The sequence below is a fragment of the Ruegeria sp. HKCCD7181 genome, from assembly GCF_057221055.1.
In genome coordinates this window covers 1-56532 of record NZ_JBWVBC010000012.1, presented here as the reverse complement: position 1 = coordinate 56532, position 56532 = coordinate 1, and the positions used below count along the sequence as shown (strand labels likewise).

Below are 56532 nucleotides of genomic sequence, written 5' to 3'. Positions count from 1 at the left end.
ACGAAAACATTCTGAACTCCAGCCGGTCTACCGATTTCATCACACCAAAATCGCCGATGTCACGGATCATGCGCGATGCGGTGCTGGATCTCAGCGAACGCTATGAATTCGCGCGCCCGCTGGTCAATTCCGGCCGCTTGAGCGTGCCTTGCACCCATGACGGGTCACCACTGAACTCGGCTGACGCGCTGAACGGCCCGGCCCGCACGCGGCCAGGGTCGCCCTGCCCTGACGCGCCTTTGGGCGATGAGTTCCTGCTGTCGAAACTGGGTGGGGAGTTCATCCTTCTGACCATAGACGCCGATGCGCCTGATCAGATCGAGGTAGACGGTGTAACGGTCAAACGGTTGGCCCTGTCGGTCAAGGACGACCCGACGATGGAGCTCAAACGCCGCTATCTGGGCGACGCGACCAGCGCTGTTTACCTGATCCGCCCTGATCAGCATGTGGCGGCACGGCGCGACAGCTTTGAAGAAAATGCAATGCGGCACGCGGTTCTCCGCGCCACAGGTAAGGAGTAAACGCCATGGCCGACCTGATCCTTTCACCGAACATCGACAGGGCAGATGACTTCTACGCCAATCTGCTGACTGCGCATGAAGGTCTGGAGAAATCCGACAGCGATGCTTTGAACGCCAGACTGGTGCTGGTTCTGGCAAACCACATCGGCGACACCGACGTACTGACACAAGCGCTGGATGCGGCCGCGCTAAAGCAGGAGTGACAACCCATGAAAATCGAACAGATTCACCACGTCGCCTATCGTTGCAAAGATGCGAAAGAGACCGTGGAATGGTACGGCAAGATGCTGAACATGGATTTCATCCTGGCGATTGCCGAAGACAAAGTGCCTTCAACCCACGAACCTGATCCCTACATGCATCTGTTTCTCGATGCTGGAAACGGAAACGTGCTGGCCTTTTTCGAGCTTCCGACCAAACCCGAAATGGGCCGCGACCCGAACACACCGGTTTGGGTCCAGCACATCGCGTTCAAGGTGAAAGACCGCGATGAATTGATCGCGTTCAAGGACCATCTTGAAGCTAATGGGGTCGAGGTGCTCGGCGTTACGGACCACTCGATCTTTCACTCGATCTATTTCTTCGATCCAAACGGCCACCGGGTCGAACTGGCCTGCCCGGACCCCGAGGAAGAAGCCATGCTGGCCCGACTGGACAGCGTGAAGTGGGAGATGCTCGAAGAGTGGTCGCGCACCAAAAAAGCTCCGCAACATGCGGACTGGTTGCACGCCAAAGAACTCAACAAAGATTGAGCTAAGGACGACTCCAATTGTGCGCCGGGATAACGGTTAATCCCGGCGCACATTTGCTGTGTGACCGCGCAGATTTCATGGTTGCCTACATCGTATTAGATAGATCCAAACAGATGTAGGGGAATACGATGCCCGAGATCATCGGCTATCACGCACATATCTATTTCGACACCGAAACCCAGGATACAGCCCGAGAGGTTTGTGAAGAAGCCGCACGCCTGTTTCCCGTAAGGTTAGGTCGAATGCATACCCGCGCCGTTGGTCCCCATCCGCGTTGGAGCTGCCAGCTGGGTTTTGCACCCGAAGTGTTTGAACGCATCATCCCTTGGCTGATGCTTAACCGACAGGGCCTGACGATCTTCACCCACCCGGAAACCGGCGACCATCTGCTTGATCACAGGGATCGCGCCATCTGGATGGGCGAGACTCTGGACCTGGACCTGTCGATCTTCGGCTAGCCCAGTTCCCGGGCCTGATCGCGCAGAACGAATTTCTGAATTTTACCGGTCGAGGTTTTGGGCAGCGAACCGAAGACTACCGTTTTGGGTGCCTTGAAATGGGCCATGTTATCGCGACAAAAGGCGATCACCTCAGCCTCAGTCGCCGCGACACCCGGCTTCAGTTCCACAAAGGCGCAGGGCGTTTCTCCCCATTTCTCGTCAGGCCGTGCCACCACCGCGGCCTCCATCACGGCCGGGTGCTTGTACAGGATGTCCTCGACCTCGACCGACGAGATATTTTCGCCGCCAGAAATTATGATGTCCTTAGACCTGTCTTTCAGAGCGATATAGCCATCCGGGTGCATCACCCCAAGATCGCCTGAAGCGAACCAACCACCTTTGAACGCTTTGTCCGTAGCATCAGGATTCTTCAGATAGCCCTTCATCACGATATTGCCCTGCATGAAGATCTCACCCATGGTTTCTCCGTCAGCTGGTACAGGCTCCAACGTGTCGGGATCGGCCACCATCAGGCCGGACAAAGCAACGTATTTGACCCCTTGGCGCACTTTCAGCGCCGCCCGCTCTGTGCCTTCCTTTTCGTTCCATTCATCCTTCCAGGCGCAGACCACGGATGGCCCGTAGGTTTCAGTCAGACCGTAGACATGGGTCACCTCGACACCCATCCCCTCCATTGCTTCAATCACTTTGGCCGGGGGCGGCGCGCCTGCAGTCATCACCTTGATCTGTTGGCTGAAATCCTTGAGGTGGTCTGGTGCGTTTGCCAGCATGTTCAGCACGATGGGCGCGCCGCAGAAATGGGTAACACCTTCATTGCGGAACGCGTGGTAGATCGGTTCATCCCGGACAGCGCGCAGACATACGGACGTGCCTGCATTGGCAGCCATGGTCCACGGGAAACACCAGCCATTGCAGTGAAACATCGGCAAAGTCCACAGGTAAACCGAGTGCTGCGGCATGCCCCATGTTAGAATGTTTGAGGTCGCATTCAGCGCAGCTCCCCGATGGTGATAGACAACACCCTTGGGATTACCGGTGGTCCCCGACGTGTAGTTTAGCGTAATGGCGTCCCATTCATCCGCAGGCAGCGACCAGTCGAATTCAGGATCACCCTCGGCCAGCAACGCGTCGTAGTTCAGATCACCGAGCCGTTCACCCCCTTGGAAACTGGGGTCTTCGATATCGATGACCAGCAGATCATGGTCCACCTGCGTCAGAGCTTGCTTCACAACGCCCGAAAACTCAGGATCGACTAGCAATACCTTGGCCTCCGCATGGTTGAGGATGAAGGCGATGATGGGCGCATCAAGCCTTGTGTTGATCGCGTTCAAAACGGCCCCGGTCATGGGCACCCCAAAATGCGCCTCGTACAGTTCCGGAATATTGGCCGCGATGATTGACACGGTGTCACCAACGCCAACGCCTTGCGCCGACAACGCACCTGCCAGCCGGCGGCACCGATCATAGGTTTCGGACCAGGTGTACTTTCGGTTCTCATAGATAACGGATGGGTAGTCCGGATAAACCGCCGCCGTCCGCTCGATGTAACTGAGCGGGGAAAGGGGCGTGAAATTAGCAGGGGTCTTGTCCAGATGCTGCTGATAAATGGGCTCGTCTGTCATCCGGTGCTCCTCCCAATCGCGACAGGTTCGGGTATTGAGCACAATGCGTGCACTAAAACAAACCCGTAAAAATACGCAAAAGTGTTTCACTGGCGTTATTCTAAGAGTTAATCTGGCCCTACTTCCCGCGCTATATTCAAGCTGATCTACGTCATCACGTCACAGCGCGCCCGCTGGGGCATATTGATTCCCGAGCGCCTTACTTTGAAAGGACATGTCATGGACGGCACGTTCAACGAAAACGATCTTTCCCGCGTAGTCGAGGCCGACCGCGCCCACATCTGGCATCACCTGATCCAGCACAAGCCTTTCGAAACCAACGATCCACGCATCATTGTCGAAGGCAAAGGAATGCGCGTCTGGGACCAAAAAGGCAAAGAGCATCTGGATGCGGTCTCTGGTGGCGTATGGACAGTGAACGTAGGCTATGGCCGCGAATCCATCTGCAAAGCCGTTTACGACCAGCTGATGAAGCTGTGCTATTTCGCCAACTCCGCGGGCTCGATCCCGGGTTCGATCTTTGCCGAGAAACTGATCAGCAAGATGCCGGGCATGAGCCGCGTCTACTACACCAACTCCGGTTCCGAAGCGAATGAGAAAGCCTTCAAGCTGGTTCGCCAGATCGCGCATAAGCGCTATGGCGGCAAGAAGACCAAGATCCTGTATCGCGACCGCGACTATCACGGCTCGACTCTTGCGGCGATGTCGGCAGGTGGTCAGGACGAGCGCAACATGCAATACGGCCCCTTCGCACCCGACTTCGTGCGCGTCCCGCATTGCATGGAATACCGCAAGCACGAACTGAACGGCGCACCTGAAGAGAACTTTGGCGAGTGGGCGGCAAACCAGATCGAAGAGGTGATCCTGCGCGAAGGTCCCGATACCGTCGGCGCGCTGTGCCTCGAGCCGGTCACCGCTGGTGGCGGTGTGATCGAGGCGCCCGAAGGGTATTGGCAGCGTGTGCAGGAGATCTGCAAGAAATACGACATCCTTCTGCATATTGACGAGGTCGTTTGCGGTGTTGGCCGTACCGGTACCTGGTTCGGATACCAGCAATACGGCATCAAGCCGGACTTCGTGACCATGGCCAAGGGCGTGGCCTCGGGCTATGCGGCCATCGCCTGCATGGTGACCACCGAAGAAGTGTTCAACATGTTCAAGGATGACGCCGACGATCCGCTCAACTATTTCCGCGACATCTCGACCTTTGGCGGGTGCACCGCTGGTCCAGCTGCGGCGGTCGAGAACATGCGCATCATCGAAGACGAGAACCTGCTGGGGAATTGCGTCGACATGGGGAACCGTATGACTGCGAACCTGCAGGCGCTAATGGAGAAGCACAAAGTCATCGGCGACGTCCGCGGCAAGGGTCTTTTCCTAGGAGCCGAACTGGTCGCTGACCGTTCGACCAAGGAACCGGTGGATGAAAAGTTGGCGCAGGCGGTCGTGGCCGACTGCATGGCGCAAGGCGTGATCATCGGCGTCACCAACCGCTCGATCCCCAGCCGCAACAACACCCTCTGCTTCTCGCCCGCGCTGATCGCGACGGCGGATGATATCGACCAGATCACCGACGCCGTTGACGGCGCGCTGGGACGTGTGTTCGGGTAAACCCGGTCAGACACTAAAAATACTGAACCGGCGCCCGTAGCGCCGGTTTGTTATGAATGACCGCTATGGCGGCAAAGCCGCCATTCGAATTTCTCGGTCTTAGTCCGCTTTGAGGTCAGCTCGCCTGCGCACGGTCGAATTGCATGCGAAATTGCCTGACCTCATCCATCTGTTCGTGCGACCAGAAGACGAGTGGCTTTAGCATCTCGAGTAAGCTGCGGCCCAAAGGCGTCAATTCATAGGATACAGCCACCGGAGGCCCGGGATCGACGGTGCGGGTTAAGTAACCGTCACGCTGCAATCCACGCAGGTTCTCGGTAAGCACACTTTGCGTAACGTCTCCGATGCAGCGCTTGAGGTCGCCAAAGCGTTTTGGCTCATCCTCCAGCGCGAGGATAATAATCATCCGCCATTTGCCGGTCACATTAGATAACACGGAGCGGATGGAGCAGTTGGAAGCTTCTGCTTTGTTGGCAACACCAATAGGTAGCATATCAGTCTCTGGTATTGTTTCGAAACTAAGGGGCACCATAGCCCTGCATCGGCTTTTGCACAACACCCTGATCTATATGGCAGTAGCGTTGAGCATACCAAGTCAGTTTAAAGTACGTAATTGCAATGTGGTATGATTTTGCTACCACGTATCGGAAGGATACGAATCAGAGGATAAAGCCATGTCTCCTAAAGAACTTGTAATCGCACTCTTTACCGCTGCCTTTGCCGATCACGACCCGGAAGCTGTGCGGCAACTCGTTACATCGGATTACATCCAGCACAACCCACAGGTCCCGACCGGAGCTGAGGGTTTGGTTGGCTTGATACCTTTGGTCGAACAATCCGGAATGACCGCAACCACGCATAGGGTTATTACCGAAGGCGATTTGGTGGTACTGCACAGCACTTTTAACAACGCTGACGCCTTTGGCGCACCGACCCTTGCCGCATTCGACATATTCCGGGTTGAGGAGGGCAAAGTTGCAGAGCATTGGGACAATTTACAGCCCGTTCCTGAAACGACGTTGTCTGGTCGGGGGATGACAGATGGCGCGACAGAGATCACGGATCTCGACAAAACCGAGGAGAACAAGGCGTTGGTTCTTGGATTTGTGCGCGACGTCTTGGGCGGTGCCGCACCAGAGAAAGCCCCCGAGTATTCTGAAGTCTACATGCAGCACAATCCAATGCTTGCCGATGGAATTGATGGCTTGATGGAGGGCACGAAGGCCTGGGCCGAACAGGGCAACGTCATAACCAAATTCGAGCCACAGATCGTAGTGGCAGAAGGCAACTTTGTCTTTGTCGCCTCAGATGCGACAGTCAGCGAAAAACCCTGGGCTTTCTTTGACCTTTGGCGCGTCGAAGATGGAAAGATTGTTGAACATTGGGACGTTGTTTCGCCCACCCCTGCTGAAATGGTGCACGGGAACGGTAAGTTCTAATAACCAGTGAGGATTGGCGGGTCGGAATTTGCGGGCCGCCAACAAAAAAACGGACCCTCGAACAGATCGCAGCATCGGTCAAAATGGGCTCTCAACAGACATTCTCTACCCAGAAAACAAAAAAAGGCCGTCCCAACGGGACGGCCCTTCTTTCACTGTCTCTTTTCAGAGGATCAGGCGGTCAGAGCAGCCTGTGCCTGGGCGACGATCGCGCCGAACGCTTCCGGTTCGTGCACAGCCAGATCGGCCAGAACTTTGCGGTCCACCTCGATACCGGCCAGGTTCAGGCCGTTGATGAAGCGGGAATATGTCAGTGCTTCGTCATGCGAACGCACAGCAGCGTTGATGCGCTGGATCCACAGCGCGCGGAAGTTGCGCTTGCGGTTCTTACGGTCGCGGGTTGCGTACTGATTGGCCTTATCGACGGCCTGACGGGCAACCTTGAAGGTGCTCTTGCGGCGGCCATAGTAACCTTTGGCGGCCTTGATGACCTTCTTGTGACGGGCGTGAGTTACGGTTCCACCTTTAACGCGGGACATCTCTAAATCTCCTCTTAGCGGTCGTAGGGCATGTAGCCCTTGACGATCTTGGCGTCGGGGGCGGACAGGGTGGTGTTGCCACGGGCATCGCGGATGAATTTCTTGGTCCGCTTGATCATGCCGTGACGCTTGCCGGCTTGGCCAGCAAGGACCTTACCGGTCGCAGTCACCTTAAAGCGCTTTTTGGCGCTCGACTTTGTCTTCATCTTAGGCATTTCCGTCTCCTTTCGGGGTTCGGTACTAAACGCGACTCGGCATGCCACATTGGCCGGTCACGCGGTCAGAAGCGCCGTTTACGCAAGTTCAGTCATACTGGCAAGGGGGTTTCGACCAGAATCTGCGCTTTTCGCAGGCTGATCAGGCACCGGGGCGACAGCACCGCCCCGGTGGTTTGGGTTAGTGGCCGAATTTGCGGATTTCACCGCTTTTCAGCCGTGCGGCGTAGGATGCAAGTTCCTGGCGTACTACTTTCATCAGGAAGTAGAGCGCAAAGACGTTCACAACCGCCATCGCAAAGATCGCCGCATCCGAGAAGTCGATGACCGGACCAAGGTTGGCCGCAGCACCGATAACCACGAAGATGCAGAAGATGATCTTGAACACCAGTTCCTTGGTGTGACCTTCGCCGAACAGGTAGGTCCAGGCCTTGAGACCATAGTAGGACCAGCTGATCATTGTCGAGAAGGCGAACAGAACCACTGCGATGGCCAGCACATAGGGGAACCAGCTGAAGGCGCTGCCAAAGGCGGCAGAGGTCAGGCTGACGCCGGAATTGCCGTCAACGGTTGCGATGGCATTGCCTGCTTCATTCAGCATGTAGTTGCCGGTTTCCGGATCGACGATCAGCTGCTGGGTGATGATGATCACCAGCGCGGTCATGGTACAGATCACGACCGTATCGATGAACGGTTCAAGCAGCGACACAAAGCCTTCGGTGATCGGTTCCTTGGTCCGCACAGCAGAGTGCGCGATGGCTGCGGAACCAACGCCCGCTTCGTTCGAGAACGCCGCACGACGGAAGCCCTGGATCAGCGCGCCGACCATACCGCCAGCAACGCCGAGACCAGTGAAAGCCCCTGCAAAGATTTGCCCAAAGGCCCAGCCGATCTGGTCCGCGTGCATGATGATGATGACCAAAGCGGCCAGCACATACATGATGCCCATGAACGGCACGACCTTCTCGGTCACCCGCGCGATGGATTTCAGGCCGCCAACAATCACCATGAAGACGATGGCGGCAAAGACCAGACCGGTAATCCAGCCAGGATAGTCGCCTGTAATCCCTGCAATCTGCTGGTGCGCCTGATTGGCCTGAAACATATTGCCGCCACCCAACGCGCCAAGGATACAGAAGATCGAGAACAGAACCGCAAGGATCTTACCACCCGGCAAACCCAGTTCGTTGAACCCTTTGGACATGTAATACATCGGGCCACCGGACACGGTGCCGTCGTCGTATTCGTTGCGGTATTTCACACCCAGCGTACATTCAGTGAATTTCGACGCCATACCCAACAGGCCCGCGATGATCATCCAGAAGGTAGCACCCGGCCCGCCGATACCCACGGCCACGGCCACGCCCGCAATGTTGCCGAGACCGACCGTGCCGGACAGCGCCGTAGCCAGAGCCTGAAAGTGACTCACCTCACCGGCATCGTTCGGATCAGAGTAGTCGCCTTTTACAAGGCTGATTGCGTGACTAAAAAACCGCAGCTGAACAAAGGCAAAATAAAGCGTGAACACAGTTGCGGCGATAACCAGCCACCCCACGATCCATGGGAATCCCGTTCCCGGAAAGGGCGCAAAAATAAAGCTAACGAAGGGTCCTGTGAAATCGGCAAAAGCCTGATTGATCTTATCGTCCAGACCTGGCGCCTCTTGCGCAGCAACGGGTCTGGCGATCAGAGCGGCGGTCGCGGCCAAACCTAGATGTTTTAACATATTCATTCTCGTCCCTCCCCTCAGTTCACAACTGTGACTGGTACATCGGCGTGCATGACCAGGTTTTGGGTCGAGCTGCCAAAGAGGCGCTTTTTGAACCCGTCTGCCGATGCGCGACCAACAATGATCTGCGTCCCGCCGTTCTCGACTGTAATGGCATTCAGTGTCTCGGCGACGTCGCCATGGCGAACAATACCGTGCGCCGTGAAGCCAGCCCCATTAAGGGCGTCTACAGCAGGTGTTACGATCCGCGTCGTTGCAAGTTCGACTTCTTCTTCGCGCCGTTTGTGACGCAAAGCGTTTTCTTCAGGCGTTTGAAAAGTGAAAGGGGACCATTCGATGACATAAACCACCAGCAATTCGCACGTACCAATCCGCTCGGCCAGATCTTTGGCAAAGGCGATTGCACGTTCTCCGGTTTCTGTCCCGTCCAGTCCAATGACAATTTTGGTTGTCATGACGTTCCTCCAATATTTTTTTGATTGTACCGGGGCCCGTGCCCCCGGCAGGGCAGCCGGAACCTGGAACTTAATGAGTAGACCGCCCCTATGGACAAGTATCCGAGAAAAACCCCAAAAAATAGAGAAGAATCTACCGAGCTCAACCAAGAACCCGGCTTTGTGTTGAAAATATTGTACTATTTTCGCCCAAAAAATGAGCAATTACCCGAAATGCAGCGGCGCAAACAGTGGGATAGCGCTGGGCTCACCCCGGGTCAGTGTTATAGATCAGTCGTTCGTCGCATGGCGCGATCCGCAAAATATTAGTAGTTCCCGGCACATTGAATGGTACCCCGGCAGTGACAACGATCTGGTCGACCTCAGACGCGAACCCGTTAGAACGGGCTGCGCGGGCGGCGGCAACGACAGCGCCCTTGAACCGTTCGAGCTCCGGCGTCATCACGCAATGGCAGCCCCAGGTCAGACACAGGCGACGGGCGGTTCCTTTCGCCGGTGTCATGGCAATGATCGGCACACCGGGCCTTTCGCGAGCCGTCAACAGTGCGGTTGTACCGCTTTGCGTGAAGCAGCAGATTGCCTTGATATCCGTCTTTTCGGCGATTTCGCGGGCGGCGGCAACGATGCCGTCGGCCAAGGTCGTTCCCTGAGCGGATCGCGATGCCACAATGATCTGGGTATATGTCGGGTCGGCTTCAACTTCGATCGCAACCTTGTTCATGGTCTGAACTGCCTCGATAGGGTAGGACCCTGCCGCAGATTCCGCGCTGAGCATGATGGCATCTGTGCCCTCATAGATCGCCGTCGCCACGTCGGAAACCTCGGCCCGTGTGGGCATCGGGCTTTCGATCATGCTTTCCAGCATCTGCGTGGCCACAATGACCGGTTTGGCAACGGCGCGACAACGGCGAACCAGCCGCTTCTGGATCGGCGGAACTGCGGACACCGGCAGTTCGACCCCCAAATCCCCGCGCGCGACCATGATCCCGTCCGAGGCATCCAAAATATCCTCGAATGCTTCAACAGCCGCAGGCTTTTCGATTTTTGACAGGATTGCTGCCCGACCGTCCGCCAGTGCGCGTGCCTCGAACACATCCTTGGCACGCTGAACAAAACTCAGCGCCAGCCAGTCGACACCCAGCTTGCAGACAAATTCCAAATCGTCGCGGTCTTTTTCAGACAATGCGGCCAGCGGCAAAACCACATCCGGGACATTTACGCCCTTACGGTTCGAAATGGTGCCGCCAGTTTCAACTGTACAATCTGCAAAATCTGACCCGCATTTCTTAACGATCAGACGAATCTTGCCATCATTGACCAGCAAACGCGCGCCGGGCTCCAGCGCTTGAAAAATTTCAGGATGAGGCAGGCAAACACGGTTGATGTCACCGGGCGCGTCGTCCAGATCCAAGCGGAAAGCAGCCCCTTCGACCAGCTCTTCAGCGCCGTTGGCAAATACGCCTACGCGCAGCTTCGGTCCCTGCAAGTCGGCCAGAATTGCGATCGGGCTGTCCAGATCCTTTTCCACTTGCCGGATAATACGGTGCTTATCGCGGATCTCATCATGGCTACCGTGGCTCATGTTCAGGCGAAATACGTCCGCTCCGGCCTCGTGCAGTGCACGAATGGTGTCGTAGTCTTCGGACGCCGGGCCCAGCGTCGCCACGATTTTCACTTTTCTCAGGCGTCGCATTGGTCTTGCTCTCCTCAAACGCTCGATGTTACCGCAAACAGTGCTTGGGCTGCTTATTGCGCAATTCCCTTTCCGAAGCAACTGTCCTACACCTGCGACAAACTAGATGACAGGCTCATGACATACACTCCGTTTTTTGTTCACGGCGCGGACCGCCCCTCGCGCTGGTTGATTACCTGCGATCACGCCACCAACACCGTGCCACTCGAAATCAACGGCGGTGACCTGGGTCTGCCGCGTGAGGATATGGAACGTCACATTGCTTATGACGTGGGGGCTTATGAAGTTTCGAAACATCTGGGCGAATTCTTGGACGCGCCGGTCATTGCAGCCAATTTCTCGCGGCTGGTGATCGACCCGAACCGCGGTGAGGACGACCCGACCCTGTTGATGAAACTTTATGACGGATCGATCATCCCCGGTAACAGGTATGCAGACGCCGCTGAACGCGAACGCCGCCTCGAGATGTGTTACCGACCATACCACGACGCGCTTGCTCAATTGGCGGCCCTGCCGCACGCAGTGATCGTGTCGATGCATTCTTTCACCCGACAACTGAGGGGGCGCGAACCACGCCCCTGGCAAATCGGGGTTCTGCACACACCGGACGAACGTTTCGCGCGCCCGTTAATCAACCGGCTGGAAGCAGAGGCCGATCTGTGCGTCGGCGTCAACGAACCCTATACCGGTGTTCTGCCCGGTGACGCGATAGACACGCATTGCACGAGCTTTGGACGGCCGAATGCTTTGATTGAGCTGCGCAATGACCTGATCGCAGACCACAATGGTCAGCGCGAATGGGCAGAACGTTTAGCCATTATTTTGCAGGATGCTCTAATCGAAAGTGACTTGTGACGTTGGGTCACCATAGGTCGAATCCGAGCCTCACGTTATTGTGAGCGAATACCACAATACCCATATATTAAGGGAAAGGAGACGACCATGACTCAGGAGTTCCTGACGACCGTCTTCGGCTGGATGACGGTCCTTAATATCGCTGTCTTGCTGTTCACCACCCTGATGATCGTAATCCTGCAGGACTGGATAGCAGGCGTACACGGCAGAATGTTTCAAATGGAACGGGCCGACGTTAAAGGGGCCTATTTCAGGTACCTTGCGAATTACAAGATCCTCACAATCATTTTCTGTCTGATGCCGTGGCTGGCCCTAAAGCTGGCATAACTTCAAATCCAAAGTTCCGAGGAGCCTCCGGGCTCCTCCTGTTCATTGTAACAGGGCCCATGGGTTGTTAGGTCGGGATCAGAACGCAAGACAATCATTCGGAGCCCGACAATGGACCAGCAAACTGAAATCGAACTTCAGGCCGCAGCCTTCCGCCGTTTGCAAAAACACCTGATGGAAGACCGCACCGACGTGCAGAACATCGACATGATGAACCTTGCTGGTTTCTGTCGAAACTGCCTGTCGCGCTGGTACCAGGAGGCAGCCAACGAAAAGGGGATCGAGATGGGTAAGGATGAAGCCCGTCAGATTTTTTACGGCATGACCATGGATGAGTGGAAAGCCAATTATCAAACCGAGGCTAGCCCTGAGAAACAGGCCGCTTTCAAGGTCGCATTCGAAGAGAACGTTGGCAAAAAGGACTGACCATCCGCCGCAAGCAAAAGGCCCGTCAAAGCGACGGGCTTTGGTCTCAGGACTCGTTGGTTTCAGTATTGCGGCATAATTCATCGGTCGAATACCGAATTACATGACATCTGACCCATTCCAGGCGAGTGATGCGCTCGCGGCGCATTTGGAACCTTACTCTCCCAAGTGTCCCAACAGTCCACGCAATGACGATCGAAGCGAACGCAACGGCGACCGTCTGCGATGCAAAAAAGGGCACAGGCGCCGCCAGTAACGGATCGCCAAGCTTTGCACCTGCTCCACTTATGCAGAAATCAAGTTGCCAGAATTCGCGCATTAGCTAATCTGACTTTGTTGGCAAACACCATTTCCAGATGCCGCATTGACAGAAATTACCAGACTGGCACCGGTGAAAATTGTGACGTGGAGACGAGTTATATGACGGTATTAAGGATTTTTTTGATCAATTTTCTTGTTGTGGCGGGGCTCTATGGCATCTGTGAAATTGCCGTCTCAACATATGTATATCTCACAACCGGGCAAACGGCATGGGTGGCGGAAGACGCAGGCAAAACTGTCCAATTTGATCCGGTCATGGGATACAAACTGACGGAGACACCGTCGCGGTTCACCCGGATCAATTTCGGCGTTTCGAATTATGTAGGCACGCTTGAGGGGAACGCTCAGGGTTTCCCTGACCGTGACGATTTCTCTGCTGAACGAGTATCGCCGGACCAGCGCGTCTATGCAGTTTTGGGCGATTCATTCACGGCGGGTAACTTTCTTTCGCATAATTGGCCTGACAGGACCGAGGACCTGCTGAGGGCGCGGGGAGAAGATGTCGCCCTATTGAACCATTCAGGTGACGGTTGGGGCCTTGGGAACTGGGCAAGCATTATCGACGGAATATTGCAACAAGATCCATATGAGATCGATGGTCTGATCTTCGCAGTCTGGACCTGGGATCTAGGCCGCCCATTTCGGTATGCCGACTTCCGAGGTCAGAAACGCCGCGCTGCCATGCATGTCTCTGGATGGAAACTGGACGACCGCCCTAAAAGCCTCGAGGAAGCAAAACTGACACTGGATGGCGCAGGTCCAAATACATCATGGATCGTGTCTTCTGAGGAGTTTGACGCGGTGCTTCGTGGCAAACAGCTGTCTCAACCAGCTTGGCGCTTTATCGTGTTCGAGCGGCTCAAGTCACTTCTCAAGCCGGTAGTCCATCAGTTCCGTAGGGCGCGGGATGGCGAGAACTGGACAGAACACACCGGTTGCGTGGGAGAAAGCGACCCGGACAGGATCGCACTATTCAACACTATCAAGACCTATGCACAAGACCGCGACCTTCCGATCCTTGTTGTCTATATCTGGAGCCGTGACGGGCTGATCGATGGGGCGATCAATGTTGACCTGTGCCGGAGGGAGAACGCACGCGAATTTGCCGAATACATCGGAGCAGAGTTCGTCGACGGGGGCGAGCCTTTTACCGACATTCCCCGAAAACAGCTCAAGCAGCTCTGGCTTCCCAATGACGGCCACTGGGGTCAGGGCGGTTCGGATGTTTTTGCGGATTTCATGGCTGAAACTTTAGTTAGCTCATGGCCATGAAGCGCAGCACACAAGGATCGGGGCAAAGAACCGGGAGGCATCACAGTGACGGCCTTTCGCAAGCTCGCATGGAGATGCCAGCCACCGATGGTGAGAAAGGCGGCCGCAGCTACGAAAAACGCCGCTTCCGCCACCTACTGCCTAGGCTCAAAAACGAATCCTGACTCTAGATCGCAGCCTTGAGGCTTTCTTCCAGATAGATCTCGCGCAACCGTTTTGCGATTGGCCCCGGAGTGCCTCCACCAAGTTGCGCGTCATCAATTGCCACCACCGGCATCACAAAGGTCGAGGCTGAAGTGACAAATGCCTCATCTGCCTCTTTCGCTTCGTCGATGGTGAATAGCCGTTCTTCGACGATCATCTGGGCCTCGGCTGCCATGCGCAGAACGGCCTTGCGGGTGATGCCGTGCAGGATCTCATTCGACAGCGGGCGGGTCACGATCTTGCCGTTCTTGACGAAATAAGCGTTGTTGGACGTGCCCTCGGTGACGTAACCGTCCTCGATCATCCAGGCATCGTCGGCCCCGGCCTTCTTGGCCATCATCTTGCCCAGCGACGGATACAAAAGCTGCGTTGTCTTGATGTCCCGACGGCCCCAGCGCACGTCCTCAATCGAAATGACGCTGATGCCCTTCTTTGCCGCAGGGCTATCCGCAAGACCCGGCTTGTTTTGAGTAAACAGAACAAGTGTCGGCTTTGTGTCGTCCGACGGGAAGACAAAATCCCGGTCACCATCGCTGCCGCGCGTGACCTGCAGATAAATCAGACCTTCGTCGATCCCGTTCAAATCGACCAGCTTTCGATGGATCTGCAAAAGGTCGTCCTTGCTGCAAGGCGCTGCCATGTCCAGCTCGTCCAGCGACCGTTTCAGGCGCACCGCATGACCGTCGAAGTCGATCAGCTTGCCGCCCAAAACGCTGGTGACCTCGTAAACAGCGTCCGCCATCAGAAATCCGCGGTCAAAAATCGAAACCGTGGCTTCGGTCTCGGGCAGGTATTCGCCATTCACGTAAACGGTACGAGTCATGATACTTCCTTTTCGTCTCCGGGCTTCGCCCGATCCTCAGTGAAAACGATCCCCCGGATCGTCTTCCAGGTGTTCGTCACCCCCAGAGCGCCGCTTTCGGCGGGTGTACTCCGGCGCTGTCAAAAACAAGCGGTGCGTCGCGGTCTTCTGCCAGAAGCAGCGGGCCGTCAAGGTCAGTTACCATCGCACCCTGTGCCAATAGTGTTGCCGGTGCCATAGCGAGAGAGCTTCCAACCATGCATCCGACCATGATGTCGTATCCTTCGGCCAGAGCCGCTTTGCGCAGCTTCAAGGCTTCGGTCAGGCCCCCTGTTTTATCCAGCTTGATGTTGACCACGTCATACTTGCCTTTCAAAGCAGGCAAGCTCGCACGGTCATGGCAGGATTCATCCGCACAAACCGGGACCGGGCGATCCATCCCGATCAATGCGTCATCATCCCCGGCGGGCAAGGGTTGTTCCACCAATGCCACGCCAAGACGCGCCAGATGCGGGGCGAGATCGGCATAAACCTCAGCGGACCAGCCTTCGTTGGCGTCTACGATGATCTTTGCCTTCGGTGCACCATTACGGACAGCTTCAAGTCGCGGCATGTCATCCGGTGTGCCGAGCTTGATTTTCAGCAACGGCCGGTGTGCATGTTCTGCCGCCTGCGCCTGCATGGCTTTGGGCGTATCCAACGACAAGGTATAGGCCGTTATTTCAGGTCCCGGGGCGGGCAGCCCGGCGAGTTCCCAAACCCGTTTGCCTGCGCGTTTGGCTTCAAGGTCCCACAGGGCACAATCCACTGCATTGCGGGCGGCCCCCGCATGCAATAGTTCTGTCAGTTGATCACGGGAGAAATCTGCGGGTAGCCCGACCATCTCGGCTTCAACCGAATCCAGCGTTTCATCGTATCGCGCATAGGGCACGCATTCACCCCACCCCTGATGCGTGCCATCCGATACCCGAACCGTCAGCACTTTCGCTTCGGTGCGCGAGCCGCGCGAGATCGTGAACACCTGCGCCAATCGAAACACATCACGAGAGACTTCAATCCGCACGCGCCCACTCCTTCACTATTCCGCAAATATTCTCGCCGGTGGCGGTATACTCTGCCACCGACCCGCCTTTTAAATCAAAACGCAGCAAGCGCGTCGACCAGTTTGCCCGATCCAAACCGGAACGGGTCGGTCGCGGGCAAACCCATCTCAGCTTCCAGAGCAGACAGATAGGCGCTGGCATCTGCCTCATCCATGTGTTGAGTGTTGACGGAAATTCCGACCAATTGGCAATCAGGGTTTGCAACCCGTGCCATTTGAAGAGCAGTGTCCCGCAATGCTTCCAGCGACGGCAGCTGGTAAGTCGGCAGGCCGCGCATATGCGCTCGGGTCGGTTCGTGGCACAGGATCAACGCATCAGGCTGGCCACCGTGGATCAGGGCCATGGTCACGCCGGAATAGGACACGTGGAACAGAGACCCCTGCCCTTCGATCAAGTCCCAGTGGTCTTCATCATTGTCAGGTGTCAGCCACTCGACAGCGCCTGCCATGAAGTCCGCAATCACAGCGTCCAGTGGTACGCCGTCGCCTGTAATCAGGATGCCGGTCTGACCCGTGGCGCGAAAAGTCGCCTTCATACCCCGATCGCGCATCTCGGCATCCATCGCCAGCGCGGTGTACATCTTGCCGACCGAGCAGTCAGTACCGACAGCAAGGCACCGTTTGCCGGTTCGCTTGATACCGTTCGCGATCGGATAGTCGACCTCGGGGATACGCACGTCATGCAGCTTGCGTCCGGTCGCTTCGGCCACTGCGACCAGGTCAGCCTCGTCCTGCAACAGATTGTGCAGACCCGAGGCCAAATCGAAGCCTTCTTCCAACGCAGTCACCAGAACTTTTTTCCATTCCTGGCTGATAACGCCACCGCGATTGGCAACGCCGATAACAAGGGTTTTAGCCCCAGCCTCACGGGCTTCGACCAGATCCATGTCTTTCAGGCCCAAATCCGCCTTGCAGCCATCCATGCGATACTGGCCGACGGCATTCTCCGGGCGCCAGTCCTTGATCCCGACCGCAACCTTGGCGGCCAGCTGGTCGGGCGCATCGCCCAGAAATAGCAGATAAGGTGTTTCGATCATCGCGCTTCACTCCTGTGATTCCGCCCAAAGCTAGAGACTTTGCATCACGAGGGTTTCTCGTTTTTGCCGTACTTGTCGCCTATCGTTGAAATTATTTTGCATGATTTTGCAGTTTCGTCGAATAATGTCCGACAACTACCTGACAAATAGGGGACGAACAGCTGTGCATCGCAGCTTTTCGACAGATGCTGCGCAAGCATTGCCGCAGGTGCACAAAGAAGCTTGCGCGCGGACGCGCAATTTAATACCCAATAAGCGACAAAAAATGTAATTTCCTTTCTTTCACGAGGTCTAAATGAGCTTTCGCATCCAACCCGCCGCACCAGCTCGGCCCAATCGCTGCCAACTCTTTGGCCCGGGTTCGAATACCAAGCTATTCCCCAAAATGGCGGCCTCGGCGGCGGATGTGATCAACCTCGATCTCGAAGATTCAGTTGCGCCGTCTGATAAGGACACGGCCCGCGCCAATGTGATCGAAGCGCTGAACACCATCGACTGGGGCAGCAAATACATGTCCGTGCGCATCAACGGGCTGGATACACCCTACTGGTATCGTGATGTGGTGGATCTGCTGGAACAGGCGGGCGACCGGCTGGACCAGATTATGATCCCCAAAGTGGGCTGTGCCGAGGATGTCTATGCTGTCGATGCTCTGGTAACCGCTATTGAGCGCGCCAAGGGCCGCACAAAGCCGATTTCATTCGAGGTCATCATCGAATCTGCCGCGGGTATTGCCCATGTCGAGGAAATAGCGGCCTCTTCTCCGCGCATGCAAGCGATGAGCCTGGGTGCTGCAGATTTCGCCGCATCAATGGGGATGCAGACAACAGGAATCGGCGGAACGCAGGAAAACTACTACATGCTGCGCGAGGGCGAAAAGCACTGGTCCGACCCATGGCACTGGGCCCAGGCTGCCATTGTCGCCGCCTGTCGCACACATGGCGTGTTGCCGGTGGATGGTCCCTTTGGTGATTTCTCGGATGATGAGGGGTATATCGCTCAGGCCAAGCGCTCGGCCACACTGGGCATGGTTGGGAAATGGGCCATTCATCCGAAACAGATTGCGCTGGCCAATCAGGTCTTCACCCCGTCAGACGAAGCAGTCTCCGAAGCACGCGAGATTCTGGCCGCCATGGAACAGGCCAAGGCCAATGGCGAGGGGGCGACTGTTTACAAAGGTCGACTGGTCGATATCGCATCGATCAAGCAGGCAGAAGTGATCGTTGCCCAAGCCGAACTGATCGCGTCTGGCAGCTAGAACAAAAAAAAGGCGCTCAGATGAGCGCCTTTTTCCATCTTGATAGTCAGTCAACGTCCAAACACGTTGTTTGGGACCCATTTCAGCTTCTCACCTGGCTTACCCCACTTCATCATCAGGCAGGCGGTACTGTACTTTTGGAAATAAATGATACTCAGATCATACCAGCCGGCCTGGGGCACCTCAACTTCGACACGCTGATTGGCCGTGCAAGCCTGGCGGAACCGATAACCACCGACGAGTTGGCCCCCAATATGCGCTTCAATACCGTCGTTTGACCAAGTCTCAAGTTCATAAATACCTGGAGAGTCAAACCTGATATAGCCAGTGATATCCGCAGCCACATTGTAATGTTCCGGATGAGTCATAACCGGATCGCCTTTGTTGGTATCACGATAGTCCAACCCTCTAAGTGGCTTTCCCGGTTCAGCGCCATCCTTGAGGAGCGATTTCGCAGCCGTCACGCTTTGAATTCCAGCCGGTGGAGGGCCGCCCCATACATACTTAACATTCAGGCCCGCTTTGGGGTTAGAAGGCTGCGGGCTAGACGGCGTCAGCTTCAGCGGCTCGGCATCCGCCGTTCCTGCCTCAGCCAACAAGGTCGCAGCCAACGCTATCGCTAGAAGGAATCTCATGGTCGTCTCCCTGGGCGAGCGCCATTTCCAGATGACGCTATTATGGGGCTACACTAGGCAACGGAATTCGGCCCTGCAAGGTGGTTAAAGTTCACATTTTGGGCGTCAGGCCCGCATATCCTTAGGTGATCCAATCACAACATAGGACGTTATCGAGATGACGTGCGGCAAGGTACCCAGCACTTCTGTATGAAAGGTTTTGTAGGACGGCAGATCGGCGCATTCCACCCGTAGGAGGTATTCGAACCGCCCGGTAATGTTGTGACACTCGACCACTTCCGGGGCATGCTGCAATGCCCTCTCGAACCCCTCTTGCGCGGATTTGGTATGTTCTCCCAGGCTTACGCCGATGTAAGCCACGAATCCGACGCCCATTGCGGCTGGGTTCAAAACAGCGCGATAGCCCGAAATCACCCCTGAACGTTCCAAGTCCTGCACGCGACGCAAGCAGGCCGATGGTGACAGGCCGACCCGATCCGCTAGATCCAGATTACTGATGCGTCCATCACGAGACAGCTCACGCAATATTTGACGGCTTTTTTCATCATTCTTCGCCATTAATTGCGCTTTTTATCTGTTTCTACAAACATTCACAATTTCATTTCCTTGATGATCGGGAATTATCCCCTCATGACTTACGATATCCTTCTGGCCCTGATCGCCTTTGCCCTTGTCTCATCGATAACGCCAGGGCCGAACAACCTGATGTTGATGGCATCGGGCGCCAATTTCGGATTTCGCCGAACCATCCCCCATATGCTGGGGATCGGGCTGGGCTTTACCTTCATGGTCCTGCTTGTCGGTGTAGGGCTGATTCAGGTGTTTGACAGGTATCCGTCAAGCTACGCGGCGCTTAAGGTGACGTCCGTAGCCTATCTCTTGTTTCTTGCCTGGAAGATTGCTCATGCCGCGCCGGCGAAAGGGGCAGATGCAACGGGAACTCCGATGACGTTCCTGCAGGCAGCCGCCTTTCAGTGGGTCAATCCCAAAGCCTGGGCAATGGCGCTGACTGCAATCAGTGCCTATGCGCCCGACCAGACACTGAACGCGATCATTATAGTTGCGCTGGTATTTGGCGCGATCAACCTGCCATCGGTCAGCACCTGGACGATATTGGGACAACAGATGGCGCGGATACTCACCAACCCGCGCCGATTGCTGGTATTCAACTGGACGATGGCAGGGCTTCTGATCGCCTCGCTTTATCCCGTCCTATGGCCAAATTGAACTATTTCAAAGGAAGACAAATCTCGGTCAGCAGCTCCTCGGGCGCTGTGTCACGCGGGTCGTTCAGGTAGACTTCGTAACAGGGCTGATCTGCCGGTTCTTCGCCTGACTCGGGCAGCCGTTGCCAAACAGGGACTGATAGGCGGCTTGAATGCCTGAATATGGGCCTTTGTAGGTCAATACGGCGGTCTTGCCGCCGGAAATTTGCAGGTCTTCCATACCCTCGGGTGTCGAGTCTCCGCGGAACTCTGCGCCAGCGTAACTACGCAGTTGGTCTTCAGGCACATCCTCGGGACTGTCGAGGTACAATCCAATGACAGGCCCAAGCTGAGACCAAAGCTTACGGGCCTCGCACATTGCGCCGAAGGCTTCAAAGCTTTTACCGATCTCGGAATAATTTCCCGTGTGCCGCAGTGCAACGACGCGACGGGCAGGTTCTGTGCGGGTGGTAATAGGAAGCATGGGATATTCTCCGGTTCTGAATTGCGGTTTGCCTGGCAGAAACAGCCCTGCTTTACGAAAAGCCAAGGGGCTTCTGCCGTGAACCTCGGAAAAGGTCCGCGCAAAGGACTTCAGGTTGGGATAGCCAATTTCGGCCGCGATCTTTTCGACTGACTTACTGGACGTCACCAGTTGAAAGGCCGCGCGGTGCATTCTGATCCGACGCACGGCTTGCGCACAGGTTTCACCTGTTATTGCACGAAAGACGCGGTGCCAGTGAAAACGCGACATAGCGGCAACGTCAGACAAGGCATCCAGTGACAAGTCCCCGTCCGGGTTGTCGTAAATATAGGCCAACACACGCAAAACGCGGTCTTCATAGCTTGTTACCATCGGCCCCTTCCCTCTCTTTGCTCCTACGAGGTTGCATAGTTTCTGCCCACAAATCTTGCTGAATTCACTTTTGGCGAACGCAGATTCTGATGGCCTGCCGTCAAGCTATGTTCCGGTAAAGTAACAAATCCAGGTGAGAGTCTTGCATTGGGGTTCACCCCCGCCGTGTGTTGCAATCTTTTGGCGGCAAGTTCATATAGCGGAGAACTTCCGCGTTGAGAGGCGTCATGACTCAGTATCTGGATTTCGAAAAACCACTGGCCGAAATCGAAGGCAAGGCCGAGGAACTGCGCGCGCTGGCCCGCGCCAATGAAGAGATGGACGTGGCCGAAGAAGCCGCAGCACTGGATACCAAGGCCGCCAAGCTGCTGGACGAGTTATACGCTGACCTTACCCCCTGGCGGAAATGTCAGGTAGCGCGCCACCCCGAGAGACCACATTGCAACGACTATGTCGGGTCCCTGTTCACCGAGTTCACCCCTCTAGCAGGGGATCGCAACTTCGCCGACGATCTGGCGGTGATTGGTGGTCTGGCACGGTTCGACGATCAGCCGGTGATGGTGATTGGACACGAAAAGGGTGCGGACACGAAATCGCGGATTGAGCGGAACTTTGGTATGGCCCGACCCGAGGGCTACCGTAAGGCCGTTCGTCTGATGGAGATGGCAGGACGATTTGGGTTGCCGGTCATCACTTTAATCGACACAGCAGGTGCTTACCCCGGTAAAGGCGCAGAAGAACGCGGACAGTCCGAAGCTATCGCCCGGTCCACCGAGATGTGCCTGAAGATCGGCGTACCTCTGGTTTCGGTTATCATCGGTGAAGGCGGATCTGGTGGTGCCGTGGCATTTGCAACGGCGAATCGTGTCGCGATGCTGGAACACTCGGTCTATTCGGTGATTTCTCCCGAAGGCTGCGCCTCGATCCTGTGGAAGGATGCCGAGAAGATGCGGGAAGCTGCCGAGGCACTGCGTCTGACGGCGCAGGATCTGCACAAGTTGGGTGTCTGCGATCACATCATCACTGAGCCCAAAGGCGGTGCACACCGTGACCGCTCGGCCACGGTGGAATCGGTGCGTGAGGCCATCGCCACAATGCTCAAAGAGCTGGAAGGCAAAGACTCGGCGGCCTTGATAAAAGACCGCCGTCAGAAGTTCCTGGATATCGGATCAAAAGGACTGGCTGCGTAGCCCGTCAGCCGCCCAATTGGCGCAAGAGAGCAACCGAGGGCTCGCCGGTCTGGGCCAGCCCGTTGGCTCGCTGGTAATCAGAGATAGCAGCTGTCGTCTTACCGCCAACAACTCCGTCCGCACCCTGCGTGTCATAGCCAGCCGAAGTCAGGCGTCGCTGTAATTCTTTCCGGTCCTCCAGCGTCAGACCAGTCGCATCCGGCCCGAACGAGGCCTGAAACGGTGCACCGCCCGCAATCCGGTCAGACAAGTGGCCTACGCCAATCGCGTAGCTGTCTGAGTTGTTGTAACGCTTGATCACCTGAAAATTGCGGAATACAGCGATCCGCGGCCCGGGTGTCTGTGGTTGCAGCACCGCCACGGGCGAGCCAGACACTGACCCGGCTTCTCCTCCCCAAGGTTGCCCACGCACCCAGCCCGAACGCGACAGATAGGCCGCCGTTGAAGCCAATGAGTCTGTCGGGTCCTCGGACCAGATATCGCGCCGCCCGTCCCCGGTAAAATCCACCGCGTAAGCCAGATAGGATGTTGGAATGAACTGCGTATGCCCCATGGCACCGGCCCAACTGCCGGTCATGTTGGCGGGAGTGGTGTCGCCGTTCTGCAGGATCTTCATCGCCGCGATCAACTGGCTTTCGAAGAATTGCCCGCGCCGCCCGTCATATGCCAGCGTCGACAGGGCCGATACCACCGGCACGTCGCCGCGCCGCGCACCATACCTGCTTTCCAAACCCCAAACGGCAACGATGACTTCTTTGTCGACCCCATATTGCGCTTCGATCTGCGACAGGGTTCCTGCGTGCCGAACCAGCATCTGTTTGCCGGTACTGATCCGCTCGTCCGAAGCCGCGATGGCCAGATAATCTTCAAGCGAACGTTTGAATTCGACCTGATTACGGTCGCGTTCGATTACGTCAGGAAGATAACCCGCACCCTGAAAAGCGCGGTTGATAGTTGCTTGGGAAATGCCCTGTGACGCGGCGCGCCCTTTGAAACCAGCAACCCAAGCATCCCATCCTGCATTTGGCACTGCCTGCATACGCGAAGCGGGTGCTCTGGTCGGTGCGCCGCCGCCTGAACAGGCGGCCAGCAACGTCGACCCAAGTCCGATAGAAAAGGTCCGTCGATTGATCATGTCTGAAATCTGCTCTTGTTATGTGATTTGCCCCAGAATAGCGCAGCCTTGTCACCCAGACCAGAAAGACAGCGGGCCACGCACAAGTTCCGAAGCGGTCGGCAATAAGCCGCTCAGCTCACCAACAGTCGCAGACCCTGCGTCACATCCGAGCGAACTGCCAGACGCAGCCCCGGCTCATCCCCAGCCTTGAGCGCCGCAATGATCAGCTTGTGATAATGGGGCGGTTCCGTCCGCCGCAACCGGCCGTAAAGCGCACGCATTGTTGGTCCCAGTTGCAACCAGACGGTTTCGGCCATGGCCAGCATCGCGGGGGCCTGCGCCCGCAGGTAAAGCGTACGATGAAACTCCAGATTGGTCCGAATATACCCGACGGCGTCGCGTTTGGTGACCATTTCGGCGACAGTCATGTTGATGCTCTGCAACCGGTCGATCAGCGCCATATGCGCGCGAGGCAGCGCCCGGCTGGCCAACTCGACCTCAAGCAAGGCGCGTAAAGCAGCCAGTTCCTCTATGCGGTCATTGGTCAGTTCAGGCGTCGAGACGCGGCCTGACGTGGACAGAAACAACGCACCTTCGGCAGCGAGGCGGCGCACGGTCTCGCGCGCGGGCGTCATGGAGACACCAAACTCCTTGCCAATTCCACGCAGGGTCAACGCCTGCCCCGGAGCAATCTCACCGTGCATGATCCGGGACCGTAAAGCTCGGTACACACGATCATGAGTTGCGGTTTGCGAGTCGGCAGGGCGTGTCGTCAACATACTCCCATGTGATCACAAAAAATTCTGAGGTCAACTCACCCTGGCTTCGAAGCGAAACCGATGCAATTCGGCACCATGATCCCGCAACCAGCGCCTTGGCACTTTATAAGGCCCAAATATCCGCTCGACCTGGGCCCAAAAGGCGGGTGAATGGTTCATCTCGGCCAAATGCGCCACTTCATGCGCCGCCACATAATGCAGCACTTCGGGCGGGGTCAGGATCAATCGCCAGGAAAACATCAGGCCGCCTGCCGAACTGCACGACCCCCAACGCGACCGCGTATCGCGCATCGTCAGGCTGGTATATGGGCGTCCTAGTATGGCGGCATAGTCATCGCACGCTCCGGTCAGGCGATCCCGCGCCAGTTCCTTTAGAAAACGGGCCAGCCTTCGCGCCTCGGCACCCTCAGGCACGGCAATTTCGTCTGCGCCCAACTGAACTCGGCGCCCCCGCGCGGGAACGATTCGGCGTTCGATGCCTTCTATGGGAATAGATTGGCCAAACTGTACGGCCGCCAACTCTGGGCGGTCTTGCAGGTGCTGGCGAATCCAACCCTCTTTCTGCTGCGCGAAACTCAGCGCTTCAGTTTCGGCAACGCCCTGAGGGTAAGTCAGCGTAACCCGCCCGTCCAACTGAGAAATTCGCAAAGAAATCCGCCGCGCCCGCGCAGATTTGCGCAACGTTAGCGGCACCGGAGGCTGTCCGGGCAATGCGTGTCGCCCCATGGGCTGTTCTCCCTTGCGCAAAGGCTTTGACAGAGCCTGCCGCTTGTGGCAGGTGACCTGAATCATCGATGAGATTCACCTGATATCAAGGGGATTTGATATGCCCAAGGAAGAATGGGGCGTAAAGCGTGTTTGCCCGACAACTGGCAAACGCTTTTATGACCTGAACAAAGACCCGATCGTCAGCCCCTACACCGGCGAGATCGTGGAATTGGAAACCGGTAAAAGCCGCATGATTGCCGCAGATGCGGAAGATGCTGCTTCGGTTAAGGCGCGCGAAGCGTCCTCGGATAGTGATATTGTTCTGGAAGACGACGATAATGTCGATGTTGAACTGGACGATGACCTGCTGGAAGATGATGACGACAACGACGACGTATCGCTGGACGAAATCACGGACATGCCCTCGGAAGACGATTCCTGATCTGGTCTGAGGCGGCTCTTGCCGCCTCACCCTGCCCGTCTTAGTTCGGGAATCTTTTTCTCCGATTTCTATTTTTTGTCTTGCACTCGACAGCGCTGTCTCATAAACGTCCGGCCACCGCCACGGCGGTACTTAGATGGGGCCTTAGCTCAGTTGGGAGAGCGCTTGCATGGCATGCAAGAGGTCAGGGGTTCGACTCCCCTAGGCTCCACCAAATATCTCTCTGATACGCCCTCCTGAACCTTTCTTTATTGCTATTGATTTTTCCCTTGATTCCAATTCAGGCTTTTATTCAGCCCGACTAGAGTCTGTATAGGATCTATAACATAGTTAGGCCAACGAGATCGGCTACAGCGGCGCCAGTGGCTACCTACCACTGACTACGCAGAAGAACGGGTTGAATAATATCAAGAGCCCAACCGCCAAAACAGGCGTGTCCGTCCATCCGAAACTGAAACTGACGACGCTCGTCATCAAACCCCTAGTCTAACCTACCAGTCACTGGCCGCGCAGGCACTACGCAACCAGGACAAAGCACTATCGGACAGGTATGGGCCGACCCGGTCAAGCAACTCATCGTGGTACGTGTTCAACCATTTGCGTTCCGCCAAAGTCAGTTCGTCTGACAATAACTTGTCGGTTTGTATTGGGATCCAAGTCAGGTTTCTGAACTCAAGGAACCCATCCTCAGCCAAAACAATCTCAAACAGGTTTTCAATACGAATACCGAACGACCCCGCCTGGTAGAAGCCGGGTTCGATAGACAAGACCATGCCCGGCACCAAATCGACCGGATTGTGAGGCTTGCCGATACGTTGGGGGTGCTCATGAACAGACAGCCGGTGGCCGATGCCATGCCCAGTACCGTGATCATAGTCCAATCCGAGGTCCCACAACGGGCGGCGACAAATCGCGTCGATGTGGTGGCCTTGCGTACCCGGCGGGAAACGCAGCGTCGCAATCGCATGAAAGGCTTTGAAGACCGCAGTGTAAGCCCGATCATACCCATCAGGCGAACGCGATCCGAAGGCAAAGCTGCGTGTCGCATCCGTCGTGCCGGTATCATACTGTCCGCCTGAATCTAGCAGGTAGGTGCCATTGGCAGTGATCGGAGCGCTGCTCTCCTGCTGAGTTGAATAATGGCACATGGCCGCGTTTTCACCCGCAGCCGAAATCGTGCGGAAGCTTTCATAGATGAAACCAGGTCGCGTGCGACGGAACGACAGAATTTTCTCTTCCGCCTCATGCTCGCTGACCCAATCGTTCCGAGCGGCCCGTGCAGGCACTTCGGCTGCAAGCCAGGCGCAGAATTCGGTCCAGGCAACGCCGTCTTGAATATGGCAGGCGCGCATACCCTCCAACTCGACATGGTTTTTTTTCGTTTTTGCCAAGGTGATTAGGCTGCTGGCAGGCAGGTTCTTCGCACCCGTTTCTTCCAACGAAAGCCGTACTGCGGCCGGAGAGAATTCGGGATCGAAAATGACACCTTGCCCAGCCTGAACATAACCCCCAATCGATGGTAAGAATGCGTCGATGGGTTGGACCAGTACTTCCGGTGGCAAATGATCTCTAAGGCCGGCATTAATTTTCTGGTCCGACACAAACCAAAAGACAGAACCCGTTTTTTCGACCAGAAGAAAAGAGTGCGGGATAGGATTGAAAGCCACATCCGAGCCACGGACATTGAGCAGCCAGGCGATGTTGTCGGGTTGCGTCTCAATTACAAAATCAGCTCCCAGAGCGCGCATTTCAGCCCTAAGGTCCGAGATCTTGTCCGCGCTGCTTTTGCCAGCAAACTGCAATGGGAAGGGTTCAATCTGGCCCTGGGGCGGTAACGGTTGATCGGGCCAGACAGCGTCAACGGGGTTGGTGCTGACGGCAATTAGTTGAACGTCGCGCTTTGTTAATGCGTTGGCAAATCGGTCATACCAAACCGGTGGCAGGTGCATTGCATCAAACCCGATCTTCCAATCGATCTGAGCGACCGATGCCAACCAGGTTTCTGGCGGCTCATCGAATAGATGATGATGCGAGAATACCGGCTCCGTGCATTGGTTCGCGGCCTGGACCACGTAACGTCCATCTACAAACAGCGCTACGGTCTCGCGGGTAACGATCGCCATACCGGCAGACCCAGTAAAGCCCGTTACATATTTCAGGCGTTCGTCGTGCGGGGCAACATATTCGGCCTGATGCGCATCGTAGCGTGGCAGGATGAATGCATCCAAATCCTGCTTTTCCAGTTCTTTACGTAGCGCGGAAATCGCAGAGCGACGGTCGGTTCCCGGGACATCAAGCATCGGCGTTAATCTCATCAACATGGTGGCAGGCAACTTCGCCCCGGCCTTCGAACGGCGTCAGGGTTGGGATTTCTGTCTTGCAAATTGCGTTGGCAAAAGGGCAGCGAACGTGGAACGGGCAGCCGGATGGCATGTTCAGGGGCGACGGCAGTTCGCCCTCTAATCGGGTGACTTGACCACGCTCGTCCGGATTCAGGGAAGGAGCGGCGGACAAAAGCGCCTGACTGTAAGGATGCGCGGGAGCCGAGAATAGCGTTTCGCTATCGCCTATTTCAACGATCCGACCCAGATAGATCACGGCAACGCGGTTTGAAACATGGCGAACCAGACGCAGGTCATGGGCAACGAACAATACGGTCAGCCCCAGATCTCGTTGCAGGTCCAGCAGCAGGTTCACCACCTGAGCTTGCACTGAGACATCCAGCGCCGAAACCAACTCATCGGCGATCAACACCACCGGCTCGACAGCCAGAGCACGCGCAATCGCGATGCGCTGGCGCTGGCCGCCGGAAAACTCATGGGGCAGCTTGTCCTGCGCGTCCTGAGGCAAGCGGACAAGCTCGAGAAGTTCGGCAACCCGTGCCGGGATCTCAGCTTCGGGACGCATGTTGTGAACGCTAAGAGCTTCGGTCAGAATCTGGCCAGTTGTCATACGGGGATTGAGCGATGAATACGGGTCCTGAAACATCATCTGAACACGCCGGTTATAACTGCGATCAGCGCGGGCCGCGTCGTCAAAGATGTCCTGACCTTCGAAGCAGATCTTCCCGTCACTGGGCGTGTGGAGGCGCACGATACAGCGCGCAAGCGTCGACTTTCCGCATCCGGATTCACCCACGACGCCTAGCGTTTCGCCCTGTATCAGATCCAAATCTACGCCATTCAGCGCCTTGACCTCGCGACCCGGTCGGCCCGAAACGATGTCACCTAGCCCGCGCCCCAACGGAAACCGCAGGTGAAGGTCGCGGATTTGCATCACGGCAGTCATGCGGCATTTCCTTCGGCATTTTTCACGGGGTTGAAACAGGCCACCTGTCTGTCATTCGCAATCAAAGTCAGAGCGGGCCGGTCTTGCAGGCAGGCTTCGACACAGGCTGCACAACGTGGTGCAAATGAGCATCCCGGCGGCAACGCATTCAGGCTTGGCGGAACACCGGGCACGGAATAAAGCGGCGTCCGGGGCGCCAGGTTTTCCGGGACTGACTGCATCAGGCCCACAGTGTAGGGGTGGCGCGGTTCGCGCAGTACATCCCGAACCGATCCCTGCTCGACGATCCGGCCCGCATACATTACGGCGACGGTATCACAGGTCTGCGCGACCACGCCCAGATCATGGGTAACCAGAACCACGCCCATATCCAGGTCCTGTGCCAATTGCAGGATCAGATCAAGAATCTGCGCTTGTATGGTCACGTCCAGCGCCGTGGTCGGTTCATCCGCCAGCAGCAATTTCGGATTTGCCGCAAGTGCAATTGCAATCATCACACGCTGGCGCATACCGCCCGAGAATTGATGCGGGTAATCCTTTAACCGTTCGGCGGCCGAGGGTATTCCGACCAGATCCAGCATCTCGACAGCCCGATCCCGTCGCGCGGCCCGGGACAGATCGGTATGGGCACGCAGAGTTTCTTCAAGCTGCAAACCCACTGTCAGAAGCGGGTTCAGTGACGTCATGGGTTCCTGAAAGATCATCGCGATTTCACTGCCCTGAACCTGCCGTAACGCCCGATCCGAAAGTTGCACCAGATCCTGTCCCTGCCAGTTTACCTGACCGGTGACATCGCCATACCGTCGCGTCAGCCCGATGATCGAACGCAATGTCACGCTTTTGCCGGAACCGCTTTCGCCGACCAGTCCCAGAACCTCGCCGCGCGCGACGCTAAAACTGACATCTCGCAGGGCAGGCAGCGCGCGCCCATTACGGTGAAACGTGGTGTTCAGCCCATCGACCTCGAGGATAGGAGTTTTGTTTGCCATCCTTTTACCCTCTCGGTCTCAGCAAATCAGCCAGCCCGTCGCCAAGCAGCGAAAAGCCAAGCCCTGTCAGAACGATGGCGATACCGGGCATCAGGCTCAGCCACCATGCGGTCGAGATAAAGTTGCGCCCCTCGGCAATCAGCACACCCCATTCGGCTTGTGGAGGCTGCGCGCCCAGACCGAGATAGCCCAACGACGAACCTAACAGGATCACCAGCGCCATATCTGTCATCCAGTAGACGATGACCGGCGTTATCGCATTAGGTAGCAGATGCCGGAAGATGATACGCCGGTCGGAATAGCCCATTACGACTCCTGCCGCGGCATAGTCATTGCCCATCTGCGCAATCACCTCAGCCCGCATCAGGCGGGCATAGTAGACCCAATAGACCACCCCGATTGCGATATACATGTTGACCAGGCCAGGCCCCAGCACCGCGACGACCGCAATGACAAGAACCAGAAAGGGAAAGGTGATCACCGCATCGACGATGCGACCGAAAATCAGGTCGGCAATCCCGCGATAATACCCGACCAGAGCCCCGACCACGATGCCGGTCACAAGCGCGAAGATCGTACCAAAAATCGCCATCTGCATATTGACCTGATAAGCCCAGATCACGCGCGACAGGCTGTCCCGTCCCAGAAGATCGGTGCCAAACGGATGCGCCCAGGATGGCGGCTGGCGCACCGCCAGATAGTCGATTGCATTTGGATCATATGGCGCGAAGGCACCGGGGAAGATCGCCAATAGCACGGAAAACCCAATGATCAGTAACCCGGCTATGAAACCCGGCTTGCGCAGAGCCATCTGCAAAAAAGATGGCCGCTGAGCCTCGGCGTTGAAGGGAAGATCACTCATTGCAGGCGCATCCTAGGGTCAAGTCGGCTTTGGAACAGGTCTGTCATCAGGAAGACCAGCGAGACCAGAACCGCGAAGGTCAGTGTCAGCCCCTGTATCAGCGGATAGTCGCGGGCAAAGATCGCTTCCAGCATCAACCGTCCCATGCCCGGCACTGCAAACACGGTTTCTGTAACCAGTGTACCGCTCATTAGATTGCCAATGGACAGGCCCAGTAGCGTGACCGTAGAAATCAGAGCATTGCGCAAAACGTGCCGTCCCAGAACCAATCGGGGCGGCAGGCCCTTGGCACGGGCGAACTGAACATATTCAGCGTCCAGAACCTCGATAATCGCACTGCGCAGGTTCCGCATGATGATGGCCGAGGTATAAAGCGCGACGGTGACCGAGGGCAGAAACAGGTGATACAGCCGCTCTCCGAAAGTGTCGCCATACCCGCCTACCGGGAACAACCGCAGCTGCGCTGCCAGAAATGTCAGCAAGACCAGCCCGATATAAAACACTGGCATCGACAAACCGATCTGGAAAACGGTGCGGATCACAGTATCCGGCCAGTGCCCGCGATTGAGCGCTGCAACAAAGGCCAGCGGCCCCGCAATCAGCAAGGACAGGACTACTGAATAGACTGTCAGAAAAACTGTGATGGGCAGACGGTCTGCAATCACATCCATCACGTCCGTTCGCATAAGGATCGATCGACCCAGGTCGCCCTGCACGGTATTGGTTAGGAACAGCCAGAACTGCACCAGAACCGGCTCGGTCAGGCCCAGACGTTCCCGGATCGCTTGAATGTCAGCGTCCGAAGCCCGGTCGCCCGCCATCGCGATGGCCGGATCGCCCGGCAGCAGACGAACCAGAAGAAAGATGATGATCATGACCAGAAAGAAGGTCGGGATCATCAGTAAAAGGCGTTTGAAAATGTAAAACAGACTGGACATGTTGACGCTCTGCAAAAGACCTCGCCGGATCGCGCCGGCGAGGCAAGGGATCAGCTCTTAGCGGCTGACAGTTGCTTCATCGAAGATGTTATTGCCCAATGGTGTCTGAACATAGCCCTCGACCGCTGTGCCCAGCGCCACAGCAAAGGGTGTTTCATACATGAACAGTAGCGGGGCAGCCTCTGCATAGAGCTCCTGCATCCGTGCGAACTTGGCCTTGCGAGCCTCGGGGTCCATTTCATTCGCGGCTTCTTCGAACAGGGCGTTGAATTCGGCGTTTTCCCAACCGGTTCCAACAGCCTTGGCCGTAGGGGTATAGCCCAGCCAACCGACAACCTGACTTGGATCATTCACGTCGTTAACCCAGCCATAGGTGTGAATGTCGAATTCACCCGAGCGGTTCTTTGCACCACGCGTAGCACCGTCCACCTGCTCGACCACCAAATCGACACCCAGCGGCGCCCACATCTGCTGCAACGCCGCAAAGATCGTCGCATCATCTGCCGAACCTGCCAGCGTTGTCAGCGTGACCTGTGTTCCGTCCGCAACTCCAGCCTCGGACATAAGTGATTTGGCTTTGTCCACATCATACGAATAAAGCGGGCTCAGATCCGACGCATATTGCGTGGCCTTGGCCATCAGCGGAGAACTCATCGGCTGGCCTGCCCCGTGCAGAACCACACCGATCAAGGCATCTTTGTTGGTGCCATAGTTCAATGCCTGCCGGACGCGTGGATCCGCCAGCGGGTTAGGTGAGCCGTCGGCGCGGGTTTCGCGCGTATTGATCGGCGAATAAATGATCCGGGTCGACGGGTAGAGCTGCATGTTGATGTTCGAATCTGCCTCCAACTCCGCCACGCGACTGAAGGGGATGAACTCTGCCGCGTCCACTTCACCTGCTTGCAGGCTCAGGATACGGGTCGCGTCATCCGGAATGATCTCGAAATGCACGCCTTCCAGATATGGCAGGGATTTGCCATCCGCGCCCATCCGCCAGTAGTGCTCATTGGCGCAGAAATCCATCGAGGCGCCTTGTTCGAACCCACACAAATAGAACGGGCCGGACCCGACGCCGGCAGCGGTGGCGGCAAAAATTGCAGCGGACTTGTCCTGATCGGTGTCCCCGGCAGCTGCGTCAAAGGCCGCTTTCGAAACGATAGCCGTATTGAATGTGGCCAACATGGACAAGATAGTTGGATCCGGGGCATTCAGCGCGATGGTTATCGCATTGCCATCTACTGACACACTTTCAATTGATCCTAACAACCCGGCCCAGGGGCTCAGGTCGGGATTGCGCGCCCGATCCAATGAGAAAACAACGTCCTCACCGGTCATTGGCGACCCATCAGCGAACAGAACGCCCTCGCGTAGGGTCAGAGAAACCGTTTTACCGTCATCTGAAACCGTAAATTCTTCGGCTAGGCCGGGTTCAACTGAATTGCCATCGGCACTTCCGCGCAGAAGCGTATCGAATAGGCTTCCAACCATCCAGATGTCCGGGTTGCGATCTGCATAGATCGGGTCAATCAGGCGCGATCCATCGTAACGGGCGAAGTTCAGCGTTCCGCCCCTCTCCTGTGCTGCCACCGGCATCGCCAGTGTCAATGCAACGGTCATTCCCAGAACCGTTTTTAGCGTCATCCTCTTCTCCTCCCGCAAAGTTCATTTGCTTATGAGCGATGACAATAATCGATTCTTAGTAATACTAAAGTTTTTTTTAGTGTTGAGCGAAAATTTTTTACAGTTCGTTGATTCTACTGTCCCGTTTCACTCATTGGAGAAGTCGTAACCCAAAGCTCAACAGCCTCGGATTCCCCCAGAACGACGGAATAATGGCGAGCCGAGGTATCGTGGTGAATCACATCACCGGGTGACATCACAAAAACTTTGTCTCCCAGGTGATACTCCAGCTGCCCCGACATCAAATAGCAAAACGCCTCACCCTTATGGCACATCTTTTCCGACACATGACCGGGCGGGCGATGAACAATCTGCGGGTGAAACAAAGCACCTGAAAACCCGGGCCCAAGCTTCTCGTAAAACCTCCCGCGAACGCCCAGAGAGTAAGTTTGGCGGCTATCATGAGCGACATACTCGGAAAAAACCTGCGGAACGCTCAGCAGTTGTTCGACGCTGGTCTGCAATGCCGCCGCTATTGCCATTAGGGATGTCAGCGACGGAGAGCTCAGCCCCCGCTCAACCTGAGACAAGAAGCCAGTTGTAAGATCTGCTGCTTTCGCGACTTTTTCCAGCGTCAGTCCCATTGCTTTACGTCTGCGCCGGATTGCCTGACCTAATTCAGTCGGATGTCCTTTTGACTTTGGTTTGGGTTGTGCATTGGGCGAATGCATGCAGATTCTCCTGCTGGTCACTTGGTTTTCGCCCATTCAACAGAATAACGGGCCGAAGATCAAAATTTATTTTAGTATTGCTAAAAAATTGGACGGTGCACGCGGGTCAAGAATTGCCGAATTGGTCCATACAGCAGCGCTTTACGACACAGCAAAGATCAGCACCGTGTTTGCTCCGAAATTAGTTGTTCTGCCAATTCGCGCCAGGTTGATTTTTCTTGACGATCAAAGACAGTTGCGTCTGGCATTGTCCCAAGTTGCTCTTCAATGCTCAGCATGAGTATCAGGCTTAGGATCGAATCCAGAAAGGGATGCGCATCGTCCGGGTTAAATCTCGAACGCGGAACAAGCCCCTCCCGATTAGCGAATTCTCGCAACACCTCTAGCATTGGAGACAATGGTACTTCTGAGTTGGGGGCCGCCGCAGTTTTCTGATCCAGCACATCTGACCTGTCCGGCCGACCGCTTTCCAGAAGCCTTTGAAGTTTCTGACGATCTAGTTTCCCGCTCGGCAACCGCGGCAGCTCCTCCATATGCAAGTGACGCAGTGCGGCAGCGGCAGGGAAGAATTTTTGGGAAATTGTTTGCCTCAACTCGTTTTCCAGATTGTTCACGTCCTTGCGTCTGGTCTCAACAGCAATAGCAACCACGTCTGCGTGGCGTATCATTATGGTAGTGACAAATACGCGCGCCACCCCTGCTATGTTTTCTGCTGCTTCTGCTACGCCGTTAAGCGACAGTCTCCGCCCTCGGATGTTGACGACATCGTCAACCCTTCCCAGAACATCCAGGCTCCCGTCGGGCAGTACAGTCACCCAATCATCAAGGAGAATTGGATCTTTGAGGGGGTCAAACATCTGCGCGCCTGACTGAAGATCTTTGAAGCTGCCGAGAGCACGGTCATATCCGATGGCTTCGACGCGACCGATCTCGCCCGGTTGCAATTCGATACCGGCAGAGTTGACCGCTCGTGTTCCTGGCAAGAGCATTCCACCTGGAGACCCTTGATATTTGGCAAACTCTTCAGCTGAGAGTTTGCCAAACGACACATCAATGAATTCAGTTGCGCCGTATGTCGCGTTTATTTCGGCCCTAGGAAATCGTTTCACAAGGTCATGAATGAGACGGGCTCGGCTGGGTTCACCCCAAGGGAAAAAGACGGTCAAATCGGGCAGAAACTCTGGCGAGAACATGGGGTTCTGCAGCATTCCGTGCAGCACGCTACAAGGTGAAGACAAGGCCGTTGCTGACGTTGAGATCATTAGATCGCAAAGCTGTTTCAGATCGGAAAAGCCGTTGATTGGGGGCAGGACAATTGTGTGGTTTCCAACAAATGCAGGCAACAACTCCAGCGCAGTAGCTGTGTCCCAGCGTACGACGGTGAGCAGAGTTTGCGGCTCATCGTAATCGAACACTTTCATCCGCGAAGCCATACCCGCTGCCAGAACGACGCCCTTGGGCTCTCCGGAACTGCCCGAGGTGAAAACAACGTGGGCTGGGCATTGAAGGTCGAGTGGGGGCAGCGCCGTAGCCTCGGAAAAGCTCTCCAACAAGATGTCCAAAGCGGCTTCATCGCAGGCATCCCCAATAATCAGAGCGTTCCAGTTTTCCAACTCTGGGTCTGACGCAATCAATCGGTTCCAAAGCGAAAAGGTGACAATGACCAAGTCGGGATCAAAAGCCTTAATGCGGCTGGCAAGCTGGTCATCCGAATCCTCTGGCAACCCAAGACACAGAAGACTTCCCGCTGCGGTCGAAGCCAACTGTGTGACTACAGCCGCCGGGCTAGCCGGCATCAGACTCAATACCCTGTGCTGGTCGTCGAAATTGCGGTCAGAACTGATATGGCGCGGAGCAGTATCTTGAAAATGCAGCAACATGTTGGACATTCGCAAACTCAGGCTTGCAAGGTTTGCGTAAGTCATGGATTTCGATGCAGTGCGAATGGCGATGCGGTCGCCGTCATGATCCGCGAGCCAGCACAGCTTGCTTTCGCGCACTGCATCGCTTTGCAGCCAGGTTTCGATTGGGACCAGTTCGCGCTTGGGCGGCAATCCCCCGTAATCAGTTATTAGGCCTCTCAGAATCGGCATTTTTTGTACTAGGACAAAACTCCGGCTGATACGGGCGAGTTGCTGCGTAAACCACACTGCCTGAACCTTGACTGAACCCGTTCTGGGCGGTGGGGCAAGTGGGATAATATCAATTACTTGATCTCCATCTTCGTTAACCCATGTCACGGCAAAGCAGATATTTGCGCCGCTGGAGATCGCAAGTTGTGCCGGAAATCCAGTCAGTTTCGCAGGACGAAAATACCAAGGTGCGAACACTTTCTTTCCGGGAGCAAACGGCACATCGAAGTAGACTTGAAGCACTGCACCTGAACGCAAATGGCTTAGGTAATGGCTTGAACTAGAATTGCGTTCCGCGGAGTTTCTACCTGACACTGAAATATCGAGGCCGTCACTGCGTGCCGAAGTCAGGAAATCTGAATATTCAAGAGGGTCACCAATTTCAGGTGCGGTTGCGACAACAGTTTGGATTGGTTTTCCCATATCAGCCAGCGCGATCATCAGGCGACCTCCAGCAAAAGGAAGTTCTTGGGAGTGCGGAGACAGAACTATTAATCCTCTGGAACTCTCTGCCTCGCTTTCCAACCAAGTCTTCGCTCGGTCTGTCAGCGCTTCCTCAACACCGTCTACGGTATTCTTGGACACATTCTTGTATTCTAAATCTGCGATAAAGGCGGCAGGTATTACCTCTGGCCCTATTACTCGCACACCCTGTTTCTCAGCTGAGACTTTGAGAAGATCCGCTCCAAATTCAGCCTTGCCCTTAGCAAGAAGTAGCAGTTTTTCGAACAATTGCCGTTTAGCATTGTTCTTAGGAGGCGGAGATAAACGACCGGACATCGCGCGAATGAGCGGCCATTCTACATTGTAGGAGCTTCCCGCCTTGATTGCTTCATCCAGCGCTCTGGCCATCAGCTTTTCGTTGACCCAATGCCAATGTGAAAAAATTACGAAACGTACCATCGGTGCCAGCGGCAGGACCAAAGAGATCAACTGGTCTCTATAGCCACAGCCTAATGAGTTGTTCAAAAACTCTAGGATTGACAGGGCGCGTCTGTGATCAGTTGAGACTTCAGAAAGAAGCGCATCAAGAACTGCTGTATTTTCGGCTTCGCCTCTTTCTAATAGGTTGCTCAATATCAGTTGGTTTGCTATTCGCCATTCGGTTTCAAAAAATTGGTCCGAAGAACATAATTTGGTTGGTATGACGGTCCGACGTCCCACCAGCCTTTGATCACATATTTCTACGCGCGCCCCATTTTCTAGTGCTGTAAACCTTTCACGTAGCGGCTCAAAGTGATCGCGCAAGTTGGCTGAGTTTTGCAAAAACAATTCGCGAGCTCTATCCAAGGCACGCAAATTGATAAGGTGCCGAATTCTACGAGCAATTCGATCGGCGTTATCCGTGGGGGCGCCGGCAACGGCCTCGTTCACCTCAAGCGAACGGGCTTTGGTCATCGCCTCGACAGCCTCGTCAATCGCTCCTGACAACTTCCAACGGGAAACTCTTGCGAGTTTCAGGTGCGGTAGAGACTTGAGAACTACGCGACCCAGCCTTTTGCGCGGCTCTATTCCGAACAAAAAAAACAACCAACCGACGGCGCAGATCTGATTTTGGCGCACTTGAAAATTGAATGTTGGGTGCGCCAAATTCGAATTCGGATATTTCGGCGAAGACTCAGCTTGGCGCTCCAGTCCTTCGGCGATAGCACGCATTATTTTCTCAAGTTTGCTCATGCTTATTCCAACCGTCCGCTGCCAGCCTGTTCTCGAGACTTTAGTCGTGCGCCTAGCACCAGCCCCGATGAGTTTTCGATCAGGACGCAAAGCAGCAGGAGCCCGAGCCGCAACAGGCTCGGGCAACAACGCTGACCAAAGGCTTTCGCAATAGTTGGCGAAACAGCAAAGAAATCACCACCCTGGCACCCAGAAATGTCGCGGATCAGCATCCCTCACACAAGGTTAGCCAGCGTCTAGGTCCATGTGCAAGCTACAGGCCGGATTTGATACGCGTCCACATGCGTGTCGCAAATCGTTGCGTTTCTGAATCCCAAGGCATCTTCATATAGAGGTTTTCCAAGCCCTCTTCAGACGGATAGAGACCCGGATCATTCAGAATCTCTTCTTTCAAGAATTCCTGCGCCGCAAGGTTGCCGTTTGCATACCAAACATAATTTGAAATTGCGGCCGCGTTTTCTGGTTCCATGAGGAAGTTGATAAATGCATGACCCGCCGCCGAGTTCGGAGCATCCGCAGGGATCGCAATCTGATCAAACCACATGCCGGACCCTTCCCGGAACGCGCCATATGCGATCTCGACTCCGTTTTCTGCCTCCGCAGCCCGGTCACGCGCTTGCAGGGCGTCTCCGGACCAGGCGATGGAAACACAGACTTCACCTGTTGCAAGAGCCGAAATATAGCCCGTCGAGTTGAAAGTCTTGACGTATGGACGGACCGCACTGAGAACCGGTTCGGCTTTGGCAATCACCTCGAGATCCTGTGAATTCGGATCCTCTCCGATATAGGTCAATGCGGCTGGTACAAGCTCGGAAGGCGCATCCAGAAAGTTCACGCCACAATCTGCCAGCTTGGACACATATTCCGGGTTGAAGAGCAACTCCAACGTGTCCAAGGGAATGTCGTCGCCAAGCGCCTCGCGAACTTTCCCGACATTCACAGCAATGCCGGTCGACCCCCACATATAGTTAACCGAGAAGCGGTTTTCCGGATCGAATACTGCAGTTCGTTCTTCGATGACATCCCACATGTGTACAGAGTTCGGAAGCTGATCTTTGTCGAGTGGTTGAAAAACTCCGGCAGCAATCTGGCGTTGCAGAAAAGAGCCCGATGGGAAAACAACGTCGTAACCTGAGTTGCCCGCGAGCAATTTGGTTTCAAGCAGGTCATTGGAGTCGAAATTGTCATAGACCACATCGATCCCAGTTTCTGCAGTGAATTTTTCTAGCAGAGACTCGTCGATATAATCCGCCCAGTTGTAAACATAGACTGTCTGCTCGGCGTACACTGCCGATGTTGCAATCAAGGTTAGTGCCGCCGAAGTCAAAACTGATTTCATTATGCCCTCCAAAGGTTCTGCTGCATCGCTTTGATTGGCTGGGAGCGACACGTTTTGCATGCACTATGCTTGCTTGGCCAATTGAACAAGCCCGCAATGAACAGGATCGCGATATGGGCCTCCGCTCGTTGCTTGCGGTGCCTTCCATTACTTTGAGGCTGTCAGTTCGCATCAGAGGTCTTCTAGCGATATTTTTTTAGCCAAGTTTGCGGATCACGCTTTCGATCCTGCCAATTGACGCAACTTAGTGGTTTACCGGCGCGAGGAGCACTGCCTTGTTCTGCTTGATGCTCAGAACCGCGTTTGTACGAAATCCCCGTGCCCCATAAAGCCATTTGTTGCTTAAGAGTGAGTAGACAGGGCACCAAGCTTGACCAATGTTGGTTTTCTCGCCGGGCGCCTCCAGTCCCTAAAGGCACTCAGCTAACGTTTTAGCCATATTCCGGATGATATGTGGGTAAAGGGCTGTGCCGGTTTCAGTATCTGCTCCGATCGGATCGATCATGCCGGTCTTGGCATCTGTTCCGTCCAGGACGGTGCGCACGAGGCCAGCATTGAACTGCGGTTCGGTTAGAACGCAGTCAATGCCCTCTTCACGGATTCGGCGCTGAATTTCTGCAATACGGGCCGGGCTAGGGTCGGATGCGTCGCTGAGCGAAATCGCCCCTGAGGCCGGGAAGTCGAAGGCGTCCTCGAAGTACTGATAGGCGTCGTGGAAGACAATAAAGCTGCCACCACGAACCGGCTTAAGTATCTCGGCGACCTCGGCTGACAGCGCATCCATTTCTGAACGTGCCGCGGCCGCGTTCGAAAAATATGCACCTGCGTTCTCCGGATCCGCTGAGGAAAGCTGCGCTGCAATCAGGTTAAGCCAAGTGCTGGCGTTTTCCAATGAAAGCCAGGCGTGGGGGTCATGCTCTCCGTGGCCGTGCGCATCATGATCGTGGTCTCCATGCTCTGCATGTTCTTCGTGACCATGATCGTCATCTTCGGCGTGTTCTTCATGCTCATCATCATGATGCTCATCATCATGGACATGTTCGTCATCTTCCACATGCTCTTCGTGATTGTGGTCATCATCATCGCTATGGTCGTGCGCTTCAAACAAAGCACCCTCGCGGAAATCCAACAGAACAGTGCCATCCGAATCCAGCAAAGACGTAACTGTGGCGCCGCCCGCAAGTGTCTCTACTGCACTTTCCATCCACGGCGTCAGATCCGATCCCATCCAGAATACCAGATCCGCCTCTTGCAGTGCTGCAGCTTCGGACGGTCGAAGGTTGTACTCGTGGGGTGAAGCACCCGGCTGTACGATCAGGTCGGGTGTGCCAACACCTTCCATTACCCGCGCTACCAGTGAATGGATCGGCGCAATATCAACAGCCACTTTTGGAACATCTGCGATGGCCGTACCACCCATCAGTGCGACCATCATCGAAACAGGAAGAAGCTTTCTGGACATCAGACCCTCGGTGTGATTTTATAACATTGCGAGCGACATATATGATATGAAATAACATGACAAGTGAAACACAGCCCACGCCGAAAGATGACTCGGCCCTCGTCGGATTTCAGAAACATGACCATGAGCATTGCGTTGAATCCGCGCTGGCCACGACAGAAGCGCGGTGCAAAGAAGAAGGACTACGCCTAACACCGGTTCGGCGAAAAGTGTTGGAAATGCTGCTGCAAGAACACCGTGCGCTCGGAGCTTATTCGATCCTTGACCGCCTACGCGAAGAAGGCTTCGGCTCTCAACCACCGGTGGCTTACCGTGCGCTCGATTTTTTGGTTGAGAATGGGTTTGTCCACAAGATTGAGCGACTGAATGCATTTGTTGCCTGTTCGCACCCGGGTGCGTCCCATTCACCGGCGTTCATGATTTGCAGGCTCTGCGATGCCGTGGCCGAGGCGCAGTCCTCGCCCACCAAGGGCGCGCTTGGCGCTGCCGCGCGCGCTGCGGGGTTCGAGATCGAGCGAACCGTTGTGGAAGTCGAGGGCGTTTGCCCGGCCTGCAGTGAAAAGGCATAAGAATGGCCCTTGTAACTGTTGATGACGTCAGCATTTGCTACGGCGCAAACACTGTGTTGCGTCATGTGGATATGCAGATTGAGCCAGGCGAGATCGTGACGATCGTCGGGCCGAATGGCTCGGGCAAAACTAGCCTGTTGCGGGCCATTATCGGCGCGACCAAACCTTCGGTCGGGCGGGTCACGCGAAAGCCAGATTTAAGAATCGGGTATGTGCCCCAGAAACTGCACATCGACCCAACGCTGCCGATCACCGTTGAGCGGTTCATGCGCCTGACCAATCCCGTGTCGCGACAGGATTGTGCAAATGCCCTTGAATCGGCAGGTGTGCCGGACCTTCTGAAGCGCCAGATGTCGCAGCTGTCAGGCGGGCAATTTCAGCGGGTACTGTTGGCACGGGCTTTGATCAACCGGCCTGAAATTCTGCTACTGGATGAGGCGACACAAGGCCTCGACCAGCCCGGTTCGGCTGCGTTTTATCGTCAGATCGAATCTGTGCGACGCGAAACCGGATGCGCTATCTTGATGATTAGTCACGAACTACACGTAGTCATGAGCGCATCCGACAGGGTGATTTGCCTCAATGGGCATGTCTGTTGCGAAGGTTCACCCGCAGTGGTCGCTTCGGCCCCGGAATATAGGGCCTTGTTTGGCACAGGTACCGGTGGCGCCCTCGCACTTTATCGCCACGACCATGACCACGATCATGACCATGGTCCAAATTCTCAGGAAGCAGCGGAATAATGCTGGATGATTTCATGACCCGGGCTACGCTCGCTGGCGTTGGTGTTGCTTTTGCGGCCGCTCCGCTTGGGTGTTTTGTCGTCTGGCGCCGAATGGCCTATTTCGGAGATGCCACGGCACATGCTGCTATCCTTGGCGTCGCGCTATCACTGACGTTTCAAATGTCGATCTTTACCGGCGCACTGGCGGTTGCGCTTTTGATGGCGTTGACAGTGACGCTCTTGGCGGGCCGCGGATATGCCATGGACACTTTGCTGGGCGTTCTGGCGCATTCTGCATTGGCGTTTGGTCTTGTTGCTGTCTCGTTCCTGTCCGGCGTTCGCATCGATTTGATGGCCTATCTGTTTGGCGACATTCTTGCGGTTTCGCGCACCGATTTGGCAGTGATCTGGGGAGGCGCGGCCCTAGTAGTGGCGCTGATCACGTGGCGCTGGTCTCAGTTACTGACCGCGACACTGAATGAAGAGCTGGCCTATGCCAGCGGCTTCGACCCCAAGCGCGAACAGTTGATCCTGACCCTGTCTCTGGCCGTCACCGTTGCTGTGGCGATCAAGGTCGTTGGTGTGCTGTTGATCGCGGCCATGCTGATCATTCCTGCTGCTGCTGCCCGCAGCCTTGCGCGTTCACCTGAGTCCATGGCCGTTATCGCGGCGGCAATCGGCGCGACCTCGGTCGTCGCGGGCTTGCGGTCGGCATATGTCTTTGACACGCCTGCCGGACCATCGATTGTCTGCGTTGCGGCAGTCTTGTTTGCGTGTTTCAGCCTTGTCGGCCGGAATAACCAACGACAGGTGTAAAGCGGCGTGAATCACGCAAGCTTTTCCACACGTCGCATGACTCAAGCGCCGTCGATCGCCAACTTTCCTCTGGCCTGAGCGAAGAACGGTCAGATAGTTCCTATGGGAAACAAAATTTTGGGACAAACTCCCTAATTGGGTGGTGGTCATTCCAAATCAAACCCAATATCTAAGGCTCCACGAGTTCATCAGGCAGAAAACAGTCCCGTGTTCGACCTACCGGCGCAGCGTGCGCATCTCTCCGAAAAATACGACCTAACCCCATCGCCCGAGCTGGCCGCCAGCATGAGCGACATCTATGACCGCATGTCCCGCGTCGTGTCACCCGCGGACTGGGCGATCTTTGCACCCTACGTGAAGGCGATCAACGATCTGAAGGCCGAGCGTAATGCAGTCATTCTGGGCCATAACTACATGACGCCCGAGATTTACCACGGCATCTCGGATTTCGGTGGTGACAGTCTGCAATTGGCCATCAAGGCAACCGAGGTCGAGGCGGACGTGATCGTACAATGCGGCGTGCATTTCATGGCCGAGACGTCCAAAATACTCAGCCCTGAAAAAACCGTGCTGATGCCGGATATGGAAGCCGGTTGTTCGCTGGCGGAATCGATTACAGCTGAGGGTATTGAGGAAATGCGTCGCCGCTATCCCGGCGCACCGGTGGTGTCTTATGTCAACACCACGGCCGAGGTCAAAGCAGCCTCGGACATTTGCTGCACCTCGTCCAATGCCGCCCAGATCGTCGCGGCGCAGGACAGCCATACGGTTATCATGACGCCCGATCAGTACCTGGCGCAGAACGTCGCGCGCGACGTGCCGCAAAAAAACGTGGTCTGGTGGGAAGGCTCTTGCATTGTACACGAACAATATAGCGCCAGCGATCTGCGCGATTTCCGTGAGTGGAACCCGGGCACGCGGCTGATTGCGCATCCCGAATGCCCGCCTGACGTGGTGGCCGAGGCAGATTTCTCGGGCTCGACCAGTGGCATCATCAAATACGTCACCGACAAGAAACCCGAAAAGGCGCTACTGATCACCGAATGCTCGATGGCTTCGAACATCGCGGACGCACTGCCTGAGGTCGACTTCGTCGGTCCCTGCAACATGTGCCCCTATATGAAGAAGATCACGCTGGAAAAGGTGCTGTTTGCGCTTGATACGATGACCGGACAAGTCGAAGTTGACGCCCAAATCGCCGACAAGGCACGCCTTTCGGTTCAGCGGATGATTGACCTGTCCCGCCAGTTGGGCATCTGATCAGCCCGATGCAAGAGGTCACCACCCCTCGAGTGGTTATCATCGGCGCTGGCCTGGCTGCAGTGTATGCAGCGTTGAAACTGGCGCCGTGCCCGGTAGTTATGATCTCGCCCGAAGCCTTGGGGTCCGGTGCAAGCTCGGCCTGGGCGCAGGGTGGTGTAGCCGCTGCCATGGCTCCAACCGACAGTGCCGAGGCGCATGCCGATGACACGATGCGCGCAGGGGCCGGATCGGTCCTGCGCGAAGTGGCCGAGTTTGTGACCCGAGCAGCACCTGGTCATGTGCTTGATCTTTCCGACCTTGGAACCGGCTTCGATCGCACAGCAGACGGAGGCTTCGTCCAGTCCCGGGAAGCTGCACATTCAGCCGCGCGCGTAGTGCGGGTCAAAGGTGATCAGGCGGGCGCCGAGATCATGCGAGCACTGATTTCCGAGCTGCGCCGGACACCGTCTGTTCAGGTGATCGAAGGCGCGCAGGCAGTTGGGCTGGAAAGCGATGGCACACGCGTCACTGGCGTTTTCCTCACCAGTGCCGAAGCCCCCGAGGCAGAGCCGGTATTGGTGCGGGGTGCTGCCCATGTTTTGGCTACAGGCGGCTCCGCAGGTTTATATGCACTTACGACCAATCCCGCGCGCATCAGGGGGCAAGGGATCGGCATGGCAGCCCGCGCCGGAGCGCAAATCGCCGACGCCGAGTTCGTGCAGTTTCACCCCACCGCGATCGACGTGGGCGAAGACCCCGCGCCGTTGGCGACCGAGGCGTTGCGTGGAGAAGGCGCCGCGCTGATCGACAATACCGGGCACCGGTTCATGTCTGGCATCCATCCCGACGAGGAGCTGGCGCCGCGAGATATCGTGGCCCGCGCCGTCTATCTGCAGTCTCAGGCAGGGTATCGTCCTGCACTCGACACGCGCGCAGCGATAGGAGCCGAAATCGCAACGCAGTTTCCAGCGGTGACCGAAGCCTGCATCCGCAATGGCGTTGATCCGTTGACCCAGCCAATCCCGGTTGCGGCTGCCGCGCATTACCACATGGGCGGCGTGGCCACGAACATGACAGGCCGCAGTTCGCTGGAAGGGCTGTGGGTGTGCGGCGAAGCCGCCTCGACCGGCTTGCATGGCGCCAACCGTCTGGCGTCGAATGGTTTGCTTGAAGCCTTGGTCTTTGCTCGCACATGTGCCCAGGACATTGCGACTGTCGTGTCTGATGGCAAAGCGCCACGGCTCGCTATTGAAATTGGCTCTGGCCGCACAAGTGAACGGACCCCAGCGGTTGAAGCATTGCGAGAAACAATGACCAACCTAGTCGGCGTGGTGCGAAATGGTACTGGGCTGCGTCGGGCGTTGCTTACCATCGCCGAACTTGAGTCTGAAAACACGAATTCAGCCCCGTTTCTCAACATGACAGCGACGGCCACTCTGATCGCGGCCGCTGCACTCGCCCGCACTGAAAGCCGCGGCGCGCACTTCCGATCCGATTTCCCGCAGGCCGCATCTGGCAACGGCCAACGCTCTGTTCTGACTTTGCGCGAGGCGTTGGAGCTGCGCGATAAAACTGCAAAGGAAGCCACATGACCTTTCCCGCATTGCCCAACCTGATCCTGGAACCTCTGGTCCGCTCTGCGTTGATGGAAGATCTGGGCGCCAACGGCGACATAACATCGCTAACCGTGATCCCGGCCGAGACGACCTATTCCGCTAGGCTGAATGCGCGAGAGGACGCGGTCGTTTCAGGGCTTCAGGTGGCTGATCTGGCATTCCGGCTGGTTGATCCGTCGCTTGAAATCACATCACATCTGCATGACGGGCAACGCTGCTCAAAGGGTGACACGCTGATGGAAATAAAGGGCAAGGCGTCTTCGATCCTGTCGGGTGAACGGGTTGCACTGAACTTTGCCGGGCGACTGTGCGGCGTGGCAACCGCGACTGCGGCATTGGTGGCCGAGGCCGAAGGCACCAAGGCACGCATCACCTGCACCCGCAAAACCACGCCGGGGTTGCGCATTGTCGAGAAGCAGGCCGTGCTACATGGTGGCGGGTTCAACCACCGGTTCTCTCTGTCTGATGCGATACTGATCAAAGACAATCACATTGCCGCCGCGGGTGGCGTACGTGCGGTGCTGGAGGCAACAAAAGCCCGCGCCTCACATATGATGAAGGTCGAGATCGAGGTTGATCATCTGGATCAACTTGCCGAAGTGCTGGAATTCGGCGGCGCAGATGTGGTCCTGCTGGACAACATGGGCGCTGACACGCTGGCCGAGGCGGTTTCGATGGTGGATGGCAGATTGGTGACTGAGGCTTCGGGCAACGTAACCCGAGAAACGGTAGCGGCCATTGCTGCAACAGGCGTGGATTACATCTCGTCTGGGGCGTTGACGCATTCTTACCGGACCATTGATCTGGGCCTGGACTTTTGATCCGATAACTTCTCTCGGTTTCTGTCGTGAAAGCAAATAGTCGTTGTTGATTTCGACGTCTTTTTTGCCCTTTCTGTTGGCAAGGTAAGTTGCAGCGATTCACTCTGAGTGGCGCGAAATTCCAGATACGGAGAATCGGTCTGGCGAACAGGAGCACGAAACAATGTGCGGTAAGAAAAACGTCCTTTTCATAATTGTCGATCAATTGCGCGCAGATTGTTTGTTCGGGGATCTGGCAAGCCATGTGGAGCTACCTCATTTACGTGCATTGATGGACGATAGTGTTACCTTTACCCGGCATTTTTCGGTGACTAACCCGTGCGGGCCTTCGCGTGCGTCACTTTTGACCGGGCAGTATGCGATGAACCATCGGTCGGTTCGCAACGGAACGCCGCTTCGCCATGACACTCCAACGATCGCAAGTGAAATGCGCAAAGCTGGGTACCTTCCGATGTTGTTCGGCTATACCGACACGTCGCAGGACCCCCGGGTGTTCGACGTCAACGACCCGGCCCTCCGATCCTACGAGTTTCACATGGCGGGCTTTCAGGAAATGCTCGAGATGCGACTGGAGATGTCATTTCCTTGGCGCTCGCATCTGAAAAACAAAGGTTACGAGTTCGACAGCTACTTCGATGTGTTCAAACCGGTTGCCTCCAATGGTGATGCGCCAGCATTAAACGACCCGGCTTTTTATGCAGCTGAAGACAGTGACACCGCCTTTCTGACGGATCGTTTCCTGGAAACCATGCCGGCTTATGCCGATGAAGGAAACGGGTGGTTTGCCCATCTGACCTATATTCGTCCGCATCCTCCACTTGTCGCACCTGCGCCTTACAACCGGATGTATGACCCTGCCTCTCTGCCTTTGCCGACACGTCTGGAGACGCCTGAAGCCGAGGACGCCCTTCACGCCTTCCTGGCCTCTACTCGTACCAACTGTGATGTGTCCGGGTTCGTCGAAGGTTTCGCGGATTTGGAGCCCACGGATGAGGTCGTTCGGACTTTGCGGTCGGTCTACCTGGGGTTGGCCACCGAAGTAGATCACCATATTGGTCGTGTCGTGTCCTTTTTGAAGGAAACCGGGCAGTATGACGATACTTTGCTTGTTGTCACCTCGGACCACGGCGAAATGTTGGGTGACCGACATTGCTGGGGTAAAATGTCGGTCTTTGATGCAGCTTACCATACACCGCTGATCGTACACATGCCCGGCGGATCCGAAGGGCTAACCATCAACGCACCCACCGAGTCTATCGATATTACGCCCACGATTCTTGATTGGGTTGGCCAAACCGTGCCGGATGCGATGAACGGCTGTTCGCTGATGCCCTTCCTGCGTGGTGAAACCCCTGTAGAATGGCGCAGCTTTTCTTTCTCAGAGCTGGACTTTGCCGATCCGATCGACCCTACTCACTGGCAACGCGATCTGGGCACCGGCTTGGCCGATAGCTGCCTTTGTATTTTACGTGATGATCGGTTCACACTGGTAGAGTTCGCGGCGGACCTGCCGCCGCTCTTGTTCGACAGCGCTGGTAGTGGTGAAATGGAGAACGTCGCGGATCGCTCGGAACTTTCCGAGACACTAAACCGAATGACCCGTGAAATGTTGCGCTATCGGATGAAGCAAATGGACAAAGCTCTGTCAAACTGGATGATAACGTCCGACGGTCCTCGTCATCTGACACAGCGTTCAGTTTGACTGGTTGGCTTTAGGGATTGCCTATTTCAGTGCACTCGCGATGATGATCTTTGCAGTATCTTGTAACACTGGTCGCGGTGCCTCCAAACGCGAAAAGTCCCGCGTGCGCGAGGCTAAGTATATGATATCTTTATATTTTTTTATTTGAGGCAGGATTTGAACCTGCGACCTTCAGGTTATGAGATAGCTTGCGCCCACCTGAACCAACTACGCCCGAAAACGCTGACTTACCCTATCTTATTGTAATCGTTGTTTGAATATTGACGACTGGCACGCTCCGTTCCTACATCTTACGCCATGAACCGCTTCCAGTTGCTTCCACAATGCTTCCACGGGGCGATGACAGTGAAAGGATGAGGGATGCCCAAACTGACCAAACGCGCCGTAGAAGCCCTGAATGTTGAGGCGAAAGACTACTTTGTCTGGGATAGCCAGATTGCCGGGTTTGGTGTCCGCGTGATGCCCTCCGGGGCCAAGACCTATCAGGCACAGTACCGCAAAGGCGGACGGACACGGCGCGTTTCCATCGGTCGACATGGCAAGATCACCGTTGACGAGGCGCGGAAGCTGGCAAAGGAACTCATGGGGCAAGTTGCAAAGGGTGAGAACCCAGCCGAAGAGATTGCCCAGCATCGCCGTGCACCAACGGTTGCGGCCTTGTGTGAGCGGTTCTTTGATACCCATGTCAAGGAACGCTGCAAGCCGGCCACCCAAGGGGAGTAACGCAGGGCCATCGACTTGTTCATCGTTCCGGCCATCGGCAGTTTCAAAGTGGTGGACGTGGAGCGCAAAGACATTGCCGAGCTACACCACAAATTCCGGGACAAGCCCTATCAGGCGAACCGGACATTGGGCGTTCTGTCCAAGATGTTCAATCTTGCGGAAATCTGGGGCTTGCGGCCTGACGGTTCAAACCCCTGTCGCCATGTCCCAAAATACCGCGAAGAAAAGCGGGAACGGTTTCTGAGCCAAGATGAGTTGCAACGGCTCGGACAGGCATTGTCAGAGGCAGAACGGGTTGGATCGGAGTCACCGTTTATCGTCGCCGCCTTTCGGTTGCTGATACTGACCGGGTGTCGCCTTGGTGAAATCCAGACCCTCCAATGGTCTTTCATCACAGACGCCGGTATGGAGCTTCCCGACACCAAGACGGGCGCACGGCGCATTCCCCTGCCCCAAGCCGCCCGAGCGGTTCTGAGCACCATCCCACGGCTTCCTGACAACCCTTACGTCGTCGCCGGGGCTGTCTCCGGCCACTGCGCCACCGACCTGCAAAAGCCATGGCGTCGTATACGTAAGCGGGCTGGTCTGCACGATGTCCGTATACATGACCTGCGCCACACCTATGCGTCGAATGCGGTCTCGTCAGGCATGCCAATTCAGATGGTTGGGCGGTTGCTGGGTCACAGTCAGATTCAAACCACGATGCGATATGCGCATCTGGCCGATGATCCGGTACGTATGGCGGCGGAAGAAAACGCGGCTAGGCTGAGTACATTTGTTGGAACCCAAGAACCCGGCTGCGGGCTGCGTCTAGTTAGGTAATACATTAAGCGCGACCAACTCCGTAAATGTATACGTAGGCGAGCTACATTACGTAGGGCGTCTACGTATACGATATGTAACACAGGGACTTTCGCCCTACCCGAGGTATACGCAGGGCCGGGTATACCCCGGGTAGGGAAAACCATCACCCAAACCAATATCTCAAGTGACGGCTCTGAGCCTAAAGCGGCGAGTCCCAAAGATCGCGCGAGTGGCCGCTTCCACGTGATCTCTAAGAAATCTGTAAGCTGCTTCACTGGCGCGCTTTAAAACGGTGGTGTAGAAAACGGTTTTTCGGGCTAACAAAGCTAGGGGTTGGCTTCAATTTGCCGCTCGTATGAATTCAACCAAAGCGTCAACGCGTTCTGCCAAATCTAACACTTCTAGATTTGCAGTTGTTTCGCAAACCAGTCGAGCAACCTTCACTTTATCCACGTCTTTAAAAATGAGTTCGCCCTCTGCCTTGTCTGCGTCACCTCTCGTACGCTTCCTGATGAAGTGCAGTGCATGGTCATACTTTCCGCCTCTATGGGGTTTGGAGTATCTGGTTGCGTGGACTTGCAGGACGGCTTCCTGCAACAGGTCGTGATCAACATAATTTTCAATCTCCCGACCGTCTGTCACCCAAGCCAAACCCTCCGCATCTTCGAATTCTTCAACGACGCGCTGTTTGGTGTCTCGGATTTTCCCGGCAGAATTAGCAAGATCACTGTCAATCACGACAGCGCTGTGTCGGTTTAAGGCCCGTAGATCAATTAAGCCCGCAACGTCTTCTTCGTCGGCGCTTAAGTGGCTCAACAGGCGGCCCCCATAAAACATGATGGAATAGTGTGTCCCTTCCTTCAAAGAACTATCGACCGCGCTTATCCAATGGCGCAAGTAGATACGATCCGAAGGACCTTCCACCCAAATTACAGCATTTGCCTGCACTATGTCGGACGCCTTATAGCCAAGATCGTTGCACAGCTGTCGTCTATCCTTTTTGAGGCTGATGTTGTTCACCCTAGTTTGGTTGCCGTCGTTGGTAACGTGGAACACAGATGCGTCGGCGCTATCAATGAAAGCAGCTGAGTGAGTGGCAATAAAGTACTGGTTTTTGGTGTTCTTTCGCAGGTAACCGATGAGCTTTCTTTGCAGTAGCGGATGCAAATGGATTTCCGGTTCTTCAATGCAAACAATCGCGTAATCTTGAAGCGTGCAGTATGACGCGATTAGTACGACTTCATGGATGCCGGTGCCCAAAGACGACAACGGCAAAATTTTATCATCCATGTGGACATGCACGTGCTCTTTATCGTGAGGAATTTCGATTTGCGCGTCCGGCTTACCCGTCACGTCTCGAAGGAATTCGTTGATTTGCTCAAACCGTTTTTTTTCTTCTAGTTTTTCAATACTCGGATTCTGCAACTCAGCCAGCCGGTTGATCAGCCCCTTGCCACTAAACCCCTCAAATTCATCGGTGTTTGGACCAAGCTCTCTCTTAGCTGGAATAAGGCTTATTCGGGCTGTGGGTGGCTCTACCATTTTGCAAAAATATGTCACTAGAGAGGCCACAAAGGCACCCGTATCCAGACCTCCTGACCCAGTGATTTTTTTTGCAAGCCTAGAGATTAAATGCGCACTAATAGAAGCATAGGCGTCCGGGGGTACATCCTTTGCCAGAGGTGTCATTGAGGTATTGGAACCCGAAGGCGGAATGGCCCAAAACGCTGTGTTCAGAGCCGTGGCATCGGCGATCTGGGCAATGGCATAAAGTTCATGTTTCTGGATATTGACTCCTTTTGCTGCCTCGATTGTTTTGTCTACGACCGTTGATTTTGGGACTCCAAATGCGAAAGCTAATTTCCCGCTCGGTGTTCCTCGGAACATTTCAACAGATTTTATGTTAGGTTGATAGCGCCCGGCGTGATCGCGCGAACTCAGCTGTTCTGCTATGAAGTTCAGGACTGTTGATTTGCCTGCATTGTTTGCACCCACAAAAATATTCATGTCGCTGAAAGGGGCAATGTACTGCATTTCGGACCCAATGCCGCGGTAAAACTGCAAAGCCAAACCATGAAGAAAAACGGGCATGCGAACCTCAATGCTAATTTACTGTTTTGCCTGCCACGGTCCTTGATGCGCTTGACGGGCTACAGTGTCGAAGCGGCTGATATCGCGACACCCCAACTCAACTTGACGTGTTAGTCAAACACAATTCCGCACCAATCAGTTGCACAGTTTCTTCCCTACCCGGGGTATACCCTGCCCGACGCATAAGTTACCCGGAGAAATGCAAACCCATATTTGAAGAATCGAAACGGCGTCAGATTTGAACACGATCGAAGAGGCAGTCCCATACTTATCGTACCCGACAACCAAGTAGTTCCCCCAAGGTTCTATAAGGACACATTCGACGAAAGCAATGTTCAATACCTTTGCGAGATCGGGGAGCTCAAGCCTGCGAACATCGAAGCTTTCGCGGAAGGCCTTGAACACAGCGCCGCTATTTACCGCTGGGAAAGTGCGACGTTTGAGAACCGCCCTCGAAATAGCGACGTTGCGCGTGAGTTGAAGGACATTGCGAAACAAGCCGATAGGCTGAAATCTTCACTTGACCAGTTGTCTTGGGCAGCACAGTCAAAACTCGACAGCCACGCAGATGTTGATGCACAGAAAGCCATTACAGGTTCACTGACCGCCCCAAGTGATCCCTCTCTGGCGTTATCCTTGAAACATCTGGAAATGGGCGTCCCATGCGTGATTTTGGATGTTCCAACGTTACGTTCGGTGATCGAAGGATTGGAAATTGCAGCAACCACCAAGAGCGCGGAACTGCCGAAAGGAAGGCCCGGACAAGTTCGTTCGTATGGATTACGGCTCTGGATGCGTAACATCGCGGATCTTTGGGATAAAACGACCAATCAGGCGTTTACAAGGGACGTTACGTCTGCGGGTGAGCCAATTACAAATGCCGCTCGCTTTTGCGCTGAGGCATTTCGAATTATCGACTCAAGCATTCCAACGTCGCGCGTCATGAGGGAGTTGAAAGACTGCATCCGAGAGCGCGGTTAATTTACTGGACGAATTATTGTTCAAATTCGCAGCTAATTCGTCCAGTGGTTTCGCTCGTAAATCGCACCCAAGCGCTCCTATGTTCTTCCCATAGCAACTCGCATTGAAGGGACGAACAGAATGCAACAACAGGCAATTGCCACCGAGCAGACCATCCCAACCTCAGACTACTGGGATGGCTTCATCACCGAAACCGAAGCGGCGGACTACCTCTGCCAAAGTGTACGCACCATTCAAAAATGGCGTGTCACCGGCTTTGGCCCTTCCTTTTTTAAACCGGGCCGATCCGTGCGCTATCGCCGCCGCGATCTGCGCGTTTGGGCTGAAGGTCGCCGCAAAAAGAACACTTCGCAAACCTGAGTTTTGCCCGCGCGGGGTTGGCAGCGCCGTGCGGGATTTTGGGGCCGGAATGGCTCTCTTGGGGCGCGGGCGAAACGGTCCCGTGCCCCTTTCTCAAACTTCAACAGAAAGACACTGAACCATGGCAAGCCAGCCTGCACAGAAATTCAAAATCAGCCTGATCACTGCGACCATCTGGGACAATGACGGCTTCTACTCGGTTGATATGTCCCGCTCCTACAAGACCGATACCGGCGAACGGCGGAATTCGAACAGCTTCCACCATTCGGACCTGCTCAATATTGCCAAATGCGCGGAGCGCGCAGAAATTTGGATTGGTCGTCAAACCAATGCCAGGTGATGGCAGCGCCGGAGCGGCTTCGCTCCGGCCCCAAAACAAATGCTGCCCCGCCGGAGGCACAAAGGGGCGTAAGCCCCCGCACTCTTTTCTCCACATCGTAACATATCCCAGCGGCAGGGCATGCCGCGCTAGAGGGGTCTTGTAACACCCCCCTCCACGAATACGAAAGCAAAGGTCAGCGTAGATGGAAGCAACTATCCTGCATTCCGGCTTCGATGGGCTGAAATTCACCATTCAGGCGGATATCCCTGACAGCTTTCGCGAAGAACTGGCATCCGCCAAGCAACACGCCAAGGAAACCTATGGCGATTGCGTCCTTGATTTTGGTTCGATGTCGCTCAACGTGACCAGCAAGGGCGCGCGCGGCTTCACAGCCCATACGGGCGACCACGGGGCCGTGTGGCTGTTCCAAGACCCGCAGGACCGCATTCCCAACAATCCCGGTATCACAGTCGACTTCCGTGCCTTTGGCCTCGCCACGGGCGGTCTTGAAAGGGCTGAGCAACACTTTCGCGATTGTATGGAAGCCTTCGGGGTCAAGTACGTAGAAACGCAATTGCGGGTCGCGCGGGCTGACTTCGCCGTGGACTTGCTGGCCCCTTGGTTTGAACCCGACCGCGAAGCATTGGTTGTTCCACCCGGCACCAAGATAACGGAATACACCGGTGTTGATGAAACCGCGACGGTATCCAGCGGCGCGCGTGTGGTTGGCTTGCGTGCCGGGGCAGTCGCTAACCGGCAATTGGCGATCTATGACAAGCGAACCGACGTGATGCAGCAGAACAGGATGGGTTGGCTGACAATATGGAACGCCGCGCTGGCCGCAGTTGGCAAACCACCCCTTGATTTGTCCGACCGGACTTCAAGTCAGATTTGGCGTTTTGAGATGCGGCTTGGCTCCAAACAACTCCGCAACCGTTTCGAGATGCGAAACTGGCAGGACGTGCGCGACGTCATTGGAGACGCCTTCACAGACGCGCTTGAACGCATTCGCTACTGCATGCCCACAGCAGACTCAAACCGCGCGCGCTGGCCCACACACGAGCTCTGGCGGCAGTTTGAGGCCGTGATTGGAAATGATCTTTTGCAGAACTGCGCGGGTGTGATGCCCAGCGATGTAGTTCAGGCCAATCGTGCCGCGAAGATGCGGGAGCTGGATGCACAATTGTTAGGTTTGTTGATAACTCGCGCTGCAATTTCAGATGTTTCAGCCAACAATTTCGAAGGTTTTGTCCACAGACACATTGACTCGATTCTTCAATTAGATCGTGAACATTTGAGACCAACAGAAGAGCGGCTAGCGTGTGCTGGCAAACGATATCGCTTCGAATAGGGTGCGAAATTCACGGAGCTTATTGAGATCTACTCAAACCCAATGTGTGCCTTTCGAGCTTTGTCTCATTCACCGGAAACCAACACAGAAGCAACAGCATTCAGAGCAGCTTGGTGTGTTGGAACATAGTGGGGCGCGAGAAACTTAAAGGCCAACGCCCAGTCCTTGTAGTTCCTATCGTCAGGCAGTTGGTAGCGATCACGCGGAAGCTTTAGCAACTCGGGCGCTTTTTTATGAATACTGCTATTCAACTCTCTGTCTCGTCTTGCCTCGTCTTGCATCGCAGGAAAGTCACGCCCATCCGGAACATAAAGCTTTTGTTCACCTTCCTCGGGGGTCAAGAATGAGCGAGGAAGAAACTCTTCCTTTATTTTCTCACCCGCTTCCTCGCGGAAAGCCAAAAACACTAGAAGAGAAACGTCCAAGGGTTGATCAGCGTAGCACCTCAACGCAACTTCGACTTTAAGTAGTATTCTTTTGATCTTTCGCATTGAATAACCTGTGCACAGGGCAAGTTCTCCGGCCAATTTAGCGGCGTTCTCCACCGAAAAATCTTGTGTTTCACCGAAGGGAATTTTCAGCGGCAATTCACTCGCTAACCCTACAATTGCTTGTTCGAATGTCTCGTTGCGGGGCTTCAAAGAAAGGCGTATGTCTACAAACTTGTCTAAGTACTTCTCATCCTTTGCGGACACGCCAAATCTGTGTCTTGCTAGTCTTTCCAAGTACTCCGCATTCACCATTAAACAAAATACAAATCCAGACTGATCGAATATCAGCTTCATCGCCTCTAAAAACGAAAGCGCATATTCAGGGTGGCAACGATCAAGTTCATCTATGATCACTACAATTCTGTTCTGGTCTTTGTCTCCCGTAATTGCAGCATGAAGAGCCGCTAGTTGTTGCGGAAGTTCGACCTTACGGACCCTTTCAGCCGCCATCTGCGAAGCAATAAGCTGACCCGCAGCCTTCGACATTCCATCTCCTAGCTCACTTACAATGTTGTCCAGAGCGTCAAAATCTCCAAGAGCGTCGATAGCTCCATCAGACATAGCTTCGATGATCTCGTCGGCTCCGGATCGAAGAACAACTCTTGCCGCAGCGCGAGCGCCGATTGCACCGATTTTTTTGGCCGAATCCAGTGCTTTCTTTGCTTTGTCTCCCTGTGTTTTCGGGACGGCCTCGACCAACGCCCCAAGCAGTGTAACAATGGGATCGCCCGAGTGGTCCGATTGCTGAACGTCTACTTCGATAACAGTTTCCCCGGACTGTCTGAGTTGTTCTGACCACGCCTTCCGAAAGAACGTCTTTCCCCTGCCAAATCCAGCTTCAATGGAAATGACCTTTGTGGTTTCCAATGACTTAATCAGGTTTGTGAAAGTGTTCCCGATATGTTCGTAGTCTAGAAGATCGTGGTCCCAAATACTTTGTGGATTCATAAATTTTAGTGCCTCAATTCGAACGTATCACGAGCAGAACCTGCAACCCAACGTGAAATACAGTTGCCGGAATTCTACTCTACAGTTCAAGTATTTCTGCACATTGCCATTGGGATGAAAAGTGGTGGGGCACTAAAAGCTAACTGATTTTTGATGTTGCACGTTCACCACACGATACTTTCGCCCCGCTTGCTTCCACAGTGCTTCCAGCGGGGATGGCGCAAATAGAAACACCGTCCTAGGGCGGTGCGTAACATACTGTTTTATATTGTTAAATTTGGTTGCGGGAGCAGGATTTGAACCTGCGACCTTCAGGTTATGAGCCTGACGAGCTACCGGGCTGCTCCATCCCGCGACACT

Annotated in this window: 52 protein-coding genes, 2 tRNA genes and 2 pseudogenes (1 of these 56 only partly in view); 27 read left to right on the top strand and 29 right to left on the bottom strand. The window is 55.3% G+C overall.

The window, feature by feature from the left end; translation table 11 throughout:
• The 4 genes from AC2TCY_RS19675 to AC2TCY_RS19660 form a co-directional block, all read left to right on the top strand.
• Window positions 1-521, top strand: the 3' end of a protein-coding gene (locus AC2TCY_RS19675; RefSeq protein WP_480850025.1) for an FAD-dependent oxidoreductase. 1090 nt of this gene lie to the left of the window's left edge; only the last 521 of its 1611 coding nucleotides appear in the window; its start codon lies beyond the left edge, outside the window; the stop codon is at window positions 519-521.
• Between the two features lie 5 nt (window positions 522-526).
• Entirely contained in the window at window positions 527-724 is a 198-nt protein-coding gene (locus tag AC2TCY_RS19670; RefSeq protein ID WP_480850023.1) for a DUF2783 domain-containing protein, read from the top strand.
• A gap of 6 nt (window positions 725-730) precedes the next feature.
• A complete protein-coding gene (locus tag AC2TCY_RS19665) occupies window positions 731-1273 on the top strand; it encodes a VOC family protein (protein ID WP_480850022.1) in 543 nt (180 codons plus the stop codon).
• A gap of 128 nt (window positions 1274-1401) precedes the next feature.
• A complete protein-coding gene (locus AC2TCY_RS19660; RefSeq protein WP_480850020.1) occupies window positions 1402-1731 on the top strand; it encodes a DOPA 4,5-dioxygenase family protein in 330 nt (109 codons plus the stop codon).
• On the opposite strand, the gene AC2TCY_RS19655 is transcribed toward AC2TCY_RS19660, so the two are convergent.
• Window positions 1728-3356: an acyl-CoA synthetase gene (locus AC2TCY_RS19655; protein ID WP_480850018.1), complete on the bottom strand. Its 1629-nt coding sequence runs from the start codon at window positions 3354-3356 to the stop codon at window positions 1728-1730. The genes AC2TCY_RS19660 and AC2TCY_RS19655 overlap by 4 nt on opposite strands.
• Before the next feature lie 219 nt (window positions 3357-3575).
• Here AC2TCY_RS19655 and AC2TCY_RS19650 point away from each other — a divergent pair, with 219 nt between their 5' ends.
• Window positions 3576-4967 carry an aminotransferase family protein gene (locus AC2TCY_RS19650; protein WP_480850016.1) on the top strand — a complete coding sequence of 464 codons (1392 nt, stop codon included), beginning with the start codon at window positions 3576-3578 and terminating at the stop codon, window positions 4965-4967.
• Between the two features lie 115 nt (window positions 4968-5082).
• Here the strand turns inward: AC2TCY_RS19650 and AC2TCY_RS19645 are convergent, their stop codons facing one another.
• A complete protein-coding gene (locus AC2TCY_RS19645; protein WP_480850014.1) occupies window positions 5083-5460 on the bottom strand; it encodes a winged helix-turn-helix transcriptional regulator in 378 nt (125 codons plus the stop codon).
• A 181-nt stretch (window positions 5461-5641) separates the two neighbouring features.
• Here AC2TCY_RS19645 and AC2TCY_RS19640 point away from each other — a divergent pair, with 181 nt between their 5' ends.
• Entirely contained in the window at window positions 5642-6406 is a 765-nt protein-coding gene (locus tag AC2TCY_RS19640) for a nuclear transport factor 2 family protein (RefSeq protein ID WP_480850012.1), read from the top strand.
• A gap of 173 nt (window positions 6407-6579) precedes the next feature.
• Here the strand turns inward: AC2TCY_RS19640 and rplT are convergent, their stop codons facing one another.
• The 5 genes from rplT to pyk form a co-directional block, all read right to left on the bottom strand.
• Window positions 6580-6945 carry a 50S ribosomal protein L20 gene (gene rplT / locus AC2TCY_RS19635; RefSeq protein WP_142637903.1) on the bottom strand — a complete coding sequence of 122 codons (366 nt, stop codon included), beginning with the start codon at window positions 6943-6945 and terminating at the stop codon, window positions 6580-6582.
• A gap of 14 nt (window positions 6946-6959) precedes the next feature.
• Window positions 6960-7160 carry a 50S ribosomal protein L35 gene (gene rpmI / locus AC2TCY_RS19630; RefSeq protein WP_010443552.1) on the bottom strand — a complete coding sequence of 67 codons (201 nt, stop codon included), beginning with the start codon at window positions 7158-7160 and terminating at the stop codon, window positions 6960-6962.
• 181 nt (window positions 7161-7341) lie between these two features.
• The gene (locus tag AC2TCY_RS19625) at window positions 7342-8892 is read right to left on the bottom strand and encodes an alanine/glycine:cation symporter family protein (RefSeq protein WP_480850010.1); all 1551 of its coding nucleotides are present in this window, start codon (window positions 8890-8892) and stop codon (window positions 7342-7344) included.
• A gap of 14 nt (window positions 8893-8906) precedes the next feature.
• Window positions 8907-9344 carry a universal stress protein gene (locus tag AC2TCY_RS19620; protein ID WP_480850009.1) on the bottom strand — a complete coding sequence of 146 codons (438 nt, stop codon included), beginning with the start codon at window positions 9342-9344 and terminating at the stop codon, window positions 8907-8909.
• 247 nt (window positions 9345-9591) lie between these two features.
• A complete protein-coding gene (gene pyk, locus AC2TCY_RS19615) occupies window positions 9592-11037 on the bottom strand; it encodes a pyruvate kinase (RefSeq protein WP_480850007.1) in 1446 nt (481 codons plus the stop codon).
• Window positions 11038-11154: 117 nt separating this feature from the next.
• On the opposite strand from pyk, the gene AC2TCY_RS19610 reads away from it, so the two are divergent.
• The 4 genes from AC2TCY_RS19610 (at window position 11155) to AC2TCY_RS19595 (ending at window position 14238) form a co-directional block, all read left to right on the top strand.
• The gene (locus tag AC2TCY_RS19610) at window positions 11155-11892 is read left to right on the top strand and encodes an N-formylglutamate amidohydrolase (RefSeq protein WP_480850005.1); all 738 of its coding nucleotides are present in this window, start codon (window positions 11155-11157) and stop codon (window positions 11890-11892) included.
• Between the two features lie 87 nt (window positions 11893-11979).
• The gene (locus tag AC2TCY_RS19605) at window positions 11980-12219 is read left to right on the top strand and encodes a DUF6868 family protein (RefSeq protein WP_480850003.1); all 240 of its coding nucleotides are present in this window, start codon (window positions 11980-11982) and stop codon (window positions 12217-12219) included.
• 111 nt (window positions 12220-12330) lie between these two features.
• Window positions 12331-12645 carry a DUF1244 domain-containing protein gene (locus tag AC2TCY_RS19600; RefSeq protein ID WP_480850001.1) on the top strand — a complete coding sequence of 105 codons (315 nt, stop codon included), beginning with the start codon at window positions 12331-12333 and terminating at the stop codon, window positions 12643-12645.
• Between the two features lie 420 nt (window positions 12646-13065).
• Entirely contained in the window at window positions 13066-14238 is a 1173-nt protein-coding gene (locus AC2TCY_RS19595; RefSeq protein WP_480849999.1) for an SGNH/GDSL hydrolase family protein, read from the top strand.
• Window positions 14239-14404: 166 nt separating this feature from the next.
• Here the strand turns inward: AC2TCY_RS19595 and AC2TCY_RS19590 are convergent, their stop codons facing one another.
• From AC2TCY_RS19590 to dgcN, 3 genes are all read right to left on the bottom strand, one after another.
• Window positions 14405-15265: a D-amino-acid transaminase gene (locus tag AC2TCY_RS19590; protein WP_480849997.1), complete on the bottom strand. Its 861-nt coding sequence runs from the start codon at window positions 15263-15265 to the stop codon at window positions 14405-14407.
• Window positions 15266-15341: 76 nt separating this feature from the next.
• Window positions 15342-16307: an N-acetyl-D-Glu racemase DgcA gene (dgcA, locus tag AC2TCY_RS19585; RefSeq protein WP_480849995.1), complete on the bottom strand. Its 966-nt coding sequence runs from the start codon at window positions 16305-16307 to the stop codon at window positions 15342-15344.
• A 74-nt stretch (window positions 16308-16381) separates the two neighbouring features.
• Window positions 16382-17383, bottom strand: coding sequence for an N-acetyltransferase DgcN (gene dgcN, locus AC2TCY_RS19580; RefSeq protein ID WP_480849994.1), 1002 nt, complete (start codon window positions 17381-17383; stop codon window positions 16382-16384).
• Window positions 17384-17678: 295 nt separating this feature from the next.
• On the opposite strand from dgcN, the gene AC2TCY_RS19575 reads away from it, so the two are divergent.
• Window positions 17679-18641 carry an L-malyl-CoA/beta-methylmalyl-CoA lyase gene (locus AC2TCY_RS19575; protein WP_480849992.1) on the top strand — a complete coding sequence of 321 codons (963 nt, stop codon included), beginning with the start codon at window positions 17679-17681 and terminating at the stop codon, window positions 18639-18641.
• A gap of 50 nt (window positions 18642-18691) precedes the next feature.
• On the opposite strand, the gene AC2TCY_RS19570 is transcribed toward AC2TCY_RS19575, so the two are convergent.
• Both AC2TCY_RS19570 and AC2TCY_RS19565 read right to left on the bottom strand, forming a co-directional pair.
• Entirely contained in the window at window positions 18692-19276 is a 585-nt protein-coding gene (locus tag AC2TCY_RS19570; RefSeq protein WP_480849990.1) for a PA14 domain-containing protein, read from the bottom strand.
• A gap of 105 nt (window positions 19277-19381) precedes the next feature.
• Window positions 19382-19834 carry an Lrp/AsnC family transcriptional regulator gene (locus AC2TCY_RS19565; RefSeq protein WP_480849987.1) on the bottom strand — a complete coding sequence of 151 codons (453 nt, stop codon included), beginning with the start codon at window positions 19832-19834 and terminating at the stop codon, window positions 19382-19384.
• A gap of 72 nt (window positions 19835-19906) precedes the next feature.
• On the opposite strand from AC2TCY_RS19565, the gene AC2TCY_RS19560 reads away from it, so the two are divergent.
• A complete protein-coding gene (locus AC2TCY_RS19560; RefSeq protein ID WP_480849985.1) occupies window positions 19907-20503 on the top strand; it encodes a LysE family translocator in 597 nt (198 codons plus the stop codon).
• Window position 20504: 1 nt separating this feature from the next.
• On the opposite strand, the pseudogene AC2TCY_RS19555 reads toward AC2TCY_RS19560, so the two are convergent.
• Window positions 20505-21337, bottom strand: a pseudogene (locus AC2TCY_RS19555) (AraC family transcriptional regulator).
• Between the two features lie 227 nt (window positions 21338-21564).
• On the opposite strand from AC2TCY_RS19555, the gene AC2TCY_RS19550 reads away from it, so the two are divergent.
• Complete coding sequence (locus tag AC2TCY_RS19550) at window positions 21565-22527, top strand: acetyl-CoA carboxylase carboxyltransferase subunit alpha (RefSeq protein ID WP_480849984.1); 963 nt, start codon at window positions 21565-21567, stop codon at window positions 22525-22527.
• Window positions 22528-22531: 4 nt separating this feature from the next.
• Here the strand turns inward: AC2TCY_RS19550 and AC2TCY_RS19545 are convergent, their stop codons facing one another.
• The 3 genes from AC2TCY_RS19545 to AC2TCY_RS19535 form a co-directional block, all read right to left on the bottom strand.
• Entirely contained in the window at window positions 22532-23662 is a 1131-nt protein-coding gene (locus AC2TCY_RS19545) for a lytic murein transglycosylase (protein ID WP_480849982.1), read from the bottom strand.
• Between the two features lie 113 nt (window positions 23663-23775).
• Window positions 23776-24423: a GntR family transcriptional regulator gene (locus AC2TCY_RS19540; protein WP_480849980.1), complete on the bottom strand. Its 648-nt coding sequence runs from the start codon at window positions 24421-24423 to the stop codon at window positions 23776-23778.
• A 30-nt stretch (window positions 24424-24453) separates the two neighbouring features.
• On the bottom strand, window positions 24454-25215 hold the full coding sequence (locus tag AC2TCY_RS19535; protein WP_480849978.1) for a M48 family metallopeptidase: 762 nt from the start codon (window positions 25213-25215) through the stop codon (window positions 24454-24456).
• A 34-nt stretch (window positions 25216-25249) separates the two neighbouring features.
• On the opposite strand from AC2TCY_RS19535, the gene AC2TCY_RS19530 reads away from it, so the two are divergent.
• Window positions 25250-25573, top strand: a complete 324-nt coding sequence (locus AC2TCY_RS19530) for a TIGR02300 family protein (RefSeq protein ID WP_480849976.1) — start codon at window positions 25250-25252, stop codon at window positions 25571-25573.
• Window positions 25574-25711: 138 nt separating this feature from the next.
• Window positions 25712-25787, top strand: a tRNA-Ala gene (locus tag AC2TCY_RS19525).
• Window positions 25788-26064: 277 nt separating this feature from the next.
• On the opposite strand, the gene AC2TCY_RS19520 is transcribed toward AC2TCY_RS19525, so the two are convergent.
• The 10 genes from AC2TCY_RS19520 to AC2TCY_RS19475 form a co-directional block, all read right to left on the bottom strand.
• Window positions 26065-27873: an aminopeptidase P family protein gene (locus tag AC2TCY_RS19520; protein WP_480849974.1), complete on the bottom strand. Its 1809-nt coding sequence runs from the start codon at window positions 27871-27873 to the stop codon at window positions 26065-26067.
• Window positions 27866-28861, bottom strand: coding sequence for an ABC transporter ATP-binding protein (locus AC2TCY_RS19515; protein WP_480849972.1), 996 nt, complete (start codon window positions 28859-28861; stop codon window positions 27866-27868). The genes AC2TCY_RS19520 and AC2TCY_RS19515 overlap by 8 nt, the downstream gene beginning before the upstream one ends.
• On the bottom strand, window positions 28858-29850 hold the full coding sequence (locus AC2TCY_RS19510) for an ABC transporter ATP-binding protein (protein WP_480849970.1): 993 nt from the start codon (window positions 29848-29850) through the stop codon (window positions 28858-28860). Before AC2TCY_RS19510 ends, AC2TCY_RS19515 begins: the two co-directional genes overlap by 4 nt.
• A gap of 4 nt (window positions 29851-29854) precedes the next feature.
• A complete protein-coding gene (locus AC2TCY_RS19505; RefSeq protein ID WP_480849968.1) occupies window positions 29855-30712 on the bottom strand; it encodes an ABC transporter permease in 858 nt (285 codons plus the stop codon).
• On the bottom strand, window positions 30709-31650 hold the full coding sequence (locus AC2TCY_RS19500; protein WP_480849966.1) for an ABC transporter permease: 942 nt from the start codon (window positions 31648-31650) through the stop codon (window positions 30709-30711). Before AC2TCY_RS19500 ends, AC2TCY_RS19505 begins: the two co-directional genes overlap by 4 nt.
• Before the next feature lie 57 nt (window positions 31651-31707).
• A complete protein-coding gene (locus tag AC2TCY_RS19495; RefSeq protein ID WP_480849964.1) occupies window positions 31708-33291 on the bottom strand; it encodes an ABC transporter substrate-binding protein in 1584 nt (527 codons plus the stop codon).
• A gap of 113 nt (window positions 33292-33404) precedes the next feature.
• Window positions 33405-34001: a helix-turn-helix domain-containing protein gene (locus tag AC2TCY_RS19490; protein ID WP_480849962.1), complete on the bottom strand. Its 597-nt coding sequence runs from the start codon at window positions 33999-34001 to the stop codon at window positions 33405-33407.
• A gap of 158 nt (window positions 34002-34159) precedes the next feature.
• Window positions 34160-37810 (bottom strand): AMP-binding protein, encoded by a 3651-nt coding sequence (locus tag AC2TCY_RS19485; protein ID WP_480849961.1) that lies wholly within the window; start codon window positions 37808-37810, stop codon window positions 34160-34162.
• Between the two features lie 253 nt (window positions 37811-38063).
• Window positions 38064-39149: a polyamine ABC transporter substrate-binding protein gene (locus AC2TCY_RS19480; protein WP_480849959.1), complete on the bottom strand. Its 1086-nt coding sequence runs from the start codon at window positions 39147-39149 to the stop codon at window positions 38064-38066.
• 409 nt (window positions 39150-39558) lie between these two features.
• Window positions 39559-40611 (bottom strand): zinc ABC transporter substrate-binding protein, encoded by a 1053-nt coding sequence (locus AC2TCY_RS19475; protein ID WP_480849957.1) that lies wholly within the window; start codon window positions 40609-40611, stop codon window positions 39559-39561.
• A gap of 56 nt (window positions 40612-40667) precedes the next feature.
• Between AC2TCY_RS19475 and AC2TCY_RS19470 the strand changes: the two genes are divergently transcribed.
• From AC2TCY_RS19470 to AC2TCY_RS19435, 8 genes and pseudogenes are all read left to right on the top strand, one after another.
• A complete protein-coding gene (locus AC2TCY_RS19470; protein ID WP_480849956.1) occupies window positions 40668-41180 on the top strand; it encodes a Fur family transcriptional regulator in 513 nt (170 codons plus the stop codon).
• Window positions 41181-41182: 2 nt separating this feature from the next.
• Complete coding sequence (locus AC2TCY_RS19465; RefSeq protein ID WP_480849954.1) at window positions 41183-41923, top strand: metal ABC transporter ATP-binding protein; 741 nt, start codon at window positions 41183-41185, stop codon at window positions 41921-41923.
• Complete coding sequence (locus tag AC2TCY_RS19460; protein WP_480849952.1) at window positions 41923-42720, top strand: iron chelate uptake ABC transporter family permease subunit; 798 nt, start codon at window positions 41923-41925, stop codon at window positions 42718-42720. Before AC2TCY_RS19465 ends, AC2TCY_RS19460 begins: the two co-directional genes overlap by 1 nt.
• A 207-nt stretch (window positions 42721-42927) precedes the next feature.
• Window positions 42928-43980 (top strand): quinolinate synthase NadA, encoded by a 1053-nt coding sequence (gene nadA / locus AC2TCY_RS19455; protein WP_480849950.1) that lies wholly within the window; start codon window positions 42928-42930, stop codon window positions 43978-43980.
• 8 nt (window positions 43981-43988) lie between these two features.
• Window positions 43989-45554, top strand: coding sequence for an L-aspartate oxidase (locus AC2TCY_RS19450; protein WP_480849948.1), 1566 nt, complete (start codon window positions 43989-43991; stop codon window positions 45552-45554).
• Complete coding sequence (nadC, locus tag AC2TCY_RS19445; protein ID WP_480849946.1) at window positions 45551-46399, top strand: carboxylating nicotinate-nucleotide diphosphorylase; 849 nt, start codon at window positions 45551-45553, stop codon at window positions 46397-46399. Before AC2TCY_RS19450 ends, nadC begins: the two co-directional genes overlap by 4 nt.
• A 163-nt stretch (window positions 46400-46562) precedes the next feature.
• Window positions 46563-48101 (top strand): sulfatase-like hydrolase/transferase, encoded by a 1539-nt coding sequence (locus AC2TCY_RS19440; protein ID WP_480849944.1) that lies wholly within the window; start codon window positions 46563-46565, stop codon window positions 48099-48101.
• A gap of 360 nt (window positions 48102-48461) precedes the next feature.
• A pseudogene (locus AC2TCY_RS19435) lies at window positions 48462-49646 on the top strand (tyrosine-type recombinase/integrase).
• Between the two features lie 321 nt (window positions 49647-49967).
• On the opposite strand, the gene AC2TCY_RS19430 reads toward AC2TCY_RS19435, so the two are convergent.
• Window positions 49968-51719: an AAA family ATPase gene (locus AC2TCY_RS19430; protein ID WP_480849942.1), complete on the bottom strand. Its 1752-nt coding sequence runs from the start codon at window positions 51717-51719 to the stop codon at window positions 49968-49970.
• A 213-nt stretch (window positions 51720-51932) separates the two neighbouring features.
• Between AC2TCY_RS19430 and AC2TCY_RS19425 the strand changes: the two genes are divergently transcribed.
• The 4 genes from AC2TCY_RS19425 (at window position 51933) to AC2TCY_RS19410 (ending at window position 54733) form a co-directional block, all read left to right on the top strand.
• A complete protein-coding gene (locus AC2TCY_RS19425; protein ID WP_480849940.1) occupies window positions 51933-52700 on the top strand; it encodes a hypothetical protein in 768 nt (255 codons plus the stop codon).
• Window positions 52701-52820: 120 nt separating this feature from the next.
• Window positions 52821-53060 carry a helix-turn-helix domain-containing protein gene (locus tag AC2TCY_RS19420; RefSeq protein ID WP_480849939.1) on the top strand — a complete coding sequence of 80 codons (240 nt, stop codon included), beginning with the start codon at window positions 52821-52823 and terminating at the stop codon, window positions 53058-53060.
• A gap of 121 nt (window positions 53061-53181) precedes the next feature.
• Window positions 53182-53400, top strand: a complete 219-nt coding sequence (locus AC2TCY_RS19415) for a hypothetical protein (RefSeq protein ID WP_480849937.1) — start codon at window positions 53182-53184, stop codon at window positions 53398-53400.
• Between the two features lie 184 nt (window positions 53401-53584).
• On the top strand, window positions 53585-54733 hold the full coding sequence (locus AC2TCY_RS19410) for a hypothetical protein (RefSeq protein WP_480849935.1): 1149 nt from the start codon (window positions 53585-53587) through the stop codon (window positions 54731-54733).
• A gap of 65 nt (window positions 54734-54798) precedes the next feature.
• Here the strand turns inward: AC2TCY_RS19410 and AC2TCY_RS19405 are convergent, their stop codons facing one another.
• Both AC2TCY_RS19405 and AC2TCY_RS19400 read right to left on the bottom strand, forming a co-directional pair.
• Window positions 54799-56172: a KAP family P-loop NTPase fold protein gene (locus tag AC2TCY_RS19405; RefSeq protein ID WP_480849933.1), complete on the bottom strand. Its 1374-nt coding sequence runs from the start codon at window positions 56170-56172 to the stop codon at window positions 54799-54801.
• A gap of 278 nt (window positions 56173-56450) precedes the next feature.
• Window positions 56451-56527 (bottom strand) — tRNA-Met (locus AC2TCY_RS19400).
• Window positions 56528-56532: the final 5 nt, after the last annotated feature.

What these genes read in the sequence shown, in the direction of transcription:
- AC2TCY_RS19530 (WP_480849976.1), top strand. Translation starts at nt 25,250, where the DNA reads ATGCCCAAGGAAGAATGGGGCGTAAAGCGTGTTTGCCCGACAACTGGC.
- AC2TCY_RS19460 (WP_480849952.1), top strand. Translation starts at nt 41,923, where the DNA reads ATGCTGGATGATTTCATGACCCGGGCTACGCTCGCTGGCGTTGGTGTT.
- AC2TCY_RS19520 (WP_480849974.1), bottom strand. Translation starts at nt 27,873, where the DNA reads ATGCTTGATGTCCCGGGAACCGACCGTCGCTCTGCGATTTCCGCGCTA.
- AC2TCY_RS19605 (WP_480850003.1), top strand. Translation starts at nt 11,980, where the DNA reads ATGACTCAGGAGTTCCTGACGACCGTCTTCGGCTGGATGACGGTCCTT.
- AC2TCY_RS19600 (WP_480850001.1), top strand. Translation starts at nt 12,331, where the DNA reads ATGGACCAGCAAACTGAAATCGAACTTCAGGCCGCAGCCTTCCGCCGT.
- AC2TCY_RS19540 (WP_480849980.1), bottom strand. Translation starts at nt 24,423, where the DNA reads ATGTTGACGACACGCCCTGCCGACTCGCAAACCGCAACTCATGATCGT.
- AC2TCY_RS19570 (WP_480849990.1), bottom strand. Translation starts at nt 19,276, where the DNA reads ATGAGATTCCTTCTAGCGATAGCGTTGGCTGCGACCTTGTTGGCTGAG.
- AC2TCY_RS19550 (WP_480849984.1), top strand. Translation starts at nt 21,565, where the DNA reads ATGACTCAGTATCTGGATTTCGAAAAACCACTGGCCGAAATCGAAGGC.
- AC2TCY_RS19450 (WP_480849948.1), top strand. Translation starts at nt 43,989, where the DNA reads ATGCAAGAGGTCACCACCCCTCGAGTGGTTATCATCGGCGCTGGCCTG.
- AC2TCY_RS19660 (WP_480850020.1), top strand. Translation starts at nt 1,402, where the DNA reads ATGCCCGAGATCATCGGCTATCACGCACATATCTATTTCGACACCGAA.
- AC2TCY_RS19430 (WP_480849942.1), bottom strand. Translation starts at nt 51,719, where the DNA reads ATGCCCGTTTTTCTTCATGGTTTGGCTTTGCAGTTTTACCGCGGCATT.
- AC2TCY_RS19665 (WP_480850022.1), top strand. Translation starts at nt 731, where the DNA reads ATGAAAATCGAACAGATTCACCACGTCGCCTATCGTTGCAAAGATGCG.
- pyk (WP_480850007.1), bottom strand. Translation starts at nt 11,037, where the DNA reads ATGCGACGCCTGAGAAAAGTGAAAATCGTGGCGACGCTGGGCCCGGCG.
- AC2TCY_RS19495 (WP_480849964.1), bottom strand. Translation starts at nt 33,291, where the DNA reads ATGACGCTAAAAACGGTTCTGGGAATGACCGTTGCATTGACACTGGCG.
- AC2TCY_RS19480 (WP_480849959.1), bottom strand. Translation starts at nt 39,149, where the DNA reads ATGAAATCAGTTTTGACTTCGGCGGCACTAACCTTGATTGCAACATCG.
- nadC (WP_480849946.1), top strand. Translation starts at nt 45,551, where the DNA reads ATGACCTTTCCCGCATTGCCCAACCTGATCCTGGAACCTCTGGTCCGC.
- dgcN (WP_480849994.1), bottom strand. Translation starts at nt 17,383, where the DNA reads ATGATCGAAACACCTTATCTGCTATTTCTGGGCGATGCGCCCGACCAG.
- AC2TCY_RS19620 (WP_480850009.1), bottom strand. Translation starts at nt 9,344, where the DNA reads ATGACAACCAAAATTGTCATTGGACTGGACGGGACAGAAACCGGAGAA.
- AC2TCY_RS19510 (WP_480849970.1), bottom strand. Translation starts at nt 29,850, where the DNA reads ATGGCAAACAAAACTCCTATCCTCGAGGTCGATGGGCTGAACACCACG.
- AC2TCY_RS19470 (WP_480849956.1), top strand. Translation starts at nt 40,668, where the DNA reads ATGACAAGTGAAACACAGCCCACGCCGAAAGATGACTCGGCCCTCGTC.
- AC2TCY_RS19500 (WP_480849966.1), bottom strand. Translation starts at nt 31,650, where the DNA reads ATGTCCAGTCTGTTTTACATTTTCAAACGCCTTTTACTGATGATCCCG.
- AC2TCY_RS19490 (WP_480849962.1), bottom strand. Translation starts at nt 34,001, where the DNA reads ATGCATTCGCCCAATGCACAACCCAAACCAAAGTCAAAAGGACATCCG.
- AC2TCY_RS19610 (WP_480850005.1), top strand. Translation starts at nt 11,155, where the DNA reads ATGACATACACTCCGTTTTTTGTTCACGGCGCGGACCGCCCCTCGCGC.
- AC2TCY_RS19475 (WP_480849957.1), bottom strand. Translation starts at nt 40,611, where the DNA reads ATGTCCAGAAAGCTTCTTCCTGTTTCGATGATGGTCGCACTGATGGGT.
- AC2TCY_RS19670 (WP_480850023.1), top strand. Translation starts at nt 527, where the DNA reads ATGGCCGACCTGATCCTTTCACCGAACATCGACAGGGCAGATGACTTC.
- AC2TCY_RS19595 (WP_480849999.1), top strand. Translation starts at nt 13,066, where the DNA reads ATGACGGTATTAAGGATTTTTTTGATCAATTTTCTTGTTGTGGCGGGG.
- AC2TCY_RS19565 (WP_480849987.1), bottom strand. Translation starts at nt 19,834, where the DNA reads ATGGCGAAGAATGATGAAAAAAGCCGTCAAATATTGCGTGAGCTGTCT.
- AC2TCY_RS19535 (WP_480849978.1), bottom strand. Translation starts at nt 25,215, where the DNA reads ATGATTCAGGTCACCTGCCACAAGCGGCAGGCTCTGTCAAAGCCTTTG.
- AC2TCY_RS19655 (WP_480850018.1), bottom strand. Translation starts at nt 3,356, where the DNA reads ATGACAGACGAGCCCATTTATCAGCAGCATCTGGACAAGACCCCTGCT.
- AC2TCY_RS19505 (WP_480849968.1), bottom strand. Translation starts at nt 30,712, where the DNA reads ATGAGTGATCTTCCCTTCAACGCCGAGGCTCAGCGGCCATCTTTTTTG.
- AC2TCY_RS19640 (WP_480850012.1), top strand. Translation starts at nt 5,642, where the DNA reads ATGTCTCCTAAAGAACTTGTAATCGCACTCTTTACCGCTGCCTTTGCC.
- AC2TCY_RS19410 (WP_480849935.1), top strand. Translation starts at nt 53,585, where the DNA reads ATGGAAGCAACTATCCTGCATTCCGGCTTCGATGGGCTGAAATTCACC.
- AC2TCY_RS19575 (WP_480849992.1), top strand. Translation starts at nt 17,679, where the DNA reads ATGAGCTTTCGCATCCAACCCGCCGCACCAGCTCGGCCCAATCGCTGC.
- AC2TCY_RS19650 (WP_480850016.1), top strand. Translation starts at nt 3,576, where the DNA reads ATGGACGGCACGTTCAACGAAAACGATCTTTCCCGCGTAGTCGAGGCC.
- AC2TCY_RS19465 (WP_480849954.1), top strand. Translation starts at nt 41,183, where the DNA reads ATGGCCCTTGTAACTGTTGATGACGTCAGCATTTGCTACGGCGCAAAC.
- AC2TCY_RS19515 (WP_480849972.1), bottom strand. Translation starts at nt 28,861, where the DNA reads ATGACTGCCGTGATGCAAATCCGCGACCTTCACCTGCGGTTTCCGTTG.
- AC2TCY_RS19415 (WP_480849937.1), top strand. Translation starts at nt 53,182, where the DNA reads ATGGCAAGCCAGCCTGCACAGAAATTCAAAATCAGCCTGATCACTGCG.
- rplT (WP_142637903.1), bottom strand. Translation starts at nt 6,945, where the DNA reads ATGTCCCGCGTTAAAGGTGGAACCGTAACTCACGCCCGTCACAAGAAG.
- AC2TCY_RS19560 (WP_480849985.1), top strand. Translation starts at nt 19,907, where the DNA reads ATGACTTACGATATCCTTCTGGCCCTGATCGCCTTTGCCCTTGTCTCA.
- AC2TCY_RS19590 (WP_480849997.1), bottom strand. Translation starts at nt 15,265, where the DNA reads ATGACTCGTACCGTTTACGTGAATGGCGAATACCTGCCCGAGACCGAA.
- AC2TCY_RS19440 (WP_480849944.1), top strand. Translation starts at nt 46,563, where the DNA reads ATGTGCGGTAAGAAAAACGTCCTTTTCATAATTGTCGATCAATTGCGC.
- AC2TCY_RS19485 (WP_480849961.1), bottom strand. Translation starts at nt 37,810, where the DNA reads ATGAGCAAACTTGAGAAAATAATGCGTGCTATCGCCGAAGGACTGGAG.
- AC2TCY_RS19645 (WP_480850014.1), bottom strand. Translation starts at nt 5,460, where the DNA reads ATGCTACCTATTGGTGTTGCCAACAAAGCAGAAGCTTCCAACTGCTCC.
- AC2TCY_RS19545 (WP_480849982.1), bottom strand. Translation starts at nt 23,662, where the DNA reads ATGATCAATCGACGGACCTTTTCTATCGGACTTGGGTCGACGTTGCTG.
- AC2TCY_RS19420 (WP_480849939.1), top strand. Translation starts at nt 52,821, where the DNA reads ATGCAACAACAGGCAATTGCCACCGAGCAGACCATCCCAACCTCAGAC.
- rpmI (WP_010443552.1), bottom strand. Translation starts at nt 7,160, where the DNA reads ATGCCTAAGATGAAGACAAAGTCGAGCGCCAAAAAGCGCTTTAAGGTG.
- AC2TCY_RS19405 (WP_480849933.1), bottom strand. Translation starts at nt 56,172, where the DNA reads ATGAATCCACAAAGTATTTGGGACCACGATCTTCTAGACTACGAACAT.
- AC2TCY_RS19625 (WP_480850010.1), bottom strand. Translation starts at nt 8,892, where the DNA reads ATGAATATGTTAAAACATCTAGGTTTGGCCGCGACCGCCGCTCTGATC.